Origin of the sequence: Herbidospora mongoliensis (genome assembly GCF_001570545.1) — a bacterium.
GTDB classification, from domain to species: Bacteria; Actinomycetota; Actinomycetes; order Streptosporangiales; family Streptosporangiaceae; genus Herbidospora; species Herbidospora mongoliensis.
Map to the genome: position 1 here is coordinate 376,505 of NZ_BBXD01000014.1, position 57,403 is coordinate 433,907.

The window sequence follows — 57,403 nt, forward strand, 5'->3', positions numbered from 1 at the left end:
CACACCCCGGTCACTCAGGCCGCCGACCACACCCAGCGCCGCGGCGTCGTTGAAGCAGATGATCGCGGTCGGCGGGTGGGGGTCGGCCAGCAGTTGGTCCAGCGCCGCCTCCGCCCCGGTGGTCACGTCCGGGACCGGCACCCGCACGTCCATCACCGCCAGGTCGGGGTCCATTCCGGCCTCCTGGAAAGCCTGACGCACCCCCGCGTGCCGCTCGGCGGTCTGCTGGACCTCCACCACTCCGCTCAGCATCGCCACCCGGCGGTGACCCAGGCCGATCAGATGGGCGGCGGCCTGGCGGCCGCCCCAGTGGTTGTCGACCGACACCGAGCAGAGTCTGCTGTCGGCCCGGTGATCGAGCAGGACCACCGGGATCCCGCGCCCCGCCAGCGCCAGTAACGGCTCCAGGTCATCGGCCACCGGGGTGATCAGCACCCCGCGCACCCCCTGCTTCTCCAGCTCACGCAGGTAGTGCTGCTCACGAGACGGCTGCACGTCGGTGCTGCAGGTCATCAGCATGCACCCTTCCTGCAGCAGCCGGTCTTCCACACCGCGGCACACCTCGGTGAAGAACGGGTTGGCGATGTCCAGGACGACGGCTCCCACGAGTGGGCTCGGTATGCCCCGCAGCCGGCGGGCGGCGTTGTTGGGGACGTATCCGACCTCCCGCATCGCCTCATAGACCCGAAGGCGCGTCTTCTCGGCCACGAGCTCGGGGCTGTTGAGCACATTGCTCACCGTGGCCGCGGAAACCCCGGCAGCCTGCGCCACGTGCCGTATGCCGCTGCGCTTGGGCGTCGCGGCAGCCGACCCTTCCCGATCCACCTCCGCACCCTATCCAGCTGATCGGGCACCGTCGCCGTGCTGACTGGAACTTCGCACCTCCCGCACGCCGTCCTCAGTCGAGCACCTGCCCGTGCCGCGCCGGGACATCGGACAGGACGACCTCTTCGGTCTGGTCGCCGTTGACGGTGATCACCAGAGCGGCCGCCATCGTGGCGACCGCCGCGAAGGCGGCCCGTCGGCGGAGTCGCGGTCGGTGTCGCGGTCGGGGTGGACCGGGTTCCGGTTCCGGGTCCGGTTGGCGCGGCACGTCCATGTCCAGTCGCCGGCGGGCGGTGCTCCACGCCGCGGCCGCCTGCTCGTCGAGACCGCAACCGACGACGAACGCCGTGACCGCTTCCTGCCGGGGCAGGGTCTGGCGCTTGAGCATCCCGGCCGCGGTCGAGTAGGGCAGGTGGTGGCCGGCCCGCTGCGCATGGGACTGAATGTCGCGGTAGCTGCGTCCGGACCACGCTTTGAGCAGTCGCAGCGTGGCCACGAACTCGGCGTCGGTGTGCGCGGCGGCCGGGTCGGGAAGCCCCGCCGGGCTGTCCGAGGTAGTCATAACCTGGGAGTACAGCGGAGTCGCACAGACCCGCACAAGCCGGAACAGCACATTCCTTGTGTACGGCTCGGCCGATCGGCCAGCGTCGACGGCATGATCTCCACCTGGTTCCACACCGCTCTGGCCGGCGTCCTGCTGTCCGCTGCTCCGGTCCATCCAGGGATCGATTCGTTTCTCGACGCGACGGTGCCGCCGGGGCCGGGCGGCACGGTGGCGGTGGCCCGCCATGGCAAGCTCGTGCACTGCGCCGGATTCGGCCTGGCCGACCGTGAGACCAGGACCCCGGCTCGCTGTGACACGGCCTACGACATCATGTCGATCACCAAGCAGTTCACCGCTGCCGGGATCATGAAGCTGCAGATGATGGGCAAGCTGCGTACCACTGACCGGATCGCCGTCCACCTCGGTCCGGTGCCGGCCGACAAGCAGCTGATCACCCTGCGCCATCTGCTGACCCACACCTCCGGGCTGAGCGACCTCGGCGACGACTACGACCCCGTCTCCCGCGACACCATGACGCGACGCGCGCTGGCCTCACCGCTGCGGTCGGCGCCGGGAGCCCGGTTCCACTACTCCAACGTGGGCTACAGCCTGCTGGCCGCCGTCATCGAACGCGCGTCCGGCGTCTCGTACGAACGCTTCCTGGCCGAGCACCTGTTCGCCCCCGCCGGCATGACCGGCACGGGATACGTGCTGCCCCGCTGGGCGGCAGGCCAGATCGCGATCGAATACGACGAGCGGGGCACGAGACGGGGGCGGCCCACCGAACATCCCTGGGCGGCCGATGGCCCCTACTGGTACCTGCGAGGTAACGGCGGCATGCTCTCCACCGCCCGCGACATGTACCGCTGGCACCGTGCTCTGGAAGGAGACCGGGTCTTGTCCCGCCGGGCCAAGGCGGAGTTGTTCACCCCGCGGGTGCTCATCGACCAGAAGGCGAAGATGTACTACGCCTACGGCTGGGCCGTGCTCCCGCGCACCGAGGACGGCCGGGTCGTCGAACACGACGGCGGCAACGACTGGTCCTACGGTATGTTCGCCCGCTTCCCCGCCAAGGACGTCATGGTGTTCTGGATCAGCAACCAGGCATATCGGACGGGGAAATGGAACCTCGAGGACATCAACAACAAGCTCACGCTGGGTCTCATTCGCGCGTTGTGACACCGCCACCGAGCATCGGGCGTGATGGGCGGCTGGAGAAGCTCTGAGGCCGGCCCGTGAGGAGGTCGCCGGCCTCCTCACGGGCGAGTCGCGGTGGTTCAGACAGGTGTCATTGGCAGCGGTCGGCGACGCAGAGGGCCGGGGTCGGGGGATTGCCCGGTGCCGGGGTTGCCGTTCACTCCGGATCGCGACAGTTCCGGTGGCTCGGGTTGATACGGCGGCCGTCCCGGCTTGGCCGGCCGCTACTCCGGCGGGAGGGCTTCGGTGAGGCTCAGGAGCTGGTTCGGGTGCTCCTGTTGAGTCAGCCGGACCGTCGTCTGGTAGCGGTTGGTGTCGAGAAGCTGCCATTTGATGCCCTCGTAGATCCAGTCCTCCAGGATCTGGATGTACACCTCGACGTCCGGCCTTCCGGCGATCTCGTGGTCGCACAGTCCGCCGCCGGAGCGGAACTGGGACTGGAGGTCGGTGAATTCTCCGGCCACCCGTTGGAAGCCCTTCGCCGCACGCTCGACGTTCGTCTGCAGGTCGCCGCCGTACTCCTCTTGCAGCGACAGGACGAGATTGTCCCGGATCCCGCGCAGGAGATCGGCCTTGAGGCCGATGATGTCGTTGGCATAGGCGATGGCGATCGTGGTCGCCCTGCTGATCCGCCTCAGGAACGGGTGCCGGATCAGTTCGCGCGGCAGTTCGATGCCGTACGCGAATTCCGACAGGGTGAAGACGGCCTGCGCCGCCGTGGCGAGCGGTCGCAGCTCGCTGGCCTTGCCGAAGGGATTCACGCGGCCGCTGCGGACGAGCTCGGCTTCTTCGACGGCGGTCCGGAGATAGACGCCGAGTTCCTCGCGGAGCCGGTGCCGCCAGTCCGGCGAACTGTCCTGCTGGATCTGCGCCCAGATCTCCCTCATGCTGCGGGCCGCGGCGAGGTCCAGACGCCGGCAGTCATCCTCCGATTCGGCGAACCAGGTGAGGACGATGTCGGTCACGTCGGCCACGTCTTCGCGCTGAAGGAAACGTCCCAGCTGCTCGGCCCAGTCGTCGTAGATGAAGAACCATGTCTGGAGTTTGCCGTAGATCTCGCGGCGAGCTCTTGAGACGGCACCCGGAGCCACGTAGGCGCACATCGTCCCGATGTGCTGTGCGGCGTAGTATCGCTCGGCCGTCTCTGTCGTCAGCAGTCCGGTCTCGCGGACGAACGCGGCCAGCACCCCGTCGAGGTCCGGTCCCCAAGGCGCCTTCCGGTCGCCGGGAATCAGCGGTAACTCCGGGAGGTCGAACAGCCTCGTCGGGTCAATGACCGGCATCAGGTCCCGGCTTTCGTAGATTCGGTCCGCGCTTCGGCTCGCATGCGCAGGTTCCGTGGATACAGGGCCGCACTTCTCGCCGGCGTCACCGGCGGTCCGGCGACGTGACGCAGGGTCCACCGGGAGGCGATGGTGGCCAGGGCCAGCGTGGCCTCGGTCACGGCGAAGGTGTCGCCGATGCATTTGCGGCTCCCGGCGCCGAAAGGAACCAGGGAGTGGCGTCCCGGCTGGACCCGGTCGGGGTCGAACCGGTCGGGCGCGTCGAAGAGGTCCGCACGGCGGTGGAGCAGGTACGGGCTGTAGATGACCGTCGTGTTCTGAGGGATCCGGTGGCCGCCGAGCAGGGTGTCGGCGGTGGTGACCCGGGTGAAGATCCAGCCCGGCGGATACAGCCGCAGGGTCTCGGTGACGATACGGCCGGTCAGCTTCAGGTGCGGCAGATCGGTGTGAGTGGCGGGCCTGCCGGCCAGGACGGCGTCGACCTCGCCGTGCAGGGAGCGCTCGACCGCCGGATGCCCGGCTACCAGGTGCAACGCCCACGCGAGGGCCGAGGCGGTGGTCTCGGTGCCGGCCAGGATGAACATCATCGTGTTGTCGGTGATCTCCGTGTCGGACAGGCCCCGGCCCGCCGTATCGGAGCCGTCGTCGCGCGCGGCCAGGAGGGCCGACAGGAGGTCGCCATGGTCGGTGCCGTCGACGCGGCGGTCGGCGAGCACGGCGTGGATGGCCCGGTGCACCCGTGCGATGGCCTGCCGGTAGCGGAGGTTACCCCGGGTCGGCAGCCGGTTGAGCGATCGTGGTGTCAGCGTCCGTCGGTACAGGCTGTCGAAGATCGTGACGATGTCCTCGTGCAGCCGGTGATGACCGGCCTGAGCCGGCAGGGAACTGGAGAACATGGTAGCCAGGAGGACCTTGACGGTGATCCCCATCATCTCGGCGTAGACGTCGAGGACCCTTCCCGGCCGCCATAGCCCGGTGGCGGCGGTGATGTGCTCGACCATGATGCCGGCGTAGCCCGGCATGCGCGCCTGGTGGAACGCGGGCTGCGCCAGACGCCGCTGACGCCGGTGCAGGCTGTGCGGACAGGTGCCCAGGCTGTTGCCGACGAACTCCCGGGCCTTCTCGATGAACAGCCCGCCCTTGTCGAAGGTCCGGTCCTCCATCAGGAGGCGATGGTTCAGTTCCGGATCGCACACCACGACCGCCCTGGTCGGGCCGACGCGCACCTCGACCAGGTCCCCGTGGCCGGGCAGCGATGACAGGAACGCCAGCGGATCGCGGATCAGCGGAAGCAGATGGCCGAGGAGCGGAAGGCACCCGGGAGCCACGGGTACGGCGGCGGGTTCCGATGTGCTGCGCAATACCCGAGATCCCTTCACGTCCCCCGGGCCGCTTCGGAGCGCCCGTCTCCAGCATCCGCCAAGGCAATCGCCCTGATCAAGACATTGGCCCTTTCCGGCCGTCTCGAACAGCCCCCGCGAGCGCCTTCGGGCAGCCAGGGGAGAGGAACAATGAGAGAGGCATTGGCGGGTGGCCTCGTCTGGACGGGGACTACGTGCGGACAGGGGCGGTCACGGCGCGGATGACGGTGGCGCGGCGAGCAGCCAGGTGTGGGGTCAGCGCGGGCGGTGTGCCGTCCGTCGCGCGCAGGTCGACCTGGTCGCTCCATGTGTGAGCGATCCGGGCCACCAGCGCTACGATCTCGACGGGGTCCCAGGTGGCGTCGAGGTCGCCCGCCTGCTTGGCGTAGGGGGCCGGGTTGTCGTCACCGGGTTGGTATGGACACCAATATTGAGATCACCGCAGACCTGGTTCGTGACCTGCTGCAGGAGCAACATCCAGACCTTGCAGGGCTGGCCGTCCGCGAGGTGGCGGGCGGCTGGGGCAACCAGATGTGGCGCCTCGGGGACGAATTGGCCGTACGCATGCAGCGCATGGACCCCACCCCGGAGCTCCAGCTCAAGGAGCGGCGGTGGCTACCCGTCCTGGCCCCGCGCCTGCCGCTCCCGGTGCCGACCCCCGTGCGGTTCGGCGAACCGTCCGAGCGCTTCCCCAAGCACTGGACCGTGATGACGTGGGTTCCCGGCGAGCCGCTGGACCACGGCTCGATCAGCCGTGCCACCCACGCGGCCGACACGCTGGCGAACTTCCTCCAGGCGCTCCATGTGGAGGCGCCCGCCGAGGCGCCGATCGCCACGGACCGCGGTGCCCATCCCAGGAACTGCACGGACGGCTTCGAGAACCTCCTCCAGGCCGTCACCCCCGACGACATCGCCGCCGACGTCCGGGACGTCTGGGACGACGCGGTCGCGGCCCCCGCGTGGGAGGGCCCGCCCGTGTGGGTGCACGGCGACCTCCACCCCGCGAACGTCGTCGTCTCGGACGGCACACTCTCGGGCATCATCGACTTCGGTGACCTGTTCGCCGGCGATCCCGCGTGTGACCTCGCCGCCGCATGGGTGCTGCTACCCGCAGGCGCGGCCTCACGGTTCTTCGACGTATACGCGCAGGCAGACGGGGCGGCGATCCGGCGCGCCCGCGGGCTGGCCGCCATGAAAAGCCTCTTCCTGATGCTCATGGGACAGAACGGAGATCGGGGCCTTCCCGGCGGGAAGCCGAACTGGGGACCTGCGGGCCGGGCCGCACTTGATCGCGTCCTGAAGGGCGTTTGATGCAGTCAGCCCCGGTTTCAGCTTCCCGACCCACGAGCCAGCCAATCGGTGGCATGCCGGTCAGCCGCCCTTCAGGTCGGCGCGTCGACCCTCACGTGAGTGGATACAGGAACCGCCCCAGTCAGGTGGTCAGGTCTTCCAGGGCGTTGAGCAGGCGGTCCACGTCAGATCTGTCGTTGTAGTGCACCAGCCCGGCCCGTACGCCGGACCCGGCGTCGCGGATGCCGAGGGCCTGGGTGAGCTCCCAGGCGTAGCAGTGCCCGTCCCACACGTTGACCTCGCGGGCGGCCAGGTGCTCGGCCACCTGGCGGGGGGTGTGCCCGGCGACGGTGAAGAACGCGGTGGCGGTACGCCGCCGGGGTGAGCCGACCAGGCCGACGCCGGACAGCGCGGACAGCCCCTTGAGCAGGTGGGCGAGCTCGGCCTGCTCATGGGCTTCGACCGCCGCCATCGAGGCGAGCAGCCGTTCCCGCCGGGTCCCGGTCGCGTCCGGGTACAGCCCGGCCAGATGGTCGACCGCGGCGGCCACCCCCGCCAGGTCGGCGAAGGGCAGAGTGCCCGTTTCGAACCGGTCCGGCACCTCCGCCGGCGAGGAGGCGAGCTTGTCGGGCGAGAGCCGTTCGAGCAGCTCGGGACGGGCGACGACAGCGCCGATGTGCGGCCCGGACCACTTGTAGGAGCTGGTCGCGTAGAAGTCCGCGCCGAGGGCGACCATGTCGATCGGGGCGTGTGGGGTGGCGTGCACGCCGTCGACGTAGGTCAGCGCGCCGACGGCGTGGGCCCGCGCGGTGATCCGCCGGACGTCGGGCATGGTGCCCAGGATGTTGCTGGCCGCGGTGACCGCGACCAGTCTCGTGCGGTCGGTCACCAGTTCGTCGTACTGTTCGGCCGGCAGTTCCCCGCTCGGCACGTCGACGGCCGCCCACCGGATCCGGGCTCCGGCCCGGGCGGCGGCCTGCACCCAGGGCCGTACGTTCGCGTCATGGTCAAGCTGGGACACCACGATCTCGTCGTCCGGCCCCCAGTCCTTCGCCAGCGCGTACGCGAACCGGTAGGTCAAAGTGGTCATGTTCGGACCGAACACCACGCCGCCCGCGTCACCGCCGACCAGATCCGCCACGGCCTGACGCGCCCGCGCGACGATCTCGTCCGACCGCCCGCTGGCCGGGAAGGCGCCGTGCGTGTTGCCGATGCCCTCGGCGTAGGCGGCGGCGATGGCGTCGATCACCGGCCGGGGCACCTGAGTGCCCGCAGCGGCGTCCAGCCAGGCATATCCGTCAGAGAGGGCAGGATAAAGCGCGCGAATCCGCGCAATGTCGAGGCTCATGCCACCACAGTCTCCCGGGTCACCCCGCCGTACGGTAAGGGGCCTTCGGTTCGGATGCCGTCAGCGGTCATGACGGGGCTCCGGTGAGCTGAGACCATCTGCCACTGCCATTGACTAGGGGGCGGAAGTGCGCCCCGCCCCCACGGATCCTAGTGGGCGCCGCCCGCCAGGTTGAGGCGATTTTCGGGAGGCTCATGATTAATAGACGGCTTTGTCGGCCATTTCAAATTGCATTTGAAAATGTCAATATTTCGATTTGTCGGATGATTTGTTAACGTCCCAGCGTGATGTTAATGATCTTTTCCGCGTCGCAAGGAACTCGATGATGTCCGTGCCGTCCCTCCTGCGGAGGAGGGCGCTGTCCCTGATGACCGCCGTCGTGACGGCGGCCGGGCTGGCCACCATCCCGTCCGCCGCCTCGGCCGACGTGCCGACGCTCGTCGTCGTGCAGGATCTCCTTTGCTGAGGAACAACATCCACGTCACCTCCGCGCACGACGAGGATTCCCTCGCGGATTGGCTCGACGAGTTTCTCCTGTCAGGCACCGAGCGCGGCCTGACGGCCCGGAGCTATCTGAAGTTCGACATGTCCTATCTGCCCGAGGGCGTCATCCGGTCGGCCACGCTGCGGCTCACCGGGATCGGCGCGCCGGCCTGCGGGCCCGCGGTCGGGGAGGGCGTCCAGGTGCGCCGTGTCACCGGCCCCTGGTCCGACGACTTCCTGCACTGGGAAACAAGCCCGATTCGACCGACGACGGCGCCCAGATCGCCACCAAGGGGGTCTAGGGACATGCCGGCCGGTGAATCCGCGCACCGCCCGTCGGCTTGTGACTGCCTCGTAGACCTTCACGATCACACCTCCCTCCCCACTGGGGGACGGCCGGAATACGCCGGAAAGACACCGCGGGGCCTGAAGGCCGGTCGTTAGGTTGATCGTCGTCGTGTTGGTGGCGGTTTTGGGGGCTTCGGGTGACCTCGGTCGATGGACGCGATGGCCGCGGCGATCCGCACCGAGGTGAACACCGGGTTCTTCCAGACCGTGGCGGGACGGCTGGACGCGGCCGCGCGGGCGCGGCTGGCTCGGTTGATGGTGGTGGACCCGGTGACTCGGCGCAGCGAGTTCGATCGGCTGAAGGACGTGGCCAAGGCCGCGTCGCTGAGCAAGTTCAAACAGCGGCTGGCGTTGCTGGCCGACATCGAGGCGATCGGGCCGACCGGGGTCTGGCTGGAGGGCGTGCCGCCGGGGAAGGTCGGGCACTTCGCAGGGGAGGCGCACGTCACCGACGTCGCCGACATGCGCAAGGTGGGCACCGACAAGCGGTTGACGTTGCTGGCCAGCTTCGTGCACACGGCCGCGACCGGGGTCCGCGACGATGTGGTGACGATGTTCTGCAAGCGGATCGCGGCCATCCACAAGAAGGGCCGCGAGCATCTGGAGGCGCACCGGGCCGAGTCCGAGCGGCTGCCGGAGCAGTCCGGTGGTGTGGACGCGCTGGCCAGCGCGCACGAGGCGGTCTCGGCGCACCACGGTAACAACTACCTGCCGCTGTTGGACCAGCACTACCGCTCGCACCGTCCGGCGCTGTTCACCATGGCCGAAGCGATCGAGTTGGAGGCGGTGGAGTTCCTGCGCGAGTTGCGCGGCGCCAAGGCCGCGTTCGTACCGGAGGAGATCACCGTGGAGCGGCCTGGTCCCGCCGGGGAGCCGGTCGAGGTGCGACTGCGATCGACGTGGACGCGTTCGCCTCTGGGCAGTGGCGCAAGATCCTTCGGGACAAGAACCGTCCCGGGATGCTGGTGCGCCGCCACCTGGAGGTGTGCTTGTTCTCCTACCTGGCGGCCGAGCTGCGCTCGGGGCGACATCGCGGTGGCCGGGTCGGACTCCTACGCCAACCTGCACGACCAGCTGATGTCGTGGGAGGAGTGCCGCCCGCTGGTGCCGGCGTTCTGCGCCCAGGGCGGGCATCCCGGTCACCGCGTCGGCGCTGACCGCGCACTACCGCGACAAGCTCGCGGCGGTCGACGCCGGGTACCCGGCCAACACCGACCTGCTACTGGAGGGCGGACGGCCGGTGCTGCGCCGCCGCAAGGGCGCCGAACGGCGGCCCTCGGCGCTGGCGCTGGAGGCCGCGATCCACGACCGGCTACCGCAGCGGGCGCTGCTGGACATCCTCACCCGCACCGCCTACCTGCTGAAATGGCACCGCCATTTTGGGCCCGCGTCCGGCTCGGACCCCAAGATCCGCGACGCGATGGCCCGGTACGTGCTGACCGCGTTTGCGCACGGCACCCTGCTGGGCCCGACCCAGGTCGCCGCGCACATGCGCGGCCTGGTCAGCGTGCACGAGCTGTCATTGGCGGCAACAAGCACACCAACGCCACCAAGGTCGACAAGGCGTCAGTGGACGTCATCAACGCCTTCAGCAAGCTGGACGTGGCCAGCGTGTGGGGCGACGGCAAGACGGTCGCCGCCGACGGCTCCCAGATCGACACGTGGGAGAACAACCTGCTGGCCGAGACTTCCATCCGCTACGGCGGGTACGGCGCGATCGCCTACCGGCACGTCTCCAACACCTACGTCGCGCTGTTCTCCCGGTTCATCCCGTGCGGGGTATGGGAGGCGATCTACATCATCGATGGGCTGCTGAAGAACACCTCCGAGATCCAGCCCGACACCATCCACGCCGACACCCCAAGGCCAGGCGCTGCCGGTCTTCGGCCTCGGCGCGCTGCTGGGCTTCGACCTTTTGCCGCGCATCCGCAACTGGCACGACTTGGTGTTCTACCGCCCGGACGCCAGCACCCCGCTACGCCCACATCGACTCGCTGTTCGGCGACGAGGCGATCGACTGGCGCCTGATCGAGACGCGCTGGACCGACCTGCTGCGCGCCGCGATCTCGATCCGGGAGAACGAGCTGTCGTCGGTGACGCTGCTGCGCCGCCTCGGCAACCACTCCCGCAAGAACCGCCTCTACCGCGCCTTCCGCGAACTCGGCCGCGCGATCCGCACCATCACCCTGCTGCGCTACCTGGTGGTGAAGTTCAACGAGCTGCTCGCCAACTGCGTCATCTACTCCACCGCCTGCGACATCACCGACGCCGCCAACGCCATCGCCGCCGAAGGCCACCCCGTCGACACCGACGACCTGGCCACCGTCTCCCCCTACATCACCCACACCATCCGCCGGTTCGGCAACTGGACGCTCAACCTCACCCCGCCCGCTGCCGCCCCCACCACCCGGCTCGATCTCGAACCCCGCGTCCTATTCGCCCCCTGATGCTGGCCGTTCCCATGCGGGTGGGCACCCGAAGACCCGCGATTCGAGCGGTCGGCTCGCGTCGTCGAGAACGGCGTGCCGGGTAACTCCCGATCTCCGTCATTCGGCGAGCACTACTTGACGTCCAACGTCAAGTAGTTGATGCTGATCACCAATGCTTGACGTCCGACGTCAAGTAGGGGAGGAAGCATGAACACCTGGACGGAGGCACGCGACGCGCTCGCGAACGATCTGGAGAGGGTTGTCGGCAGCCGGCTGCTCGATCCGCTCGACATCCTCTTCGGCACGGCGGACCTGATGCGAGACCGGCTGACGGCGGAGGCCCGCGCCTGGGCCGAGACGCTGCTGGGCCAGGACGACCAGGCCGCGACGCACACCGCGATCCGCCTGGTGAGCGCCCTGTATCCCGGCGACGCCCCGTTCGACCCACCGGCCGGGTGGTGGGGCACTCCCTTCGGCCAGGCAGTGATCCGGCGGGCGGGGCATCCCAGCGCCGTCGCCGTCTCCGTGTCCGTGGCCGCGGGCATGCTCGGCATCACCCGCCAGGGCGTTCACGACCTGGCCAACCGCGGCAAGCTCGAACGGCATCCTCCCGGCATCACCGTCGCCTCCATCCGCGTCCGGCTCGCCACCCGCGCACCGGACCCCGTAAAGGGAGATCACACATGATCAGCGACCACGCCGCTCCCGGCGGCCTCCTCCCGCTCGGCGACGGACCCGCCGTCGGCCGTCTCGGCTTCGGAGCCATGCAGCTGCCGGGGGCCGGGGCATGGGGACCGCCCGAGGACCCCGCGGCGGCCCGCGCCGTCCTGCGCCGGGCGGTCGAACTCGGTGTCACCCACATCGACACCAGCGACTTCTACGGCCCGCACGTGGCCAACGACCTCATCCGCGAGGCACTCCACCCCTATCCCGACAACCTGGTGATCGCCACCAAGGTCGGGGTGGTCCGCGACGAATGGCGCGGCTGGAACCCCGCCGCCACACCGGCCGAACTGCGCGACCAGGTCGAGGAGAACCTCTCCCGGCTCGGCAGGGCCCGCCTCGACCTGGTCTACCTGCGGGTCGGCGGCGACGGCCTGCTCTTCCCCGACGAGACCCCCTTCGCCGAATCCTTCGCCACGCTCGTCGAGCTGCGAGAACGCGGTCTCATCCGGCATCTCGGGCTCAGCGGGGCCACCACCGCCCAACTGGCCCAGGCCCGCGAGCTGGCCGCCGTGGCCGCGGTGCAGAACCGCTTCCACCTCCTCGACCGGGGCAGCTCCGACGTTCTCGCCGCCTGCGAGGAGCACGGGATCGCCTTCGTCCCGTACTTCCCCCTCTCCGCGGGGATGCTCAGGCCCGGCCTGGACACCTCACAGGCTCCCCCCGGCATGGCTCCCACCCGGGAGCAGGAGCTGACGCTGGACGACGTCGCCGGGCGTCACGGCGCGAGCCGCGCCCAGGTGATACTCGCCTGGCTGCTGGCCCGCTCCCCGGTCACCTTCGCCATCCCCGGGACCTCCTCCGTCGCTCACCTGGAGGAGAACGTCGCCGCGGCCGGCCTGCGACTGACCGAGGACGACATCACCCGGTTGGACAAGCTCGCCTGACTCTCCTCCGTCCGGCGGTTCACCATCGGTGGACGCCGACCTACGGGAAACCCGCCGACGAGGACGCCGACCGGCAGCGGGGGTTATCACGGATCAGAACAGGTTTGGCGGCTGGTGGCACGTTCGTTAACGGCACCCCAGTCGGGAGGAAGGAGCAGTCGTGGGCGAACTGCTGTCGGGCGCGGGCCAGGGCGAGCACCCGCGGGTCGTCGAGGGGGATCTTCGGCAACGTCATGACGCTCTCCTCAGGGAGTCAGGGGCTGGTCAACGGGAGTGCTCTCGGCGGAGGCCGCGAGGGTTTTGTGGACGACACCAACAGAGACCTTCACCCCGGCGGCGATGGTGCGGATGGATTCCCTGCGGCGGCGGCGGGCGAGGATCGCGGCGCGCTTGTCGTCGTCGACGACGGGTCGGCGGCCTCCGACCTTGCCTTGCTTTCGGGCGGTCTCCAGGCCGTTCCTGGTCTTGCGGACGATGTCGCGGCGGCGGTCCTCAGCCAGGGCGAGGGCCAAGTCGAGGATGAAGGAGCGCTCGGTGTGCTCACCGGCCGCGATGCCCTCCAGGACCTTCACGCCGATGCCCTGCTGGGTCTTTCCGGCGTATTCCGGCCGTCCCCCTTTCAGGGCGATGACCGTTTCGCGGGCTGGCACGCCCGCGACCGGAGGGGTACCCCTCTGGGAGCCGCCCGCCGGACCGGGGATCGTTCGAGACCTCGATCCTTCCCCGGAGGCCCCGATGTCCCGATCGCGTCTGGCCGCCCTGTGCGGCGCCCTGACGGCCGTGCTCACGGCGAGCCTGCTGGTGGCCGCACCGGCCAGAGCCGAGAGCGCCTATCCCTTCCCGCTGCCCGACTTCACCCACCCCGGGCGGCCGCACTCGCCCCTGTTCCACGACCGCGGTGACACGCTGATCCCGCTGCTGGTCCTGTACGCGCGGTTCGACGACCTGCTGAACCTCAGCGAGGCGGGTGCGCGGGACAAGATCTTCCCGATCAACAAGTTCGGCACGGTCACCGACTACTACCTGGCCAACTACATCGGCGTCCTGGTCCCTGTGGTCGAGACCTACGGCGAACGCGACAACGGCGTGGTGATGGTGAACATGGGCCAGTCGGCGCCCGCGATCGCGCTGGACCCCAGCGTGCGGCGCAGGAAAATGCTCGAACTGGCCGACCCGTACGTCGACTTCGCCCGCTACGACACCGACCGGGACGGTGACGTGGACGACTCCGAGCTGGCCGTGATCACGATCTTCACCTCCCGGCCCGGCACCGACGGCTGCGGGCAGACACGCGGCGTCGCCTCCGGCGGCACCCTGGACGGCAAGTCGGTCGCCTTCCGAACGGCCGACGGCGGCAGCCAGACCAACGGCCTGACGTTCGCCCACGAGCTCGCCCACCAGACGTACGACATCGAGGACCACTACGGCTGGGGCGTCGGCGACTGGGACCTGGCCGGACCCACCTGCGGCGGCGGCGAGCGCTGGCAGCGGCCCGGCCCCTGGCTCCGGATGCACCTGGGCGGCCAGACGCCCACCGTGGTCACCAAGGACCGCTACGTCGACCTGTCGGCCTCCGTCATCGACACCTCCTACCTGTTGTACGACCCGGCCAAGGGCGTCGACGACTACTTCCTGGTCCAGGCGCGCGAGCCCCGGGCCGGCACCTACGACCAGGACGTCCCCGACAGCGGCGTGGTCATCTGGCGGGTCGACGAGCGACAGTACAAGGCCGGATCGGAGACCGCGCGCGGGGTGGAACTGCTGCGCCCCGACGGCGTGCGCACCCCCGGCTGCGTCGATGAGGACGTCGACGGCAGACAGGACGAGGACCCGCGCGACAACGCCGACAACGACGGCGACGGCCGCGTCGACGAGGACGACGTGGAGAATCCCCCGGTGTGCGACGGCGGCGGCGACACCGACGCCTGGGACCCGGCCGACACCCGTACCCCGCAGCGCACGATGGACCGTCCATGGGCGGACGGCACCCCCGCCGGCGTCGCCGTCCGCGCCATCGGCCGACCGTTCTACGCGGGCAGCGCCACCGAGTGGCACTCACAGGTCTACCTCGACGTCCGCGGACCCGGCGTTCTGGTCGACCCGGCCGGCGCGGACGGCAACGCGCCGCACCCGACGATCTCGCAGGGGGCGTCGCTCCCCATCTCGTACACCGTCATGAACACCGGTGAAGCCACTGACACCTTCGAGTTCACCGTCCTGGGCGACACCGGCTGGACCGCCACCAAGCAGACGATGACCCTCGCCCCCGGCCAGCGGGCCACCGCCACGATCAACGTGACCGCGCCCACCGGCGTCGACTACACGCGCAACACGCTCACGGCCACCGGCCGCAGCACGAGCGACACCGATGTGCGCACCGACTACCGATTCCTGGTCGAGGTGCCCAAGCGGCGCCTGGCCCTGACCTACACGGGCGACACCGCGGCCGACTACTCCGACCCGGCCACCGCGTCCGTCACAGTCGGCGACGACATCACCGGCGCGCCGGTCGCGGGCGTCCCCGTCACGTTCACCTTCGGCACCCAGGAGGTCACAGTCACCAGCGGCGCCGACGGCGGGGCACGCGTGCCGCTCACGGTGCCCTCACCCGGCTCCCACGTCATCCGGGTCGCCACACCGGGCGACGCCACCTACGCGGCGGCCTCACGCCTGGTGCCCTTCACCTCCCGCCCGGAGAAGGTGACCCTGAACGTCACCAGCCAGAGCGCTCAGCCGACCGGGAACGCCGCCCTCGTCGTCACCGCGACCCAGGAGGCGGACAGCACCCCGGCCGACCTGACCGGGGTCACCGTCACCGCCACCCTGACGCCCACCCTGACCTCCACGGCAGCCGGCGCACCGGTCACCGTGACCGGCCCGCTCGGCACGCCGATCCCGATCCCGGCGGGAGCCGAGGTGTGGTCGGTCACGCTAGCCCTGAACGACGGCCGCTTCACCGCGCCCCCGTCCACGACGGAACTGGCCGTGTTCGACCCGCGCGGCAGGCTCAGCGGCCTGGCCATCGGCCGGGACGCCCAGGGGACGACGGTGACGGTCCAGCCCACAGGGTCCTACCTACTGGGCCGCCCGATCGGCTGGCTGACCGCCCAGATCGGCAGAAAGACCGTAACCGCCACCTCGATCGACTGGACGGTGGTCCGCGGGAACCGGGCCATCATCAAGGCCAGGGGCCAGATCGACGGCGCCCCCGCGACGGTACGGATCACGGTGACCGACAACGGCCTGCTGCCGCGCGACGTGTTCGAGCTGAACGTGACCGGCGGCCTGACCTACCAGGAGCGGCTGACCGCGACGATCGGCGGTCTCACGGTGGCGCGTTGAGACAGCTCCCAGCGTGCGCGCGAAGCCGTGAGCCGGACCACACTCGATCGCGGCGCGCACCTCTCCATCACCGTCTCATCAAGCCCGCACCTGACGGCGGCTACGGTGCAGCGTGGCCAGCAACATCGGGGCGTCGCCCCGGTCGCCGACCTCTGCCACCCCACGCTCACCGAACGCGACGAGTGTGGCGTCGCCGCTGCCGATCCATGTGCGGGCGTGTGGCAGCGCGTCTGGCCCGAGGTGGTGGAGTGCCTGGGGGATGCCCGGCAGCCACCCGGCCGCGTTGCGCAGGCCCGGGTCTTCGGCGAAGTCGAAGACGATGCGATCGCGGCCGGCCGATCTGGGTGAGCGGGAGGCCCTGAGCTCGTCGATGATTCGCCGGACCCATGGCTGGGACTGAGCGAACGTCGTCCACGGCTCCGTGTCGCACGAGATGTCCTGTGCAAGCTGCGCATCGTCGCGATGGGCGATGACGTCGTCAGCGAGCCCGTCCCAGATCGCGGGGAGTTGCATCGCCCCGCTGTCGCCGATCGCCTCGAGCGCCGTGGGCCAGTGCGGCCCGTCGGCCGCGTACCCGCGCAGCACGGCCGCCGCATCGAGTCGGCCGACCATCGGAAGCAGGGCGAGGACCTGCAAGGCGAGCTCAACCGGTTCGGCGTCCTCGCCGTCGTAGGTGACCAGGTGCTGTTGGATCGGTGCCAGGGGCAGGTCGAGCCGAGCGACGAGACCGGCGAGATAGCCGTCGCGCTGGTCGACTTGTGGGTCCCAGCGCGTGTCCGTGATCACGCACTCGTACACCGCGTCGGCGGCACCGGGCGCGGTCGCCGTGCGACGCACCGCGGCACCGCGCCCCTGTTGGAGCCGGCCCAGGAAAGAGGCGGGACTGTCATATTCGATCATCGACATCAGGTGAAAGGGCCATCACTATCTCTGCTCCGGAGTCAGGACGCGTCGGGTCCGGTCCCCGGTCCATGCCGCTTCGAGGATCGCGGTCAGGCTGGCGGTGTCGGTCGGGCCTGGATGGTTCTGGATCAAGCGGGTGACGCCACCGGCCATCTCCGCGAAGCGCGGGAGGTCGGCGCGTGCCACGCCGATGTCCGCCAAGGTGGCAGGGATGCCGATGTCGGCGAGGAGCCAGTCGAGCCAGGTGAGGAACGTATCCGCGGCCTCGGCATCCGAGGCGTCGGTCACGTCGAGCCCGCACACCCTGGCGAGGATGGCCAGCCGGTCGCTGATGGCATCCCTGGCCGCGTCCAGCGCGTAGGGCAGCAGCAGGCCGACGCCCAGGCCGTGCGGTGTGTGGGTGGCTGCGCCGATGGGGTACTGGAGGGCGTGCGGAGCCCCGTTGCCCGCGTGGGAGAACGCGAGCCCGGCCAGCATGGACCCGTAGGACATGTCCGCGCGCGCCTCCTTGTCGCCTCCGTGCCTGACGGCACGGGGCAGGCTGCGGGCGATCCGCTCCGCGGCCAGGAGCGCGTAGTGATCGGTGATCGAGTTGCGGCCGAAGAAGACCTGCTCCACCGGGTCGCGCGGTCCGTGGGGCCGGGGTCGCGCGGTGTAGCTCTCCACGGCGTGACAGAACGCGTCGATGCCGGAGTACGCGGTGACGGTCGCAGGGCAGCTGTAGGTGAGCTCGGGGTCGACGATGGCGAAGTCGGGCACGATGTGGACGCTGGAGACCCCGACCTTCAGTGCGCGGTCCGGGTCGGTCAACACCGAGACGGGCGTGAGCTCGGAGCCGGTGCCTGACGTCGTCGGGACCGCGACGAGAGGGATCGTGGGCCCCGGCACCCTCGACTCGCCGTAGAAGTCGCGCGGCGTCCCACCGTGGCGCCGGATGACGCCGACGATTTTGGCGAGGTCGATCACCGTGCCGCCCCCGATGGCGAGGATGACGTCGGCGTCCACCTCCGCGGCGGCCGAGACGGCCAGGGCGACATCGGAGAGTGGCACGTCCGGCGTCGCGTCGGCGAACACCCCGACGACGTCGACCTTCTCCCGCACGGCGGCCACGATCTCGGCCACGCCCGGCTGCCCCAGAAGAACCCGGTCGGTCACGATGAGGACGCGCGAGCCACACTCGGCCACCACTCGTGGGATGTTCTGCGCGACCCCTTCGCCCACAATCAGCTGGCGTGGTCCGCGGACGGTCTCAAGCATGTCAGTGCCTCTCTGGAACGTCGGCGGTGATGTGCTGGGCGGACGTCCAGGTCACCTGGAGCAGCGGGCCGGTCACGGCAGGTCGATCGCCGCGTAGGTGACGTCGAGGTACTCGAGGATGCCCTCGTGCGACCCCTCCTTGCCGATGCCCGACTGCTTCACGCCTCCGAACGGAGCCGACGGGTCGGAGATCAGACCACGGTTGATGCCGATCATCCCCGTCTCCAGCCTCTCGGTGAACCGGAGCGCGCGCTGGAGGTCACGGGTGAAGACGTATCCGACCAGGCCGTGTTCAGTGTCGTTGGCCTTCGCGATCACCTCGTCGTCGGAGGTGAACGAGATGATCGGCGCGACCGGGCCGAAGATCTCCTCCTCCAGCATCAGCGCGTCTTCCGGCACGTCGACGAGGACCGTGGGCGGGTAGAAGTGGCCCGGCCCATCCGGACGCTCGCCGCCCACCAGGACACGGGCGCCGCGATTGACCGCGTCGGCGACGAGCTCGTCGATCTTGGCGACCGAGGCCTCGTCGATCAACGCCCCGACGTTCACACCGTCGTCGAGACCATGGCCCACCGTGAGCGCGCCCATCCGCTTGGCGAAGCGCGCCGTGAACTCCTCGCGCACCGGCTCCTCGACGTAGATGCGGTTGGCCGCGATGCAGGACTCCCCGATGTTGCGCATCTTGGCCACCATGGCACCGTCGACCGCGACGTCCAGGTCGGCGTCGGCGCACACGATCAAGGCCGCGTTGCCGCCCAGTTCCATGGAGGTGCGCAGCACGTTGTCCGCCGCCTGTCGCAGCAGCACGCGCCCGACCTCGGTCGATCCGGTGAACGAGAGCTTGCGGGTCCGGCGGTCGGCCAGCAGTGCCGAGACCACCGCGCCGGAGCGCTTGGTCGTCACGACGTTGACGACGCCCGGGGGAACGCCGACCTCCTCCATGATGCGGGCCAGCAGCAGCATGGTGAGTGGCGTCTGGGCGGCCGGCTTGGTGATCGTCGTGCAGCCCGCCGCCAGCGCGGGAGCGATCTTGCGGGCACCCATGGCCAGCGGGAAGTTCCACGGCGTCACGAAGACGCACGGTCCGACCGGCTTCGGCACGGTGAGGATGCGATAGCCACCACCGGGAGCGGTGTTGTAGCGCCCCTCGACGCGCACCGCCTCCTCGGCGAACCAGCGGAAGAACTCGGCGCCGTAGGCCACCTCTCCCCGAGCCTCGGCGAGCGGCTTGCCCATCTCGAGCGTGATCAGCCGGGCGACCTCCTCGGATCGCTCGGTCAGTGCCCGGTACGTCGCGGTCAGCAACTCTGACCGTTTCCGCGGCGGGGTGGCCGCCCACTCCGCCATCGCCTCGCTCGCCGCGTCCAGGGCGGCGAGCCCGTCGGCGACGTCGGCGTCCGCCACCTCGGCGATCGTCTTGCCGGTGGCCGGGTCCTCGACGGCGAAGGTGGCGCCGCCGGCGGCGTCGCGCCAGGCGTCGCCGATCCGGAGCCGCCGATGCTCGGGGGCCAGGGCGTTCATCGGGTCACTCATTGCGTCCCTCCTGCGATGTTCTTGGTGATGTCCACCGTGACCTCAGCGACCGGCCTCGGAGAGCGCCAGCCCGGTGCCCGCGTCGAACAGGTGCGCGCGGTCCAGGTCGACCGTGACCTGCAGCCGCTCGCCCGGCGTACCGGTGACGGTGGGCCTGGCCTTGACCTTGAGGATCTCCGTCCCCACCCGGACGTCGACCACCGTTCGGTCACCGAGCGGTTCAAGGCCGTACAGCTCACCCGGCAACGACGTGTCCCCACGCCGCTCGACGGACAGGTCCTCCGCCCGCAGGCCCAGCAGCAGCGGACGACCGTCTTCGGCCGTGGTCCAGCGGGGCCGCGGCAGCGTCCAGCCGGCCTCCCCGACCAGACGATCTCCCTCGGCGTGGCAGGCGAGCAGGCTGATCGCCGGGCTCCCGACGAAGCCCGCGACCCACTGGTTGGCCGGGCGCTCGTACACCTCGGTCGGCGTGCCGACCTGCTGCACCTTGCCCTCTTTGAGGACCGCGACGTAGTCGGCCATGGACAGGGCCTCGACCTGGTCGTTGGTCACGTAGACGAAGGTTCCGCCGAGGCTCCGGTGGATGCGGGTGAGCTCGGTACGCATCTCGACGCGGAGCTTGAGGTCGAGGTTGGTCAGCGGCTCGTCCATGAGGAACGCGCGCGGGCTACGGACCAGCGCCCGCGCCAGGGCGACACGCTGCATCTCACCGCCCGACATCTGCGCGGGACGACGCTGCAGCAGACGTTCGATGTGCAGCAGGCTCGCCATCCGCTCGACGGCGTCGGCGATCTCGCTCGAAGTACGGCGACGTGCCCGCAGTGGCGAGGCGATGTTCTCGTACGCCGTGAGTCGCGGGTAGAGGGCGTAGCTCTGGAAGACCATGGCCAGGTCGCGGTCGGCCGGGGCGTCGCCGGTCGCGTCCCGCCCGTCCAGATGCACCGACCCGGCGTCGAGCTTCTCAAGGCCGGCGATCGCCCGCAGGGTCGTCGTCTTGCCCGCCCCGGAGGGCCCGAGCACGACGAAGAACGAGCCGTCCGGTACGTCCAGCGTCACCCCGTCGAGGGCCTGGACCTTGCCGAAGGACTTGCGCAGCCCGTTTACCGCCACGGTTCCCATCAGGCCACCAGCTCTTCCGTGCTCACGTCGTAGACCGGCGGAGGCCCGCCGGTGTGCCGCAGCCCGACCGGTGCGTCAGCGGCGAAACGGATCGTCGGCGCCATCCGAACCCGGACGTCGCGTGGGCCGCCGTGGTCGACCACGTAGATGATCTCGTCGCCCAGCCACTCGGCCGAGATCACACGGGCCGGGACCGAACCTTCCGCCCCCGGTTCCGTGACCTCCAGCGCCTCCGGCCGGACGCCTGCGACCAGGGAACGGTCACGCGGCACACCTGGCGGTGGCGTGAGGGCCAGCCCGCTCTTGCTGCGCAGCTTCCCGTCGGCCACCTCCACCTCGATCAGGTTCATCGGCGGGGAGCCGATGAACGCGGCGCAGAAAAGACTCGCCGGACGGTCGTAGACCTCCAGCGGCGTGCCGATCTGCTCGACGCGGCCCTTGTTGAGGATGGCGATCCGGTGACCGAGCGACATCGCCTCGACCTGGTCGTGGGTGACGTAGACCATCGTGGTCCCCAGCTCGCCCTGCAGGTGCTTGATCTCCGTGCGCATGTCCGCCCGGAGCTCGGCGTCCAGGTTGGTGAGGGGTTCGTCCATGAGGAACGCGCGCGGTCGTCGCACCAGGGCGCGGGCGAGCGCGACACGCTGCTGCTCCCCGCCGGACAGCCGGTGCGGTCGCCGGTCCAGAAGCTCGCCGAGCCGCATCAGCCGGGCGGCCTCTTCGACCCGCTCCTGCACCTCCGGCTTGGGCAGTCCTTCGGCCCGCAGGGGGAAGGCCAGGTTGTCGCGGGTGTTCAGGTGCGGGTAGAGAGCGTAGAACTGGAACACCATGGCGATGTCGCGATCGGCGGGCGGCAGGTCGTTGACCAGCGTGTCGCCGATGTGGATGTCGCCCGTCGTCTGCCGCTCCAGGCCGGCGATGGCCCGCAGGGTGGTCGTCTTGCCGCACCCCGAGGGGCCGAGCATCACGAACAGCTCGCCGTCCTGGATGGACAGGTCCACGTGCTCGACCGCGACCGTCCCGTCCGGGTAGCGCTTGTGCAACGCGGTGACCTCGATGCCCGCCATCAGCGTCGCACCGCCCCGAGCGTCACGCCGGCGACGAGGTGCTTGCGCACCAGGTAGGCGAAGACGAGCACCGGTAGGGCGAACACCACGGAGGCGGCGGCCACGAGACCCCAGTCGACGGTGGTTCCACCGATGAGGCCGGCGATGGCGGGTGGGGCCGTCCGCACGCTGTCACTGGAGGTGAGGAAGATGGCGAACACGAACTCGTTCCACGAGAAGATGAGGGCGAAGACCGCCGTCGCGGCGATGCCGGGCAGCAGCAGGGGAAGAGTGAATTTCCAGAACGCCTGCAGGCGGGTGTAGCCGTCGAGCATGGCGGCGTCCTCGTACTCCGCGGGCACCTCGTCGACGAACCCCTTCATCATCCAGATCGTGAACGGGACGTTGAACGCGGTGTAGATGAGGATCAGGCCGAGCTTGTTGTCGATGAGCCCGAGCTGGCGGTACATGAGGAAGATCGGGATCACGACCACCACGGGCGGCATGAACCGCGTGGACAGGATGAAGAACAGCTGGTCCTTCTTGGCCTTCACGGCGAAGCGCGAGTAGGCCCAGGCCGCCGGAACCCCCAGCACGGTGGCCAGCACCGTGGAGACCCCGGCGACCACGACGGAGTTGAGGAAGGCGGTCGACAGGGACGAGCGACCGGTGGAGTCGACGAACACGTCCTTGAAATGGTCCAGCGTGACCGTGAAGTTGAAGAACTTGGCCGGAATGGCGTAGACGTCCCGGTTCTCCTTGAACGCCGTCTCGATCATCCACAGCACCGGGAAGAGCATCACCACGGCCAGCACGGTCAGCAGCGCGATCTCCAGCACGGAGCGGCCCCGGCCGCTGGTGCGGCGCGCGGGCGACGTGCGACCCCTGGCAGGACCTGTGGACACGGTCTTGTCGACGGAGACGGCCATCAGTCCTCCTTGAGCTTGTTGAGGTAGCGCATGTAGAGCTGCGCGAGGACGATGACGATGAGGACCATGAGGATCCCGTACGCCGAGGCGGTTCCGGTGTTGAAGCCCAGGAACGCCACCTTGTAGACGTGGAACGACAACGTCTCGGTGGAGACGCCCGGACCTCCGCTGGTGAGGATGTAGACGAGGTCGAACAGCCGGAATGCCTCGATGGCCCGGAACAGCACGGCGATGAGGAGCAGCGGCCACACCAGCGGAAGGGTGATGGTGCGGAACCGGAACCACTCGGACGCCCGGTCGATCGAGGCGGCCTCGTACAGATATTTGGGGACCGCGGTGAGGCCCGCGAGTGCGATGAGCATGATGAACGGCGTCCACTGCCAGGTGTCGACCACGATCAGGGAGATCAGCGCCGTGTTCTGCCGGGTGAGCCACTCCACCGGTCCCACGCCGAGCGAGCCGAGCAGGCTGTTGATCACGCCGAACTGCGCGTCGAGCATGAACTTCCAGAACAGCCCGACCACGACCGGCGACAGCATCATCGGAACCAGGAACAGCGTGGTCAGCAGTCCTCGCCCGTTCGTGCGCCGTGAGATCAGGTAGGCGATGGAGAAGCCGAGCACGATCTGCAGGGCGACCGCGCCGACCACGTAGATCAACGTCGTCAGGGCCCTCATATGGACCTGCGCCGACGTCAGGATGGCGGTGTAGTTCTCGAACCAGACGAAATTGGCCGACCCCCCGCGGGTGGCCGAGTAGTCGGTGAACGACAGGTACAAGGCCCACAGCAGCGGAAACACCGACATCGCGAGCAGCAGCAGCAGCGCCGGGGAGATGAAGGCCACCGTGAGCCATCGGTCGCTCAACCGGCGGGACCGCCCCCGTGCGGGCGGCGTCGCAGCCGCCTGCACGGGGTGGTCCGTCGTCAGGGTGACGGGGTCACTCACAGCCCGCCGCCGCCCTTACCGCTGCCCGCGTCGAGCACGGCCTGCTGCTCCTTGGCGATGTCGTCGAGAGCCTGCTTCGGCGGCTTCGCGCCGTTGAGAGCCGCGTTCACGTTGGTGTTCTCGATGTCGACGAGGCGCGCGTACTCAGGGACGTTCCACATGTCCCGCATCCGCGAGACCGAGTCGGTGTACACCTTGTTGAACGGCCCGGCGTTGAGGAACTCGGGCGACTGCAGGGCGTCCGTACGCGACGGCACGCCGCCGGCGGCGGCCCACTTCTTCTGGACGTCAGCCTGCTCGAACCACTTCATGAAGTTGAGCGCCTCGGCCTGCTTCTCCGGGGAGGAGTAGGCCGACACGTGCATGCCCATGCCGCCGAGAGGCACCAGGTCCGTCTTCTGGCTCGGCAGGGTGGCGAAGCCCAGCTTGCCGAGGATCTCCTCACGCGTGGTGCCGAGCGTCGACTGCTTCGGGTCGAGCAGGCCGCCGCTCGCGGCGATCCAGTTGAACGCGATGCAGGCCTTGCCCTGGGCGACCGCCGCGTTCACCTCGTCGATGAACCAGTTGCCGGAGCCCGGGGCGGTCAGCGGCTTCATCTTGTTGACCAGGACGTCCATCGCCTCCTGGCCCGCGGCGTCGTTCATGATGCCGTTGATCTTGCGCGCCTTGGGGTCCCAGAGGTTGCCGCCGTAGATGCCGTTCACCGTGTTGTAGGTGACGGCCGCGGCGTCGGAGCCGTTGGCCTGGTGGAAGGCCAGCCCGCTGACGCCGGGGTTGTCCGTCTGGCACTTCTGGGCGACCGAGATCATCTCGTCCCAGGTCTTCGGCGGGTTGTCGCCGATCAGGTCCTTGCGGTAGATCATCGTCCAGGTGTCGCCGAGCAGCGGCAGTCCGTACAGGCTGGCGTTCTCGTCGCGCTTGCCCGTCTCCGCCTGGGGGTACTGGCCGTAGGCCGCCAGGAGGTACGGGTTGTAGGCGTTGACGTCGATGTTCTTCTTGACGAAGTCGGTGAGGTCGAGGATGTTGCCGTTCGTCACGGCCTCACCGATGTGCTGCGAGTCCAGGATCGGGATGTCGAAGTCGGTCTTGTGCGCCGCGAACTGGGTGAACATGGCGTCGTGCCAGTTCGCGTTCGGCACGGTGTTGACCTTGATGGTCACGTTCGACCGACCTTTGGTGTACTCCGCGTTCGCGAAGGCTTCCAGCGCGTGGGCGGGGGGCCAGTCGAACCAGATGAAGCTGAGCGTCAGCGGGTCCTTGGTGAGCTCCGGGATGTCCGCCGGGGCCTTGGGGGCGCTCGTCGCGCCTTCGTCCGCGCCGCCGCCGCAAGCCACGGCCGTGGCCAGCAACATGGCTGCCACGGACAGTCGTCCTATTCGCTTCGGGTACCGCATCTTCGTGCCTGCTTTCTGGGTGTGGACCACTGGAGCCTTGCTGCGTACTTCGCCGAGCAGGGGGGTTGTTCAGGCGTGTTGCCGGCTGTCGCAGGGGCTGACCCGCAGACCGGCGTCACGGGTACGCCGCGACGTATGGGGGGCTTCAATCAAGCGAGAAGTCCTTCGGTGCCCGCACGGCCGGTGGCGGACCATGCAGGACGTGGAACATGCTCAGGGGGAGCTCCAACTGATCGAATCGGAGCGGTGGCGCGCGGTTACGCGTGAGTTAAAGATGGGTGACATCCGCCACCTTTCCTATACGATCCGGGTTGGGGCGTCAACATCCCGCAAAATTTGGACCGATGTCAACAGGTTCCCGTAAGCCCAAGAAAGGACCCCACGTCACGATGGACGACGAAGCGACGATCGCGCGGCGACGATCGCGCGGCCGGCTCGCCGACGAGGTGTACGAGACGCTGCTCGGACAGCTCATGTCGCTACGGATCGAGCCTGGCGCCCGCGTCACGATCGACGTCCTGGCGCGAGAGCTGGGGGTCTCGCAGACGCCGATCCGAGACGCCCTGAACCGCATGGAGGCCGAGGGCCTGGTCGTGCGCGTGCCCCATGCCGGCTATCGCATTCCCCCCCAGATCACCCGTCAGCGATTCGAGGACATGCTCGAGCTCCGCCTCCTCCTCGAACCGGCGGCGGCGCGCAGATCCGCCGAGCGCGCATCCTCGAAACAGGTGGCCGGCCTGCGAAGAATGCTGGAGGAGATGGCGGAGCTCGAGGGGGGCAGCGGGATCGTGGCCTACGGCGCCTTCGGGCTGCGCGACGCCGCCTTTCACGATCTCGTCGCCCTGAGCGCGGAGAACGAGGTCATCCGCGAGGCGCTCGCCCGCCTGCACACGCACGTGCACCTGTTCCGGCTCGTCCACGACACCCAGGTCACCCACCTGGCCATGGCCGAGCACGAAGACGTTCTGACCGCGATCGCCGCGCGCGACCCCGACGCCGCCGCCTACGCCATGCGCCGGCACATCCTGCGGTCCGGCGAGCGGTTCCGGCGGTTGTTCGACGAGGCGAAGGACGCGGACGGAATGGCCGTAAAGGCTTGACGGGCGGGCTGGGTCGAGGAATGCTAACCCAACCGGATCGGATTGGATCCGATCCACCTTACGTGCCCCAGATGCGAGGAGAAGTAGGTGCCCAGAGCGCTGCTTCTGGCCGGCGATGCCGCCGAGGAGCTCGACACGATGTATCCCTACTACCGCGTGCAGGAGGCCGGTTGGGACGTCGACGTCTCGTCACGGACGTTGCGTGACATTCAGCTCGTCATCCACGAGTTTGACCCCAACTCGGACGCCTACGTGGAGAAGAACGGCCGTAAGCTGCCGGTCGACGTACCCTGGTCCGAGGTCGACGTCGAACTCTATGACGCCCTCATCATCCCCGGAGGCCGTGCCCCCGAGTGGATCCGCGTCGACCCCGACGTCCGGCGCATCACCGAGCACTTCTTCGCGCGTGACCTCCCCATCGCGCTGGTGTGCCACGGTGCGCAGGTGCCGGCGGTGTACGGGCTGCTGAAGGGCCGGAGGGTGGCGTGCTTCCCTCCCATCACCGGTGACATGGAGAACGCGGGCGCGACGGTCATCGACGCTCCCGACGTGGTGGACGGGAACCTTGTCTCCTGCCGCGGCTGGCCGGACATGCCGCAGTTCGGCCGGGCGATGATCGACCTCTTCTCGAAGTCCCTCAACGCCTGACCTGTCTCGATGACGGCACTTCGGACAGTCACAGTCGATGGCTCCCCCGTACATGTCATGGAGAGCGGCACCGGACCCGCGGTGCTGATGCTGCACGGCTCTGGACCCGGTACGACCGGATCCGGAGCCTGGGCGGCGACGGCGCAGGAGCTGGGCACGTCCTGGCGCCTGGTCGCTCCTGACCAGGCGGGGTTCGGCCGCACACCCATCCCGGCGGGTTCCGGGGGTGGGCTCCGGATGTGGACGGAGCAGGCCGCGGGCCTGATGGATGCTCTCGGCGTCGAGCACTACGCCGTGGTGGGCCACTCCATGGGCGGTGCCGTGGCGCTGGCGTTGGCGGCCGCGCGTCCCCAGCAGGTCACCCATGTCGTGGCGGTCTCGACGATGGGCGCCCCCGGGGCGCCGCTGTCCGCCGACCTCGACGCGATCTGGGCCGCCCCCGCCGGCCCGCTCGGGGCACGGGACATGATGAGTCGCCTCGTCCTCGACCAAGCGCTCGTGACCGAGTCGGCCGTCGCCGCCCGTGCGGCTGCGATGCAAGCGGGGGAGACCGCATTCGCGTCGTTGTTCCCTCCGCCCAGGGCACGGTGGAACGACGACCTCACCCTCTCGGCGCAGACGCTGGCAGGGATCCGCGCGCCCGTGCTGCTCGTCCACGGCGCCGAGGACCGAGTCACCCCGCTCGGGCCGGCAGCCCTGCCCCTGCTCGAACACCTGGCCGATGTCCGTCTGCACGTGCTCGGCCGATGCGGACACGTGCCGGCGCTCGAGCACCCGCACGACTTCAGGCGACTCCTGTCGTGCTTCCTCGGCCGGGAACGAGGTCACTAGTCGCTGCGACGGGTCCGCAGGCAGGCCCCGGATGTCACCAGACGACCGTGCGGTCCCCGGCGGTCTCGTTCTCCAAGCGGGTGCGTTCCCGCACGTCGACCGTCACGCAGACCTTGTCGCCGATGAAGGCCTCCCGCCAGACGTAGCCGTACACGCAGGACTGCGGCCCCCAGGGGCCGTTGGTCCAGCGCGCCAACGCCGAGTAGTTGGCGTACTGGGCCTCGTCGTGGACGGCCTGGGTCACGCAGACGTAGTCGCTGTCGTCGGCGACGCGCCACACATAGCCGGGCTTACAGGTGTTCGGGCCGTAGAAGTGCTTGGCGGGGTTGGTCCGGTCGGGGGCGGCCTGGTTGTCGAGCACGATCTGCCGCGCGGTGACCGAAGGCACGCAGACGGTGTCGTTCGGAGTGACCAGGCGGTGGACCGTGTTGAGGATGCATCTACCGTTCGAGGCCACCCGGTTCGGCGCGTCCTGGTTGTCCGACTGAGTCTCGTAGTAGGTGGCCATGGGGACACACACCTTGTCGCCCGATACCGCGTTGCGGAAGGTGTGGCCGGCGATGCATTTGGTCGTGATGTCGGTGGTGATGGTCACCATGGCGTGGTCGGACGCCACCGAGTCGATTTTGATGGTGACACCGTTGGCGTTCACCTCCGTGGCAGGGCTGGTCGGACGCCCAGTCGCGTCGTGGTTCATCAGCACCATGGTCGCGCCCTGGTAGCCCCTCCAATTCTTGTCGCCCTTGTCGACTTCGTGGATGAGGGCGACGACGCCTTCCGGGATGCCCGAGCTGACTTCGATCCGCTTGCGGAACTCGACGGTGTAGTAACGCCGCAGGTCCTGCGGGTCGAAAGGAATCCGGACCAGCAGGGTGCCGGGTAGGTGAGGCTGCTCCAGCGGGGCCAGCCTGACGGTCATGCTGGTCCGGCCGTCCTGCCCCGCGGTCAGCACCCGCGGGTAGGGGATCCAGCCTGCTCTGTCCATGTTCGGGCCGTTGAACCCGACCAGGCCCCTGCCGAATCGCGCCGTCTGGGCGGCATAGTGGGTCTGGGCGGTCATGATGTCCCACGGGTCGGCGTAACGCAGCTTCCTCTCGTTCGCCGTGTCGTCCTCGGCCTTGGCGAAGGAGTCGTCGTAGCCGTAGCTGTGCAGCATCTCGTGGACGGCCAGCCCGGACGCGTGGAAGAACTCCGAGTCGATCACGACCCGCCCACGACCATCACCGCCGGATTCGAGGTCGGGGTCGTTGAGCATGACCGCGATGCGATGGTCGGCGGGCGGGGTGTACCCCTGAGCTTTCGCGGTCTCCAGGCACTGATCGACTTTCCTGGGGCGGTTGGCCGCGTTGACCTGCGCATACGTGTACGGCATCGTGAACCAGCCCTTGACGACCGACATGGTCATGGTCGCCCGGCCGCGTGACTGCAGGTCGAAGAAATCGTGCACGCCCCCCTGTCCCGCGCCCTTAGGCAGGTAGAGGTCCTCGAAGAAGCTCGGCGGCTGTTGCTCCGCCGGCCGGTCGGCGAGCTTGCACAGCAGGATGGACCACTTCAGGTACCCCTGGATCGGGGTGGCGCTCGCGGGCTGCCCGGGTAACAGCAGGACAGTGAACAGCGCGGCCAGGGCCGCCGTAAGGATTCTTCTCACGAGAGGCAATCAAGCCATCGCGAGCTTGCGCCTGACTTGTGACCCAGTCAGACGCCGACACGGCTGTACGCACGGCGTCGGTCGACCGACCAGTGAGTCGCAACTGAGACCCAAGGCGGACCAGAAACGATCTTTTGAGGCTGGGTCGCGCCGTGCGTCGGATGTCGGCTTTGCAGGCGACCACGCGCCGCGACCGCCAGAGAAACGATCCGAGGAGGAGCTTCTTGTGCGGCACTCATTGAGGACGGTCTTGTCCCTCATCCTGCTGCTCGCGACACTGGCGGTGATCAACGCAGCGCCCGCGGCCGCCGACCCTGGCTGCCGTGAGGGAGACACCCGCCCGATCTGCAACGACGATCCCGATCCGCCGGGAGCTCACGACCCCGAAGGGACGCTGACGGCGGTCGTCCGGCAGATCAACGGGATCCAGGTCATCGGCCAGGCCCACGATCCGAGCGATCCGACCAGCCCGGTCACGGTGGACATCACTGTCGATGGCACCCGGGTCGGCAGTGTGACGGCCAACCAGGGTCAGTCGCAGACGTTCGACGGCGTGGTGCCGCCGCGGGCCGGCGGCCAGGTGTGCGCCAAGGTGCGCAACATGGGCGCCGGAGTGGACAAGAGCATCGGGTGCGTCACCAAGACGATCAAGGTCGACCCGTTCGGGGCCTGGGAGTCGACGGTCAAGGAGGGCGAAGAGAACCGGGTGAAGGGCTGGGTCATCGACCCGGACACCATCGCCCCCGTGCAGATCGACGTGTACGACGAGAGCAAGTTCGTCGGGTCGATCATCGCCGACAAGCCGCGTCCCGATGTCGGTGACGCCAACCCGGGTTACGGTAACCACCACGGCTTCGACGCGCTCCTGCCGAGGCACCCGGTCGACGGCGAGCACCAGGTCTGCCTGGTCATGATCAATGCGGGACCGGGCGCGCACTCCGACTTCGGCTGCAGGCCCTATACGGTCCGGCACCTGCCGTGGGGCGCGGTCGACCAGGTCAAGCGCACCGGTACGGACCTGAGGGTCGTCGGCTGGGCGGTCGACGACGACGCCAAGACCTCACCGGTGACGGTCGACGTCTACCTCGACGGGAAGCTCGTGCACAATGCCGTCGCCAACCAGTACCGCGAGGAGGTCGGCCGTGACCTGCCCGGCTACGGGGCCGACCACGGTTACGACTTCACCCTGCCCAACCTCATCAAGATTGAGACGGGCAAGCACACCGTTTGTGTCAGGGCCCGGAACCTGGCCGCAGGTGTGGGAGCCGACAGGGAACTCGGCTGCAAGGACGTGACGATCGAGGCTCCGGTCGAACCGCCGAACTTCAATATCGGCTATGAAGACATCACCGACACGACGCTCAACTTCCGCTGGGAGCCGGATCCGAACGCCGACCTGTACACACTTACCAAAGACATCGGCACTGGGTGGGTTCCCGCAGGTTCCCAGGCCGCGTCCAGCAGTCCGTCTTACAAATTCACCGGACTGGCGCCGGGTACCGCCGTCTGCCTGCGGGTCGTGTCCAGCAACGACAGGCCGAGCGAAGCTCGAAGCACCCAGTGCGCCCGAACCTACGATCCCATGCTGCCCAGGGCGTCGAACGTGTCCGTCATCCAGGCGACGGAGACGTCACTGACCCTGCAGTGGACGGACAACACCGACGGGGAACAGAGCTATCAGATCAGTTATGAGGTGGACGGCCGCGTGACGGACCACGAGATCGCGGCGAATCCGGGTACCGGCGTCATGACCCACACCATCACCGGACTCAAGACCAACACGCAATACCTCATCAAGGTACGCCCGTTCCACGCGTTGCATCTCATCACTCCCTGGCAGACGGCCCAGGGCTGGACCGGCGGCAAGCCCGTCATCACGTCATTCACCGGCAACTGGCGCCAGATCCACATCTGCGACTCCAAGGCCATCTCGCTCAGCTGGAAGGTGACCGCCGCGACGAAGATCCAGATCAAGCAGGGCGACAAAGTGATCCAGACCCTCGAGCGGAACACCCTGGACCTGTGGGAGGACACGATCGGTGTCGGCACCAGCGACGGCAACGTCGTCTACACCCTCATCGCGCACAATCCTTCGGGCCGGACGGCGTCCGCGACCTGGACGATCGCCCAGGTCGCCGGCTACGCGGTGGTCAACGATGTCGTGGTGACCAACCTCGGTTACCACAAGCTCGTCGCCAGGCTCTACGACCTCAACGGCTACTTCGTACGCGACATCGGCACCATCGCGGTCAATCAGCGCTGGACGTATCAGCCGCCTCGCTGCCAGGCCTACGACGTCCGGCTCTTCCGGGAGATTCCGGCTCCGCCGGTGACGCCGCGTCCGGGTCAGTCGCCGCCGCCCCCGCAGCCACCGACTTACCAGTTCGCCTGGAACACCGGGGCCGTCATCGGTCACGACCGCGGGAGCGTCAAGGAGTGGCTGGCCAACTGATCCCATAGACACTTGTGAGTGGTTCGCGCCGGTGCGGCCGGACCTGGGTTCGGTCCGCACCGGCGGGTTCCTCTACCGCGCGGCTTACCGTGCGGTGCAGGTCACTGCGGCTGGGGTGGCATTGGCGCCGTTCCAGGCGCCGTTGAAACCGAAAGAGGTGGTGCCGCCGGGGGTCAGCGCGCCGTTCCAGGACAGGTTGGTCACGGTGACGGCCGAGCCGCTGGCGGTGTGGGAGCCGTTCCACAGCTGGGTGATGGTCTGGCTGTTGGGGAAGGTCCAGGCGATGGTCCAGCCGGTGAGCGCGGTGGTGCCGGTGTTCTTCACCTCGACGGCCGCGCCGAAGCCGGTGGGCCACTGGTTGACGAGGGTGTAGGTCGCCGCGCAGGCCTTACCGCCGCTGGGGGATGGGCTGGGACTCGGCGACGGGCTCGGTGACGGGGAAGGGCTCGGGCTTGGCGACGGCGACGGCGAGGGTGACGGCGAGGGCGACGGCGACGGGCTGGGGCTCGGAGACGGAGACGGGCTTGGGCCGCCCGTGCCGGACTTTTCCGCCGTCCACGCGCCGACCCACGCCAGGACGGCGTTCCAGTTGATGGCGACCTCGTTCACCGACCAGGCGTCGATGTCGTCCAGGTAGCACTTCTGCGGACGGCAGCCGCTGAGGCGTTGCTGGGCGATCGGGTCCTGCAGGCCGCTGTTGGGGCCGCCGGCCAGGGAGCCGGCGGGGGCGATCGGCAGGGAGGAGTCGATCTGGTTGGCCCAGAACCGGTGGTGGACGTTGCGGGAGGGCTTGTCGCCGTAGCCGGTGACGTAGGAGTAGCCCATCGGGTTGCGGCCGAACTCGTAAGCCATCGTCTCGAACACCCCGGTGCGGAACCGCTCGGCGCCGGTGAAGTCGTGGGCCAGGGCCAGCAGCACCGCGTTGTTGAGGATCAGGTTGTTGGATCCCCAGATGTAGCCGCCGCCGGGGGGTTGGAAGGGCACCGGGTAGCCCTGGCCGCGCATCACGTTCAGCAGGCCGTCGGCCGCCGAGACGAACGAGGCGCGCAACTGCGTGCCGATGGACGAGGTCAGGCCGTTGGGCACCAGTGCCAGGGTGATGTCGCCGAGGCTGCCGACCTCCGACCACTGGGCGCCCTCGTTGGTGAAGCTGCGCCCGTAGTACAGCGAAGAGGAGGTCAGGTCGCTTCGGTAGGTCTGCTTGCCGGTGGTGGCGTACAGCTCGGCGGCGGCCCAGTAGAACTCGTCGCTCACCTTGTTGTCGACGTAGGAGCCGCCGCCGACGTCGTCGGAGGTGGGGGCGAGCCGGGACGGGTTGGCCTTGGCCGCGGTGTAGGCCTTCTCCGCGGCGGTCAGGCAGCGGGCGGAGAAGGAGGAGTCGATGGAGGCCCACACCCGGGCGCACTGGGCTGCGGCGGCGGCCAGGTTCAGGGTCGCCGTGGTGGTGGGCGCCGACAGCACCCGGGGCTGGGGATCCTGGTCGGGCCGTAGCGGCAGGCCGGTCCAGTTCGCGTCGTGCATCTTGTGGTGGGCCATGCCGGCCAGCGTCCGGCCGTCGGGGACCTGCATCTTGAGCAGGAAGTCGATCTCCCAGCGGGCCTCGTCGAGGATGTCGGGCACACCGTTGCCGCGCTCGGGGATGGACATGGTGCCGTCGCCGAAGGCCGTGGTGTCCGCGCCGGGGATGTTCCTGGCCCGTTCGTAGGCGTTGACCAGCTGCCAGGCCGACATGCCGCCGTTGATGACGTACTTGCCGTGGTCGCCGGCGTCGTACCAGCCGCCGCGCACGTCCAGCCGGTAGCCGCAGTCGCTGCGGCACGGCACATTGGCGTCGCCCTGGTTGGGGGAGACGTTCAGGTGACCGGCGGCGCGGGCGTACTGGCTGCCGCCGGCGTACTGGGAGGTGATCGCGATGCCGCTGCGCTGGTGGTAGAAGAACGCCAGCGCGTCGTAGGGCAGCTTCTTCCAGGCGGCGGTGCCGATGTCGAAGGGGTGGCTGGACTCGTTGTTCACGGTGAGCACGTAGTTGGTGCCGGTCCCGGTGTACGAGGAAAAGTCGATCTTGTGGACGGAGTCTCCGGAGGGGGAGTCGGCGCCGAAGACGGTAGTGGTGCCGCTCGCCACCACCTGGTCGGAGCTGTTCAGCAGGCTCCAGGCCAGGGGCGAGCCCGAACCGCTGATCACGGTCGCCTGTTTGGCGGCGCCGGGCACGTAGGCGACCTGGTTGACCTTGATGTTCTGGCCGAGCGCCGGGCGGGCGACGGCGTGGGCGGTCTCTGTGGTGGCGATCGCGGTGATCGATGCCGCGGTCAGGGCGACGGCCAGTGCCGCCGCCGATAGCCGCATCCGGCCTGAGGTGTTCACGTGGAGTCCTCTCAACCCATGGGCTTCGCATCTTGTGACCCCGAGGCCGGAAGAGGACAGCCGTCCGTACGAGAGAAAGCATTTCGTGCAGCTCACAGAGCTTTCAGCAGCGAATGATTCTGTATATTTCACGACAGTTTCCCGGCGATCCCTAGAATCTCAGCGTGACCGCTCTTCCCCGCGACCCGCATGCGGCGCCTCCCCGCCAGGAGGTCACGCTCGCGCACATCGCCAAGCTGGCCGGCGTGTCCGCCCCGACCGTCTCCAAGGTGATCAACGGCCATCCCGGGGTGGCCGGCGACACCCGCCGCCGGATCGAGGACCTGGTCAGGGAGCACGGCTGGCGTCGCCGGCCGGACACCACCGAATCCAGCGCGGTCGTCGAGGTCGTCTTCGAGTCCCTCGACAGCATGTGGGCGCTGGAACTGATCCAGGGCATGGACGAGGTGACCCAGGCGTACGGAATGATCCTGGGGCTGACCGACATGCGCGGACGGCGTTCCCCGCATGCGGGCTGGATCGACCAGGTGCTCGCCCGCCGCCCGCTCGGGGTCATCGCGGTCTCGGCCGACATCGGCGAGCGGCAGCGTGACCGCCTGGCCAGCCGCTCCATCCCGCTGATAGCCCTGGATCCGCGCGGCGAGCCCGACCATGACGTCCCCTCGGTGGGGGCGACGAACTGGAACGGCGGCCTGTCCGCGACGCGCCACCTGCTGGAGCTGGGGCACCGCCGGATCGCCATGGTCAACGGCCCCGACACGCTGATGTGCTGCCGGGCTCGCCTGGACGGCTATCGTGCGGCCCTGGACGCGGCCGGTGTCCCCGCCGACCCCACCCTGGTGCGCACCGCCCCGCTGTATGTGGAGGGCGGCCGGGGCCAGGGCACGGCGCTCCTGGAACTGCCCGAGCCGCCGACGGCCGTCTTCGCCGCCAACGACCTGCAGGCGCTCGGGGTCTACCAGGCGGCCCACCGCGCCGGGCTGCGCGTCCCGGAGGACCTGAGCGTCGTCGGGTTCGACGATCTGCCGCTGGCGCGGTGGGCCGACCCGCCGATGACCACCGTGCGTCAGCCGTTGCGGAAGATGGGCACCGCCGCCGCCCAGATGGTGATGGCCTTGGCCGCCGGCGCGGCACCGGACGACCACCGGGTGGAACTGGCCACCCGGCTGGAAGTGCGCTCCAGCACCGCCTCCCCGGCCCGAGCCGGCCACCGCTGAGAAAAGCTCGTCACCGCTCCTGCGGGCCGGGCGCCGTGAACCGGTCGGCGGCGGCTCCTTCCAGGTGACCCGGCGGCAGCCGCCGTCCGCAGATCACGAGCAGCAGATCCTGGGCACGGCCCGTCACCGGCGATCCGGTGCCGTGGGTCCAGTCGAGGTCGGTGGCCCGCAACTGGACGCCGGTGAGGTCCGTACCGAAAAATGCGATGTTCTTGGACGTCATCCCGGCGAAGACCATCGCGATCCGCTCCGGCGGCACGACCCTGCCCAGCCCGAGGCCGACCGTGATGTCCAGGCCGTGGATGACGTCGTGCGACAAGGCCCCGACCGCTCCGCCGCCGGGCGGCTTCCACGGGTGCGCGATGTTGGCGCGTAGCACGGCCAGAAGATCCGCGCTGCTCATCCGGCTCGCGTCGTGGCGGGCGAGCCGGTCGGCCATCCGGTTGAAGTTTCCACCGGCCTTGACCAGTTCCACGAGCATCCGCCCGGCCGACTGCCGGAACGGCATCGTCGTGTGGGCCACGACCTCGCGGACCCGCCACCCGTCGCAGAGCGTCGCAGCGTCCCACTGGTCGGGCCGGAGCGCGGCGAGCAGGTCGGCCTGGTCACCGCGCTCCGCGCGCACCGCCGCCCGTGCGGCCTCGTCGCCCACTGCTGAATTCCTCATGTCGCCTCCACGTTTCGTGTCTCCCAGGACATACGGGCCGGAGGCCGAGGACTCATCGGTCGGTCGTAAGGTCGATGCGTGGTGGACATCTCGTCTGGGCCGGACGAACGTCTGGAGCGACACCGGACCGAGCTCACCGGCTACTGCTACCGGATGCTGGGTTCCGGCTTCGAGGCTGAAGACGCCGTACAGGAGACACTGGTCCGGGCCTGGCGGGCCTATGAGCGTTACGACGAACGGCGGGCGACGCTGCGCGTGTGGCTCTATCGCATCGCCACCAACGTCTGCCTCGACATGCTCCGCAGCGCCCAGCGCCGTGCCCTCGCCATCGACCTCGGCCCGGCCTCGCAGGCCGGCGCCGCGCTGGGTCCGCCGGTCGCGGACGAGCGGTGGATCCACCCGATCCCCGACGCCCGCGCCATACCGGCGGAAGCGGGCCCGGAGGAGGTGGCGCTACGGCGCGAGACGATCCGGCTCGCGTTCGTCGCCGCGCTCCAGCATCTTCCGGCCCGGCAACGCGCGGCGCTGATCCTCTGTGACGTCCTGTGCTGGACGGCCAAGGAGACCGCCGACCTGCTCGACACCACCGTGGCCTCGGTCAACAGCGCACTGCAGCGGGCCCGGGCGACGCTCAGAGCCACTGCCCCCACCCCTAAGCGGTTCGACGACGCCACCCGGCGTGACCTGCTCGATCGATACTGCGCGGCGTTCGAACGCCACGATATCGACACGCTGGTGTCGCTCCTGCATGAGGACGTCAGGATGTCGATGCCGCCATTCGCCTGGTGGCTGCGTGGCCGCGACCAGATCCGCCTGGCCCTGACCGACCCCGCGGGGTCGTGCGCGGGGGCACGGTTGTGGCCGGTCGAGGCGAACGGGTCGCCGGCCTTCTGGCAGACCCGCCCGGCCCCGGACGGCAGCCACCACCCGTTCGCCCTGATCGTGCTCGACGTGGCCGACGGCGCGATCACCGACATCGTCACCTTTCTCGACGCCGAGCGCCTGACCCGCCTGTTCCCGCCGATGAGGTACGACGTCCACGGACGTATGTGAGAGGACCGATACCGAGCCGACCGGCGGATCACTCCATCACGATGGGGGTCCGCTCGGTGAGGTCCAGGGTCGCGACGAGGGCGGCGAGGTGACGGGAGGTCGATGCGGCGGGCCAGACCGCCCAGGTTCTGCGGACGATCGGGTTGCCGATCAGCGGGTGCCAGATCAGCCCCGGTGGCAGGGCCGGCAGCCAGCCGCGAGAGGCGAAGGCGAAAGATCGGCCGGTGCCGGCGGCGGCGAGTTTCACCTCCGGAGTGACCGGGCGATCCTGGTCTCCGGACAGATCTCTCACGGGCACGCCATGGGTGCGCAGGATGGCCGTGACCTGGTCGTGCCAGGCCGGTGAGTCCGAACGCGCGAACCCCATCCAGGACATGCCGCGCAGGCGGTCCAGCCGAACGCCGGTGGCGTCGGCGAGCTCCGCTGAGCGGGCCGAGGTGAGAATCACGCCCATGGCCTCCTCCACGACGAGCACGCTGTCGAGGAGGGGGTCGTAAGGGCGGTCGCGGACCAGGGCCAGGTCCAGATCGCCACTCCGGATCGCGGTGAGCTGGGCGCTGCCGGAGGAGTGCCGTAGCCCGATCTTCAGTTCCGGGTAGACCGTGTTCAGCTCGGCCAGGATCGAGGGCAGCAGATCCAGCGGGAACTCCAGGGGGACGCCGATTCTCAGCGAGCACGGTTCGGCCGGCCGGCCGGTCATCGTGGCGATCATGGCGTCGTGGCGTTCCAGCAGCGCTCGGACCTCACCGAGCATGGTCAGGCCGGCGGCGGTGGGACGTGCACCGGTGTGGTCGCGTTCCAGCAGCTGTATCCCGAGCTGGCGTTCCAGGGACCGCACGGTCTGAGACAACGCGGACTGGCTCACGTGCAGGCGGCGGGCCGCGGCCGACACGCCGCCCTCCTCCGCGACGGCCACGAACGCCCGCATCTCTCTGATCTCCATCTCCCCATCGTCGCGGATGGCCCCACGACGTCGACGAGTGGGCGCGCTCGACAGAGCAGCTGGTGGCGCGCCTTATGAGGGGTATCGGCGATGGCGGCAGCCGCCCGGCAATATCGTCCGGCTCCCTGGGGTTCCAGCCAGACATCGAGCAGTCACCAGGGATGGAGCCGACATGGAATTCGAGAATCAGGTGGCCCTGATCACCGGCGGTACGGCGGGGATCGGGCTGGAGACCGCGCGCAGGCTCGCACGCGGAGGCGCGGAGGTGATCATCAGCGGTCGTGACGTGACGCGGGGCGAACGGGCCGCCGACGAGCTGGCCGAGGCGGGGCGGGTGCGCTTCGTCCCCGTTGACATGTCCGACACGGACTCCGTCGCCGCGCTGGCCGAGCAGGCCGGGAAGGTCGACATCCTGGTCAACAACGCCGCGGCGTTCCCGACGGCGACGACGTTCGAACAGGACATCGCGGGCTTCGACCGGGTCTACGCCACCAACGTGCGCGGGCCCTACTTCCTGGTGGCCCGGCTCGCACCCCACATGGTCCGGCAGCGCCGCGGCGCCATCGTCAACATCAGCACCATGGCCGCCACGAAGGGCATCCCCGGTGCGTCGGTGTACAGCGCGACGAAGGCCGCACTGGCCTCTCTCACCCGTACCTGGGCCGCCGAGTTCGCCCCGTATGTACGGGTCAACACGGTCGCTCCCGGACCCACCAGGACCGAGGGCGTGCTCGTGGAGTGGGGCGAGAGCATCGAGGACCTCGCCAAGGTCCTTCCCCTGGCCCGTACGGCACGCGCCGAGGAGATCGCCGAGGCCGTCGTGTTCCTCGCCTCACCGAAAGCGAGCTACATGACCGGTGCGACGATCAGCGTCGACGCGGGCGCCACAGCGATCTGAGTCAGCCGTTCGGGGCGGGCGTCAAGGCCATGCGCAGACGCAGGCGCGAACCGCCGGGCTGCTGGTCGATGCTGATTTCGTCGCAGACCTGCCCCATCAACCACAGTCCGAATCCGCGCGGGGCCTGGGTGGAGGGTGGCTGCGGGTAGGCGTGGTGGGGGGCCAGCCGACCGGCGGTGTCGGCGATCTCGACGGTGAGGTCGAGTTCGTCGGCCCAGATGCTCAGGGTGCCGTGACCGCCGCCGTGTTCCAGCACGTTGGCGGCTGCTTCGCTGACCGCCAGTTCCAGGTCCTGGGCGCGTTGCGTGCTCAGTCCCGCTCCGGACGCGTAGCTGCCGACGCGGTCGCGAAGAGCGGACAGGTCGTCGGTGATCGGCCAGTGCCGGGGCACATTCGTCATGTCGTGACCTCCTCTCCGGTGCCGTCTTGGGCGGAGAGGGCGACCGACGTGGCGAGAACGGATTCCGGGTTGGACGCCTCGCTGTTGGACACACACCTACCCCCTAAGCGACGGTCCACCTGTGGGGAGCCGTGTCATGGGGCAGGTGATTCCCGCAGGGCGTGAGCGAGGGTGGGGCGGATGGTGAACAGCCGGTCCAGACAGGTGAGTTCGAACACCCGGGCCAGGCGGGGCGGCACCCCGACCAGGACCAGCAGTCCCGCGCGCTCGTTCATCCAGGTGTGGACGGTCAGCAGGACCCTGATGCCGCTGGAATCGCAGAATCCCAGCGCGGTCATGTCCAGGACAAGGTGGTGCCGGTGGTCGGGCAGCTGAGCGAACACGTGCTGGCGGAGCTGGGTGGCGTTGGTGTGATCCAGGTCGCCCCGCACGGCCAGCACCGTTGGTGTGAGCAGGCCCCCCGTGCTGGGGACAGGCAGTTTCCGTAGCTCGACGACGGCGGTCACAACCGGCCTTTCCCGGATGGGGAGATCTCGGCGGCGGGCACGCTCAGGGCCAGGACCGCGGCATCATCGGTCAGTCCGTCGCCGAATCCCCGGAGAACCTCGGCCAGCGCGGTGATGGCCCCTTCGGCGGTGGTGGGGCCCAGACCGGTGGCGAAGGCGTGCAGGGCCTCCTCGCCGTAGCGGCCGTCGCCGGTGCCGGAGGCCGGGGCATGAGCCTCGGTCAGCCCGTCGGTGTAGAGCAGCAGTGTGTCACCCGGTCCCAGCCGTACCGAGGTGGTCGTGAAGACGGCATCGGCCAGCATGCCGACCAGCATCCCGCCCCGGGTCTGACGGAAGGCGACCTCGCCGTCGGCTCCCAGCAGCAGCGCCGGTGGGTGGCCGCCGCTGGCCAGGGCGACGGTGAAACCATCGCCGTCCGGGGTCAGTACGCCGACGATGACCGTGCAGTAACGCGGATCCTCACTCCGGTACTCCCGGAACAGGGCGGTGTTGAGGGTGGTCAGCATGCTGAGTGGATCACCGTCGTAGGCGGCGGCCGCGCGCAGGGTGTAGCGGATCAGCGAGGTCACGCTCGCCGCGCCGGCGCCCTTGCCGCACACATCACCCAGGAAGAACGCCCATCGGTCTCGGCTGATCTGGAACAGGTCGTAGAAGTCGCCGCTGACCTCGTCGCGGGAGGCGATGTGATACAGCGTGGCGGTCCGCAGGCCCGGCACCTGCGGCAGGGACGGAGGCAACAGGCTGGCCTGCAGGGTGGTGACCAGTTCCTGCAGCCGCCGGCGTTCCTGCTCGGCTTCACGGCGGGCCCGCAGCAACTCCTGCTCGTATGCTCGCCGATCGGTGGCGTCGAAGATCGTGGTCCGGACGAGTTGCGGCTGGCCGTCGCCGCTGGTCTTGATGACCGAGGTGACCAGCACCGGCAGCCGTCTGCCGTCGGCGGCCCGCAGTTCCAGCGCCACCCCGCCGATCTGGCCCTGCATCTTCAGCAGGGGCGCGAAATGGGTCTCGTGGTACAGCCGGCCGCCCATGGTGAGCAGGTCGGAGAAACTACGGCGCCCCACCAGCTCTTCGCGGCGGTAGCCGAGCCAGCCCAGCAACGTGGCGTTGACCTTGGCGATCTGGCCGTCCAGCAAGGTGGACAGGTAGCCGCACGGCGCGTTCTCGTACAGGTCTTCTGGGCTGTCTTCCAGCAGGGCAGAAAACGCCGCCCGGCCCACCGCGCCGTCGCCGGGAACTGCGTCATCGTGGGGTTCAGGTGCGTCCGAGTCATGCCCGGTGCTGGTCATCATGGGCGATCAGCGGTATCCGCCACCTCGGAGGCGAAGATCGCGATCGCCTCGGCGGTGGCCTGCGGTGCCGACAACTGCGGGCAGTGCCCGGTCGCCGGCAGCGTGACCAGGACGCTGCCCGGAATCTGGGCGTGGACGAACCTGCCCACCTCGGGCGGTGCGATCACATCCTGGGTGCAGTCCAGCACCAGCGTCGGCACGTTCACCCGAGCCAGCTCCTGGCGGTGGTCGGACAGGAACGTCGCCTTCGCGAAGGAACGGGCGATCTCCGGATCGGTCCGGCAGAAGCTGTTGGTCAGCTCCTGACCGAGTTCGGGCCGGTCGGCATTGCCCATGATCACCGGCGCCATCGCCGCCGACCAGCCCAGATAGTTGCTCTCCAGTGACTCCAGCAACTCGTCGATGTCGGCCCGGGTGAACCCGCCCCGGTAGTCGTCGTGGTCGATGTAGCAGGGGGAGGGCACCAGCAGCACCAGCTGGGCGAACCGCTCCGGTTCCCGTACGGCGGCCAGCACGCCGATCATCGCGCTGACCGAGTGTCCGACGAACACCACCGGGGGAAGGTCCAAGTCCCGGCACATGGCCAGTACGTCATCGGCGTAGCCGTCAAGAGTCGCGTAACGTTCGGCCCGCCAGGCCGACAGGTCGGACCGGCCCGCGCCGATGTGATCGAAGGTCACCACGCGGAAATCGCGGGCCAGGATCGGCTCCACCAGCCGCCACATGTTCTGGTCACAACCGAACCCGTGCGCCAGCATCAACGTCGGGCCGCTCGTGTGCCGGCCGCTCACCGTCACGTGGTGGCGTGCCTGTACGTCAAGGTCGCCCACAGCTCCACCTCGCCAGTCTGATCGCCTCACCGGACCTGATGCTATGGGGCACCGGATCCTCTGCGCAGGAAGCCGAATGACGGAGGTGGGCTATCGGCCGCACCGCTGGAAGGTGGCGGATGTGAAATAGCATCCGGGCAGACACGTGGATGGCGGCGATTCAATGGAGAGCGGCGACATCAGAACCTCCGTGGCGCCCGGCCGAAACACGCGGGCGCTGCAGGCTCTCGCGGTGGACGTCTTCCATCCGGTACGCGGTCCGCGCCGCGGCCTGAGTGGGCCTTCTACCACCAGCGTTATCTCGTGTCCCGGCGGCCCGGGACCTGGATCGGACACTCCGGTTCACACCGTTCCGGCACCCGATGCGAGACATGCGGTCCCCGGGTCCAGACCGACCTGGAAGGGGGTCGTCCGTTCCCCGGACCACCACTCGGGAGTGGGGTGGCCGAGGTCGGTGAACACGTCGAGCTCTGAAAATTTCAGATCTAGTGATGGGAAATCTCATGGCAATTTTCGTGGCGTCCGAGGGTTACTTAACAGGACCGTCGCGGCGCATCCGGGCGTCGCGACGGTCGCTGATCGCCCTGGTGGTGACCGTGCTCCTCACAGTGGCGGGCCTCGTCGTCTCCGCGCCGTCGGCCAATGCCGCCACCAGCCATTTCCGAGGCATGAACTGGGCCGTACTCGGTGACAACTTCAGCACCGGCACGCTCGTCGTGCAGGGCCTGAGTCAGTCCGACAGCAACGCGACCGTCCGGGCCAAGGCCAACGCCCTCTACGACGACATGGCCTCCACCATGGGGGTCAACACCGTCCGGCTGCCCGTCAACACCCACACCGTGGCCAACACCACCTGGTGGAACGCCTACCGCGGCGCCATCGACGCCGCCACCGAACGCGGATTCAAGGTCATCCTGGCCTACTGGGAGGACGGCGCCGCCTCCGGCGGCAGGATCACGAACCTCGCCGCGTGGAACACGATGTGGTCCAACGTGACCAACACGTACGGCTCGAACAGCAATGTCTACTTCGAGCCGATGAACGAGCCGCACGGCTACAGCTCGGCGGAGTGGCGCAACGTCGCGGCGAACTGGCTCAGCTATCACACTTCGGCGGTGCCCGGCCGGGTGCTCATCGGCGGCACCGGCTTCAGCCAGGACCTGCGGGACATCTGCAACGACAGCCGCTTCAACTCGACGCTGCTGTCCTTCCACTACTACACGTTCTTCTACGGCGCCATGACCTACGACGCTTTCCGAAGCCACATCCAGACGCGTCTGGGCAACTGCGCCTCCCGCGCGGTCGCGACGGAATTCGGCGCGCCGATGGCCACCGGCCTCGACTACAGCGACGCGAACAGCGGCGACAACTTCGTGCGCTACATCCGCGCCATGGCCCAGGTCATGCGGGACAACCAGATGGGCGGCACCTACTGGCCCGCCCTCGGCGGCAAGATCACCGCCGGCCTCGGCTACGACCACTACTCGATGCACGCCCTGAGCGGCAGTGGCACCGGTCTCAACCTGACCGTCCGCAACACCTCCGGCGCTGACCGGGTCCGGTACGCCTGGGGCGACACCATCGGTGGCTCCAGCCCTTCGCCGGCGCCGGAAACCTTCTACCGGATCAATGTGCGCCACAGCGGCAAGGCCATGGACGTTCAGCAGCCGAACACCAATAACGGTGCGCGCGTCAGCCAGTACTCCTACGGCGGCAACGCGTGGCAGCAGTGGCAGTTCCAGGACGCCGGCAGCAGCTACTGGCGCGTCATCAGCCGCCACAGCGGAAAGTGCCTCGATGTGGTGAGCGCTTCCACCGCCGACGGTGCCGAACTCGTCCAGTACACCTGTGGCACCGGTACCAACCAGCAGTTCCAGATGGTCGCCATCGGCAGCTACTTCCAGCTCCGGGCACGACACAGCGGCAAATGCGTGGACGTACCGTCCGCGTCGACCGCGGACGGCGTGATCCTCAAGCAGTATCCGTGCAACTCCGGCACCAACCAGCAGTGGTCGCGCACGACCGTCTAGCCCCGAACCGCGAGAGTTCACCAGGTCACCGGCAGGGAGGTCAGCCCGCCGGTGAGGGTGTTCGGGTCGAAGGTCATCTCTTCCAGAGGGCGTCCCAGCCGCATGGCCGGGAAGCGGGTGACGAGCCGGCCGAAGACCACGCTCAGCTCGATGCGGGCCAGGGGCGCGCCGATGCAGTAGCGCGCGCCATGGCCGAAGCTCAGGTGGGGCGCCACAGGGCTGCCGGGGTCGAAGCGCTCAGGTTCGATGTACGCGGCGGGGTCGTGGTTGGCCGCGCCCGTGTCCAGCAGGACCAGGTCACCGGTGCGTACCTGGACGCCTTCCAGGTCGAGGTCGGTGCGGGCGTAGCGCACGAGGCCACCGCCGCCCAGGCCGAAGCCACGAAGGATCTCCTCCACCGTGGCGTCGACGCGGGCGGGGTCGGCGGCCAGGGCCTGCCATTGGCCGGGGGTGGACATCATCCACAGGGTGCCCATGCCGATCGCGGTGACCGTGGTCTCGTGACCGGCGAACAGCAGGGACATGCCGAGCATGGCGGCCTCGTCGTCGCAGACGCCCTCGGTGGCGGCCAGGCGGGAGATCACATCGGCGTCGGGGTCGCCTTCGGCGCGTTTGCGGGCGACGAGATCGCGGCCGTACAGAAAGAGGTCGGCCAAGCCCTTCTCCGAGCGGGCGCGGTCGGTGACGTCGGCGGCGGCCTGGCTCCAGGCGCGGAAAAGGTCGCGGTCGGCGTAGGGCACGCCGAGCAGTTCGCAGATGACGGCGATCGGGAGCGGCAGGGCCAGAGCGGTGTGCAGGTCGGCGGGTGAACCCGCGGCCTCCATGTCGTCGAGCAGCGAGGTGGTGAGCGCCTCGATCCGTGAGCGCAGCGCTCGCATGCGCTTGGGGGAGAAGTGGGGCTGCAGCAGGGCGCGCATGCGGCGGTGGTCGCTCTGCTCGGTGTCGAAGTCGCCGAGCGGGCCGCCGAAGAGCGCTGACTCTCCGCTGCGGGAGGCGCGTTCCGGCTCAGGATGGGCCCGGCCGAACCGGTCGTCGGCAAGCAGACGGCGTACTTCCTCGTAACCGGTGACGAGCCAGGCGGGATCGCCAACCGCTGTGGTCACCGCGTGCACCGGGCCCTGCGCCTGGAGTTCACGCAGCTCAGGGGAGCGGCGCAGCGGGCCTTCCGACTGTTCGAACGGCAGGGTGGACATGAGACCGCCTCATAAGTAGACATCTATTTGTACACTCCGATGTCTAGTAATCTAACTTGTACACTTTGGGGGATACAAGAGGAGAGTCCGAATGGTCGACCAGGCGGTCCCGGTCCGGCGGTTGCGGCGCGCCGAGCGGCGCGAGCAGATCCTCGACGCGGCCACGCGCGCCTTCGCCCGCCACGGGTTCGCCGACACCGGCCTCGACGACGTCGCGACCGAGGCGGAACTGACGCGGGCCATGCTCTACCGGCACTTCGAATCCAAGGCCGACCTCTACCGGGCCGTCCTCGACCGTGCCTGTGCCCGCCTCAACGAGGCCACCGGCTCGGGGGACTACGACGAGCGCGCCGTCCCCGCCATGGTCGAGGCCGCGAGTGCCGATCCCGACGGGTTCCGGTTGCTGTTCCGCCATGCCGCGCGCGAGCGGGAGTTCCGCGACCTGACGGACTCCATGGCCGCCGCCTCACGCCAGATCGCCCACCGCAACCTTGCCCGCGTCATCCCCCCGGGACCGTGGCTGGAATGGGCCGCCGACCTGATCCCCGCCCTCACCATCGAAGCGGTCATCGCCTGGCTCGACGCCGGTCGGCCCGATCCCGACCAGGCCGCCGACCGAATCGCCGGGGTGGTGTACGGCGTCATGACCGCCGCCGGGGCACCCTCGCGGCTTCCCGTGTCTTCAAAGGTCATAGCCAGAGCAGAAGTGAAGCGAGGGTGACCACGGCGGTGTAGGACGTTGTGTCTTGTCGTAGCGGGTGGCCATGCCGCGGAACTGCTTGAGCCGGGTGAAGGAGCGTTCGACGACGTTACGGCGGCGGTAGGCGTCCCGCTCGAAGGCAGGTGGACGCCCGCCGAACCTCCTCGCCGCCTGCGTCGGGCGATCTGGCCGGAGCGTTCGAGGATGGTGTGGCCGGTCCCGCGTTGCCGTAGGTGTGGGCGGATCGCGCGGGAGCTGTAGCCCTTGTCGGCCATCAGGTGATCGGGTCGGGTGCGCGCGCATCCCGGCCCGATCCTGATGAGATCGGGGCCGAACTCAACGAGAGGTTCAGGCAGGGCAGGTGACCGTGTATGAGAGCGGCGTGGTCTCGTAGGTCTGGCCGCCGTGGGTCAGCGCCAGCTTGAACTGGCCGGCCTCGGTCTGCGTCGCGGGCCACGGCAGATTGACGAACAGCCGCTCGCCCGGTTTCCCGGTGAACGTGGCGGTGGCCGGGGTGCCGATCGGCTGCCACTGACCGCCGGACGCCTTCCTGATCAGCTGGTAGCCAGCCGTGCCGGTGAACTCGTTCGCGGTGAAGTAGGCGCGGTTCTTGACCCACGCGTTGCTGCCGCAGAAGGGGTTCGCGTCCGGCACCGTGTGGACCAGGAAGATGTCATGGTCGGCGTCGGCGCAGGCCGTGCCGTAGTTCACTGTCGGAGATATGTTGCCATCGTTGTGGATCTTGAGTGCCAGCGAGCCGGATACCGCGTGGTGAGCCTGAAGCCCCAGGTTGATGACGTCCTGATACCACGGATCGGTACCCGTGGAAGTCGCGGAGTCGGTGATGCCGACAGGACTACCGTTGATCATCCATTCATACGTGATAGTGGCCGGTCCGCTCGCGGCTCGGACGGTCCCCTTCGCGCGTAGCGATTTCTGCGGCCCGCACATGTCGGCCCAGTTCCCGGCGAACTCGACCTCGTTCACCTGGCCGTAGCCTCCCGCCGGATTTCCATCCTGGCAGATCACCCCGAACCAGGTCGTGACCGGTTCGGCCGCGGGGCTGAGGACCTTGAGTGTGGCCGAGCCCTTGGCCTGCGTCCGATAGTCGTACGGGGTGACGGCGAGCGCGCCCGGCTGCCCGGTGAATTTCAGCGTCCCCGATGGGCCCTTGACGCCCTGGTCGCTCACCCATTCGTAGGCCACCGTGGCGGGGACCTTGCTGACGGTCACCTTCCCGGTGAATCGAACCGTCACAGGACACTCGCCGGAGTTCCAGAACGTACCGGGGTCGATGCTCGGGGTCGCGACGACGGGACCGGTGTCGCAGGTGACGCCGTACACGGCCCGGCTCGAAACGTTGACGTCAGGGCGCAGGACGCGGACGGCCTTCCATCCGGTCGTGCTCTCGGTGACGGTGGCCGTCGTGGAGAGGGTGCGGCTCCGTGAGCCGGTGAAGTTCGCGTACCGGATCGGCCCTTCGCCACCCGCGCTGTCGATCCACTGATAGGCGACCTGTGCCGGAACTCGGGAGACCTGGAGTTGCGCGGTGAATGTCACCTTGGCCGGGCACGTCCCCGCGTAGCTGGAAGGCGCGGCCTTGACGGAGACCGCGGTCCGGATCCGCTCTGACGCGGCGCCTCCCGGCAGCGGGTGAATGGGGGTGTAGACGGGATCGCGGCCCGAGCACGCCACCGTGAATCGCGCCTTTTGGGACAGGATCGGCCGAGCACCGATAATCTGCACCGCCTGCCAACCCTTGGCGTCGCCGTCGAATACCTGTCGGTCTCGTACGGTGACGCGTTTGGGCCCCCGCGTCCTAAGGGTTTTGACCGCGCTCTTGGTTCCATCGGCGCGGACCCAGCGGTAGCGGACAACGCCCCTCCCGCCGACGTTGACGATGGCGGAGAATCCCACGCTGGCGGGACAGTCGGTCGTCTGCCGGGCGGGTGAGGCCGTCACTTTCGTGACCGACGTCCGTACGGCCGACGCCTCCGCCGGTACCGCCACCAGGCCGGTCGACAATGCCAGCACGGCAACCAGCAATGACCACTTCGACCGCACCAGGTTTTCCTTTCCTCGGCAGTATCGCAGTCATCTTTGACCACTCAGCCCGCCAAAAATGGAGACCTCACCTCCTCGCCGTTTTCGTTACCAGCCTGATGCAATGCGATCTTGTTGCCATCCCGAGGATCGGATTTCGGGTAACCAAATAACGAAATTTCGTGCATTCCAGCAGCCAACGGAGAACATGGAGACCTCGATCGACATGAGCGCCCTCGACTTCTCCAACATCGTGGCGGACGGGATGAGCAACGCTGCCCGCAGTGGTTCAGGCGGACTCGGGCACCACCGCGGCGGGGCCGGCTCCGTCTCGTGGGGGACCTTCTTCACGCCCAGCACCGCGATCAGGCTGAACAGCGCGACCGGGGTGGAGGAGCCGTTGGCGGCGTAGATGGCGGGGAAGGCCGGGGTGGCCGCGCCGGCCACGGTCGCGCCGATGCCGTACGCGACCGAGATGCCGCTGTAGCGCACCTTCGGGTCGAACAACTCGGTGAACAGGCCGCCCTGCGCGCTGGCCATGATGCCCTGCACGATCGCCGCGACCAGGAAGCTGACCAGCGCCAGCCCGTGTTGCCGGTGTTGACCAGGGCGAACATCGGCACCGGCCAGATCACGGCGGTGACCGCGCCGATGATGTAGAGCGTCTTGGAGCCGAACCGGTCCGACAGCCGGGCCCACACGACGATCGCCAGGATCCACACCGACGTGGAGGCCAGCACCAGTGTCAGCCCTGCCACGGCCAGGAACGCGAGGTTGGACAGCAGCACCCCGAACTGCGCGAGGCTGCCTAGAAGGCGCGGTTTGCGCGGAGTGGCGTTCCCCGTGGAGATCAGCAGCGCGCCGCCCCACTCGCCGGCCACCCCGAAGCCCTGGATCATGCGCAGCGCCACCAGCAGCAACGGCGCCCCGATGCCGATCGCCGCGTACGTCGGCAGCGTGCCGGTCAGGATCAGGGTGAGCACCAGCATCGACTTACGGCCGATGCGCTCGCCGAAGTGCCCCACCACGGCCGCGCCGATCGGGCGTACCGGGAACCCGACCGCGAACGCCGACAGAGAGGCCAGCATGGCCGCCTCGGGCGAGGAGTCGGTGAAGAACAACCGGGGGAACACCAGCGCGGCGGCGGTGCCGAAGATGAAGTAGTCGTACCACTCGATCGAGGTGCCGATGAAGCTGGCGGCGAAGACGCCCTTCATCGAGGTCGTCTCTTGGTGCTGTGCTGGGGCCGGGACGCCAAGACCACCGTGTCATCCGGCCTGCGGACAACGGGAGCTGACGATGGCCGCCCGGCCCGTGCACGAACAGAAGACCTCGGAGGCGACGGTAGAGGAGGTCCAGCGGCAGATCTCCGCTGGAATGCGGGCCTTGCAGCTCTACCTGGACGATCGGGTCGCCCAGGGCCACACCACAGCGGAGCGGGTGGCCGCCCCCATGGAACAAGCCCATGGCCACGGCGCCGAAATCCTGGGGCTGACCACACTCGCCACCGCAACCCGCCCCGACGAAACCGAGCGGCAAACCCCGAACTCCTCACCCACAGCGGCAAGCCAGACCGATAGAGCGGTCGTGGCACACCGCGGCGGCCTCTGGCGCGCGACGAATCGCTGCCAACGCCAGTGGCCCACATGTCGTGCGAGCCCTTTTGGTCGTCCGCCGCAGCGGGGCCAGCCCCGGCCGGTGGCAGTGATACGGCGTTCCCGCTGGTCACGGCGCCGGCGGAAGGCTGCCGCACCTGACATCGAAAATCTGTACTCACTGGAGTAGACATTCGCGGGCGTCGGAGCTAATGTTTCTCACATCGCAAGGACGGATCGACCGGGTGGCGGAAGTACGAGCATCACGATGAACCGCCCGGAGCAACACGAAGTGGATTGACGGCAGAAGGTCGGACGTGACGGGCCACGCAGTAGTAAGGGGCCCGGCCGTGGACGCGCTGCCAGAGGTGAAGTCGCAGTAGTTGTCATGGCAGAAGGTCGGACGACAGGGGCCGGTGCAGTGCTGGGGGCCCTGGTCGTGGACGCGCTGCCGCAGGTGAAGTCGCAGTAGCAGTCATGGCAGAAGGTCGGACGTGAGGGGCCAGTGCGGTGCTGGGGGTCCTGATCGTGGACGCGCTGCCGCAGGTGAAGTCAGACAGAAGTCAGACAGTAGGTCGCGGAGATAGAGACGAAGGGAGTGTTGAACGCCATCAGGATCGCCCGTTGCAGGCTGTGTCTCGCCGCTCGGGTACCGCAGTTCCACAGATAGGCAGGTGGTCTCCGGTCACGCATTTGCGATCCCCGCATCTCCGCCGCACAGCAGGGCGGACGCGGAAAACAGAGAACCGGCCGATGGCCGGTAGATGGTGTTGAACTCTTCGGGGCCCCGGCGCACAGGCGTCGGGGCCCCCTGTGCGTGCAGGGAAAGGAATGTATGGCTCAAACTCGCTCGGCTGCCGGTGGAGACACGCTGACTCCCGGCAGGATCGCGCACACGGCCGGACCCAGGAGCGGGTTGGCGGCCGACGACCGGTTCGAGGATCGGTTCGAGGATCGGTTCGAGGATCGGTTCGACGATGAGGACTACCCCGCCTACAGCATGGGTGCGGCCGCCGAAATGCTTGATGTCACCCCGACGTTCCTGCGGGCGCTGGGCGCCGCCAAGCTGATCGAGCCGTTGCGCTCCAGCGGCGGCCATCGCCGCTACTCCCGTTACCAGTTGCGCCTGGCCTCGCGCGCCCGCGAATTGGTGGACCAGGGCATCGCGGTGGAGGCCGCCTGCCGCATCGTCATCCTGGAAGACCAGCTGGCCGAGGCGCTGCGCATCAACCAGGCCCGTGAACGCCCGGCCGCACACTAGCCACGGCGGGTGGGGGTTGACCTCTTCGGTGATCAGGTCGAACTCCTCCTGGATGCGCTCGTGCGGCCCGTCCTGGTGAGCGGGCGCGCCGGAGTGGCTGGGCAGTCGATGACGACCAGATATGACATGGCCGCAGCCTGCTTGTGCTTCATTCCATGGGGTCATGGCCCGGATGTGAGGCGGGTCAGGAGGCGGTGCTCGTAGACGTAGACCACGGCTTGGACCCGGTCGCGGAGGTCGAGTTTGGCCAGGACCCGGGAGATGTGGGTCTTCACCGTCTGCTCGCCGACGAACAGCACCGCCGCGATCTCCGCATTCGAGCGACCGCGTGCCAGTTCCAGCAGGATCTCCAGTTCGCGGGCGGTCAGGCGCTGCAGTTCCGGTGGCTCGGGAGTGGGGGCCAGCCCGGCGGCGAGGCGGCTGACCAGGCGCTGGGTGACCGAAGGATCGATCAGCGCATCGCCGCGGGCGGCGACCCGGATGGCCCCGAGCAGTTCCTCGGTGGGCATGCTCTTGAGCAGGAAACCGCTGGCTCCGGCTTGCAGCGCCCGGTAGAGGTAGGCGTCGTCGTCGTACGTGGTGAGCAGCAGGATCTTGGTGGCGGAGTTGCCGGCCAGGATCATCTCGGCCGCACCCAGCCCGTCGAGCACGGGCATCCGCACGTCGAGCACGGCGACGTCCGGGGCCAGCCGCAACACGTGGTCGACGGCTGCCCGGCCGTCGCCGACATCGGCCACGCACTGCAGGTCGGGCTGGGTCTCCAGGGCCGCCCGGAACCCGGAGCGGAAGAACTCGTGGTCGTCCGCGAGCAGCACGCTGATGGTCATCGATCTGTCTCCAGGGGGAAGCTCACGCGGGTTGTCCAGGTCAGGCCATCGGGGGCGGGCCCGGACTCGACGCTGCCCGAGTACAGGCCGGCTCGGTGCCGGATGCCGTCCAGTCCGCGCCCGGTGCCCGGGGACGGTGTCGCGACCGCCGGCACCGGGTTGCTGCCGGTGACGACCAGGTGCGTGTCGTCCTGGTCGATGACGAGATCGAGGGTGCCACCCGCGCCGTGGCGAAGGGCATTGGTGAGGATCTCCTGGACGACGCGGTAGGCCGCGACATCCACGGAGTCCGGCAGGCGGGCCGGTTCCAGTCCGCGCACCCGCGTCTGCAGCGGCAGGCCGGCTCGCCGGCTGCCGTTGAGCAGTTCCTCGAGGTTGCGCAGGCCGGGCTGGCGGACCTCGTCGCGGTGGTCGTCGTACAGCAGGTCAAGCATCCGGCGCAGGTCCGACATCGCGGCCAGGCTCGAGGATTCGATCTGTTCCAGAGCGGTTTTCAGCTTCTGCGGACCTGCGCCCGCGGCGAGCCCGAGCCGGGCGGCAGCCGCGTGCACCCCCATGGCGGCGACATGGTGGGAGATGGTGTCGTGCAGGTCGCGGGCGATGGCCCCGCGTTCCTTGGCCACGACCGCGGTCAGGGCCTCGCGGGCCGACTGCCGCTCGGCCTCGGCCCGCCGTTCGACCTCGTCGATGTACCCGCTGCGGGCGGTGGTGTAGCGGCCCATCAGCCACGGCAGGAACGTGTTGCTCACCGTGGTCAGGGTGGTCACCAGGCCGCTGCCGCCGGTGTCGTAGCCCACCACCAGCTGGGCGCCGGTCATGCCGATCACCAGAGCGGCCAGCGCGCCACCGGACTGCCATCCCCGCAGCCAAGCCCCGGCCCGATAGCCCGCCAGGACCAGCCCGGTGGCGTTGCCTGGGCCGCCGTCGCCGACCCCAGTGGCCGAGACCAGCAGCACCGCCACCGCGCAGCGGACCACCCCGTGGGCCAGGGCCACCCACCCGGCGGTCGCGGCCGGTAGGGCCAGGGAAAGATCCACCAGCGCGATCGCCGCCGCGGCCAGCCACAGCGCCGGCACCAGCGGCTGCCCGGAGGCATCCAGGAAGTAGAAGATGGCGCCGTCCACGACCGTGCAGATCAGGGCGATCAGGATCGACTGGTGACGCAGGGAGGCGTTCTCGTCCAGCCCGGTACTGCGCCTCACCGATCCATCCCTTCTAAGCTGTTCCGTCTGGTCCGTACGCACGCCGGGCAGGCCTGGCCGCGGCCAGGCCTGCCGGTGGTGGTGTCAGCGATGGTGTCAGGCCCGACCGGCCACGATGAAGGACAGGATGTCCACCACGCCTTCCGGGGCGGTTCCCGGGGTGTGTCCGACGTTTTTGTACTCCTTGAACGTGGCGCGGGGGAACTGGGCCGCGGCCTGCCGTCCGGCGAGGCTGGTGGTGTTGGCGTCCAGGTCACCGGAGAGCACCAGGACCGGCACGTTCGGCAGCTTGGCCCCACGCGGCAGGGGGGACTTGGCCGTCGGGTCGTTCGGCCAGTTCAGGCAGGCGGCGGTGTCGTAGTCGGCGCGGGTGACCCACGCCTTCGGGCTGAACGGTGCGAAGTCCTTGGCCGACAGGCGGGACTGGACCCGGTCGTAGTCGGCTCGGCGGGTGGACAGGCTGTCGGCGTAGTCGAAGTCGCGGGGGTAGTCGTGGCAGGTGGCGGCCCAGGACAGTGTGTCGGAGTACAGCTCCGAACCCTTGGTGAAGGCTTCGGCCGTCGTGGTGAGGTCGTCGCGGACGAGTTCGCGGAACGGTTCGAGGTTCCCGCGGCGAGCGGCTGCGGCCGCCGAGGCCAGGGCCAGTGCGGTGTCGATGTCGGCCTCGGAGGCGTACACCCCGGCGGCGGTCGACGTCATCCGCCATTCGTCCAGGACGACGTTGTGGGTGGTGCCCGCGTAGGTGACGTCGACCTGGGCCGGGTTGGCTCTCAGCCGCTTGGCCAACGCGGCGATGTCGTTCAGTACCGTGGTGCCCGAGCATTTTTCGGTGCGCTGGCAGACCAGGCGGACGGCCCGCCGGAAGGCGGCGACGTCACCGGTGCCGATCGGGTTGGTGTTCACCGCGTACGCGCCGGCCAGGGAGATGGTGCGGACGCGGGTGGGGTGGCGCTGGGCGTAGACCGGCATCAGGTAGGTGCCGTAGGAGACGCCGACCAGGTCGAGCCGGTCCACGCCGAGCCGGGCCCGCACGGCGTCGATGTCGTCGGCGAACGCGGCCGTGCCGTAGTCGCCGACCCGCTCGCCGAGTTGCTCGCCGCACTCACCGATCATGGCGCGTTGGCGTTCGAGGCCGACGAACGCCCGGTCCGGTCCCGCCAGCGCCGGGCAGGTGATGGCCCCCGAGCGGCCCACCCCGCGGGGGTCGATCAGCAGCAGGTCCCGCCGATCCGACAGCGATGCGAAGCCATCGGCGAACAGCGCACCGGCCAGGTCGATCGCCGAGTCACCCGGACCACCCGGGTTCGGCACGATCGTGCCGAGTCCCGGTTTCGAGGTGTCCGTGTGCGGGATCAGTGCGAAAGCGACCGGGGTGGTGCCCTTGGCGGGGTTGCGGCGATCCAGCGGCAGGGTCAGGACGCCGCATCGAGCCGTCGGCATGGCCTCCAGATCCTTGCACGGCTGCAGCCCGGCGACCGTGGCGGCCGAAGCCGTCATCGCGGGGGCGGCGGTGGCCCGCGTGACCGCCTCGGCGGGGGAGCCGACCGGGGTGAGTGCGGCGACGCTGGCCAGGGCCAGCAGTGCGGAGACGAAAGCGGTCTTCATCGGATGCTCCCTGAGGTCAGACTCGATCGGGCTGATCGTTCTGAGGTCAACGTTAGGAACCCGCACACCCTGCGGTCGTCCCCGACGAGTCCCCCTCCAGGTCCCCCATAAGAGGGAGACGAGGGGTACTTCAGGTGCGGTTCTGCTGCGTGGCGCGGTCTTCGACCTGCCGCTTGAGGCCGGCGTTGAAGGCGGTGTAGCCGTTGTCGCCGCCCTGTTTCATGAAGGGCTGCATCAGGGTCGTCAGGCCGCCGGAGAACTCTTCGTGGTTGGTGAGGTGGGTGGTGCCGTCCGGATTGGCCAGGAGGATGAACGAATGCCGGCCGAGGAACAGCCGCTCGGAGATGAGCGTGCCCGACCACTGCAACTGCTCACCCGGTTCCACGACCGTGACGGTGGGCCTGAAGGAGAAGCCGGGCATCTTCATCGAGAGCCTGTTGCCCACCTGGGCCGTTCCTTCGACACGGGAGAAGTTGCTCCACTCGCCGTAGCGGGGGAAGTCGACCAGGACGTCCCAGACCGCTTCCCTGCCGGCGTTGATGTCGACGCCGGTCTTGATGACGTAGCTCACGATCACACTCCACAACGGTTCAACAGAACTCAGGTCAGTGGGCTGGAATCAGGTCGGGCCACTTCGCTTTCAGGCCCTGGTCGATGAACCCGAGCATCCAGGTGAAGCTGTCATCGACGTCAGTGTTGATCTGGAAACTGCCGATCGCTTCGAGGGCTGAGAATCCGTGCAGCATGCTGCGCAGCATCCGCAGCGCGTGGATCTCCTCGTCGCGGTCCAGCCGGTACCCGTGCAACATGGCCGTCCAGGAGGCGAGGACGCGACCGATGGCCGGGACCAGGGGGTCGTCGGGCCCGGTGATGATGGCGGCGTTGCCGGCGGCATACCGACCGGGGTGCTCGGCCACGTACGTCCGCATCGCGTGCGCCCCGGCGACAAGGGCCTCTTTGCCGGAACGTCCTTGGGTGGCGTCGCGGATGGCGTCGGCGAGTTCGGCCATGGCCAGGACGGCGATCCGGTGGGCGAGGTCGGCCTGGCTCGCGACGTGCTTGTAGAGCGAGGGGGTCTTGACCCCCAGACGCTCGGCCAGCAGGCCCATGCTGAGGTTCTCGAACCCGATCTCGTCGACCAGGGCGGCCCCGGCCTCGGTGACCGACGCCGGGCTCAGCCCGGCCCTAGGCATTGGCCAGGGTCTTGGCCAGGAACGGCAGGGCCAGTGCGAGGACCTTGTCGGGTGTCTGGGCGTGCGGGTAGTGACCGGCGCCCTGGATGACGACCAGTTCCCCGAGACCGGCGGGCAGGTCGGCGATGATCTTCTCACCCTCGGCTCGCGGATCGGCCCAGTCGGGGTCGAGGCTGCCCTGGATGATCAGGACCGGGCAGGTGACGTTGGGTAGCTGGGCGCCGGCGTCGGTCGGCGCGTTCTTGCACATGGCCTGCAGGACCTTCATCCGGCCGGGCTCGCTCATCTTGGTGTCGATGCGGCCCAGCTCGCCGTCCCAGTCGGCGGGCTTGGTGGGGTAGGCCAGGTCGAGGTACTTCTTCCAGGCCGACAGGCTTCCCAGGAGCATGGTCATCCCGAGCTGGGTGGAGCCGGCCCGGTAACGCTTGACCCGCAGCAGACCACCCAGAGGGACCGACTGCTTGCGGGTGAAGGGGGCCAGCTCGATGATGCCGGTGATCACGTCGGGCGCGGTGGCGGCCGCGATGGTCGCCGCCCCGCCGCTGATCGATTGCCCGATGATCACTGCCGGCCCCCCGAGGTGGCGCACGACGGCGACCAGGTCACCGGCGATGTCGGTGCGGGTGTAGCCGTCCCAGCCGAGGCCGGAGTCACCACAGCCGCGGATGTCCACGTTGGCCACCCGGTATCCAGCCGTCACCAGGGCCGGAACGAGAAAACGGTAAGAGTGCCGGCTGTCGCCCATGCCGTGCGCGAGGACGACCAAGGGCCCTTCTCCGGTCACGTCGTAGGCGATGGTGTTGCCGTCGATGCGCAGGTACTCGGGCACGATGTCCTCCATGGACTTGCTAACTTGAATAGCTAAAAGCTAATGGAATTAGCCAACCGAGTCAAGGGGGTGCATGGGTCGACGCAAACGAGGGATTTCCAGAGAACCGCGCCGGACAAGACCGCCAGGCCGGGTGCAGACCTCATGTCAGAGCCGACGATCGACGGACTGGAGTCCGCCCCGCGCCCGGGGTCGCACCGGCGGCCAACAACCCAAGCTCGGCCCCGCCCGGTCCGCCTGGCCCGAGAGAGATGTATGACTCCGGCGACTACACCGTCCAGCAGCGCCCAGAACTGGGTCGACACGGACGAGGACGAAACCGCCGACTGGCTGACCGAGCCTCTACGCTCCTGAGCTCGCGCGTTCGGCGTCAGGAACGAAGGGTGCGCAGGCCGGTGCGGATTTCGCTGACCAGGATGTCGGGCTGTTCCAAGGCCGCGAAGTGCCCGCCCTTGTCGGCCTCGCCGTAGTGGATCAGATTGCTGTAGGTGTCTTCGATCCAGCTTCGTGGCAGGAGTGGGATGTCCCTCGGGAAGACGGTCACCGCGACCGGAAGCGTCAGCTTCGGGCCGGCGAGAGTGCCCGATTTGTTCTCCCAGTAGATGCGGGCGGACGACGCCGCGCTGTTGGTGAACCAGTAGAGGGATATCGCGTCGAGCATGTCGTCCGTGCTGAGGGCGTCCTCGGCGAGCCCGTGGTTGTCGGTCTTGGACTGGAACTTCTCGTAGATCCAGGCTGCCTGACCAGCGGGAGAGTCCGCCAGGGCGAATCCGACAGTCTCCGGCTTCGTGGCCTGAAGGTGGTTGGACCCACCGAGATCGCCGGTGTAGAGGGCGAGGGTCTCCACGGCGTGGCGCTGTTCGGGCGACAGGGTGTCGGGTATCTGCGCGG

General features: G+C 68.9%; 52 protein-coding genes and 3 pseudogenes (2 of these 55 cut by a window edge). 21 read left to right on the plus strand and 34 right to left on the minus strand.

From position 1 onward, the window contains the following. Together AW272_RS20675 and AW272_RS20680 are read right to left on the minus strand one after the other, a co-directional pair. Positions 1–825: the 5' portion of a LacI family DNA-binding transcriptional regulator gene (locus tag AW272_RS20675; RefSeq protein WP_083958506.1), read on the minus strand. It extends 219 nt beyond the left edge of the window; 825 of the gene's 1,044 nt are visible here — the first part of the coding sequence; the start codon lies at positions 823–825; the stop codon falls past the left edge of the window. Between the two features lie 73 nt (positions 826–898). Further along, positions 899–1,387 (minus strand): hypothetical protein, encoded by a 489-nt coding sequence (locus tag AW272_RS20680; protein WP_157518669.1) that lies wholly within the window; start codon positions 1,385–1,387, stop codon positions 899–901. 93 nt (positions 1,388–1,480) lie between these two features. Between AW272_RS20680 and AW272_RS20685 the strand changes: the two genes are divergently transcribed. Beyond that, on the plus strand, positions 1,481–2,548 hold the full coding sequence (locus tag AW272_RS20685; protein WP_066367592.1) for a serine hydrolase domain-containing protein: 1,068 nt from the start codon (positions 1,481–1,483) through the stop codon (positions 2,546–2,548). A 242-nt stretch (positions 2,549–2,790) separates the two neighbouring features. On the opposite strand, the gene AW272_RS20690 is transcribed toward AW272_RS20685, so the two are convergent. The 3 genes and pseudogenes from AW272_RS20690 to AW272_RS42175 all read right to left on the minus strand — a co-directional run. Beyond that, positions 2,791–3,849 carry a terpene synthase family protein gene (locus AW272_RS20690; RefSeq protein WP_066367595.1) on the minus strand — a complete coding sequence of 353 codons (1,059 nt, stop codon included), beginning with the start codon at positions 3,847–3,849 and terminating at the stop codon, positions 2,791–2,793. Then, positions 3,849–5,210, minus strand: coding sequence for a cytochrome P450 (locus AW272_RS20695; protein WP_066367596.1), 1,362 nt, complete (start codon positions 5,208–5,210; stop codon positions 3,849–3,851). The genes AW272_RS20690 and AW272_RS20695 overlap by 1 nt, the downstream gene beginning before the upstream one ends. Positions 5,211–5,400: 190 nt before the next feature. Continuing rightward, positions 5,401–5,583: pseudogene (locus AW272_RS42175) on the minus strand (hypothetical protein); the annotation flags it as partial. A gap of 44 nt (positions 5,584–5,627) precedes the next feature. Here AW272_RS42175 and AW272_RS20700 point away from each other — a divergent pair. Continuing rightward, a complete protein-coding gene (locus tag AW272_RS20700) occupies positions 5,628–6,521 on the plus strand; it encodes an aminoglycoside phosphotransferase family protein (protein WP_066367599.1) in 894 nt (297 codons plus the stop codon). A gap of 121 nt (positions 6,522–6,642) precedes the next feature. Here the strand turns inward: AW272_RS20700 and AW272_RS20705 are convergent, their stop codons facing one another. Then, on the minus strand, positions 6,643–7,848 hold the full coding sequence (locus AW272_RS20705) for a cysteine desulfurase-like protein (protein WP_066367601.1): 1,206 nt from the start codon (positions 7,846–7,848) through the stop codon (positions 6,643–6,645). A 325-nt stretch (positions 7,849–8,173) separates the two neighbouring features. Here AW272_RS20705 and AW272_RS42180 point away from each other — a divergent pair, with 325 nt between their 5' ends. From AW272_RS42180 to AW272_RS20730, 7 genes and pseudogenes are all read left to right on the plus strand, one after another. Beyond that, complete coding sequence (locus AW272_RS42180) at positions 8,174–8,314, plus strand: hypothetical protein (RefSeq protein ID WP_157518671.1); 141 nt, start codon at positions 8,174–8,176, stop codon at positions 8,312–8,314. Continuing rightward, positions 8,308–8,775 carry a DNRLRE domain-containing protein gene (locus AW272_RS46035; RefSeq protein ID WP_066367603.1) on the plus strand — a complete coding sequence of 156 codons (468 nt, stop codon included), beginning with the start codon at positions 8,308–8,310 and terminating at the stop codon, positions 8,773–8,775. The genes AW272_RS42180 and AW272_RS46035 overlap by 7 nt, the downstream gene beginning before the upstream one ends. A 1,144-nt stretch (positions 8,776–9,919) precedes the next feature. Further along, positions 9,920–10,150: pseudogene (locus AW272_RS46040) on the plus strand (hypothetical protein); the annotation flags it as partial. Beyond that, positions 10,045–10,527: pseudogene (locus tag AW272_RS46045) on the plus strand (Tn3 family transposase); the annotation flags it as partial. The pseudogenes AW272_RS46040 and AW272_RS46045, both read left to right, overlap by 106 nt. A gap of 179 nt (positions 10,528–10,706) precedes the next feature. Then, positions 10,707–11,126 carry a Tn3 family transposase gene (locus AW272_RS45640; RefSeq protein WP_275527307.1) on the plus strand — a complete coding sequence of 140 codons (420 nt, stop codon included), beginning with the start codon at positions 10,707–10,709 and terminating at the stop codon, positions 11,124–11,126. A 189-nt stretch (positions 11,127–11,315) separates the two neighbouring features. Next, positions 11,316–11,795, plus strand: coding sequence for a hypothetical protein (locus AW272_RS20725; RefSeq protein WP_066367609.1), 480 nt, complete (start codon positions 11,316–11,318; stop codon positions 11,793–11,795). Next, complete coding sequence (locus AW272_RS20730) at positions 11,792–12,718, plus strand: oxidoreductase (protein ID WP_066367612.1); 927 nt, start codon at positions 11,792–11,794, stop codon at positions 12,716–12,718. Before AW272_RS20725 ends, AW272_RS20730 begins: the two co-directional genes overlap by 4 nt. 40 nt (positions 12,719–12,758) lie before the next feature. Here AW272_RS20730 and AW272_RS42185 read toward each other — a convergent pair whose 3' ends face one another. Both AW272_RS42185 and AW272_RS20735 read right to left on the minus strand, forming a co-directional pair. Beyond that, positions 12,759–12,953: a hypothetical protein gene (locus AW272_RS42185; protein WP_157518672.1), complete on the minus strand. Its 195-nt coding sequence runs from the start codon at positions 12,951–12,953 to the stop codon at positions 12,759–12,761. Positions 12,954–12,963: 10 nt separating this feature from the next. Further along, a complete protein-coding gene (locus tag AW272_RS20735; protein ID WP_218010984.1) occupies positions 12,964–13,368 on the minus strand; it encodes a helix-turn-helix domain containing protein in 405 nt (134 codons plus the stop codon). Positions 13,369–13,453: 85 nt separating this feature from the next. On the opposite strand from AW272_RS20735, the gene AW272_RS20740 reads away from it, so the two are divergent. After that, positions 13,454–16,060 carry a hypothetical protein gene (locus AW272_RS20740; RefSeq protein ID WP_066367615.1) on the plus strand — a complete coding sequence of 869 codons (2,607 nt, stop codon included), beginning with the start codon at positions 13,454–13,456 and terminating at the stop codon, positions 16,058–16,060. 78 nt (positions 16,061–16,138) lie between these two features. Here AW272_RS20740 and AW272_RS20745 read toward each other — a convergent pair whose 3' ends face one another. The 8 genes from AW272_RS20745 to AW272_RS20780 form a co-directional block, all read right to left on the minus strand. Beyond that, positions 16,139–16,897 (minus strand): hypothetical protein, encoded by a 759-nt coding sequence (locus tag AW272_RS20745; RefSeq protein ID WP_157518673.1) that lies wholly within the window; start codon positions 16,895–16,897, stop codon positions 16,139–16,141. A gap of 87 nt (positions 16,898–16,984) precedes the next feature. Further along, positions 16,985–18,220 carry an iron-containing alcohol dehydrogenase gene (locus AW272_RS20750; RefSeq protein ID WP_066367621.1) on the minus strand — a complete coding sequence of 412 codons (1,236 nt, stop codon included), beginning with the start codon at positions 18,218–18,220 and terminating at the stop codon, positions 16,985–16,987. Positions 18,221–18,292: 72 nt separating this feature from the next. Beyond that, complete coding sequence (locus tag AW272_RS20755; protein ID WP_066367622.1) at positions 18,293–19,753, minus strand: NAD-dependent succinate-semialdehyde dehydrogenase; 1,461 nt, start codon at positions 19,751–19,753, stop codon at positions 18,293–18,295. Positions 19,754–19,795: 42 nt separating this feature from the next. Continuing rightward, the gene (locus tag AW272_RS20760) at positions 19,796–20,872 is read right to left on the minus strand and encodes an ABC transporter ATP-binding protein (RefSeq protein WP_066367624.1); all 1,077 of its coding nucleotides are present in this window, start codon (positions 20,870–20,872) and stop codon (positions 19,796–19,798) included. Then, a complete protein-coding gene (locus AW272_RS20765) occupies positions 20,872–21,939 on the minus strand; it encodes an ABC transporter ATP-binding protein (protein WP_066367627.1) in 1,068 nt (355 codons plus the stop codon). The genes AW272_RS20760 and AW272_RS20765 overlap by 1 nt, the downstream gene beginning before the upstream one ends. Next, positions 21,939–22,847 carry a carbohydrate ABC transporter permease gene (locus tag AW272_RS20770; RefSeq protein ID WP_066367630.1) on the minus strand — a complete coding sequence of 303 codons (909 nt, stop codon included), beginning with the start codon at positions 22,845–22,847 and terminating at the stop codon, positions 21,939–21,941. Before AW272_RS20770 ends, AW272_RS20765 begins: the two co-directional genes overlap by 1 nt. After that, entirely contained in the window at positions 22,847–23,794 is a 948-nt protein-coding gene (locus AW272_RS20775; RefSeq protein ID WP_083958507.1) for a carbohydrate ABC transporter permease, read from the minus strand. The genes AW272_RS20770 and AW272_RS20775 overlap by 1 nt, the downstream gene beginning before the upstream one ends. Continuing rightward, entirely contained in the window at positions 23,791–25,146 is a 1,356-nt protein-coding gene (locus tag AW272_RS20780) for an extracellular solute-binding protein (protein ID WP_245657652.1), read from the minus strand. The genes AW272_RS20775 and AW272_RS20780 overlap by 4 nt, the downstream gene beginning before the upstream one ends. Positions 25,147–25,577: 431 nt before the next feature. Here AW272_RS20780 and AW272_RS20785 point away from each other — a divergent pair, with 431 nt between their 5' ends. The 3 genes from AW272_RS20785 (at position 25,578) to AW272_RS20795 (ending at position 27,767) form a co-directional block, all read left to right on the plus strand. Continuing rightward, positions 25,578–26,288: a GntR family transcriptional regulator gene (locus AW272_RS20785; RefSeq protein ID WP_066367637.1), complete on the plus strand. Its 711-nt coding sequence runs from the start codon at positions 25,578–25,580 to the stop codon at positions 26,286–26,288. Positions 26,289–26,375: 87 nt separating this feature from the next. Next, entirely contained in the window at positions 26,376–26,936 is a 561-nt protein-coding gene (locus AW272_RS20790; RefSeq protein WP_066367639.1) for a DJ-1/PfpI family protein, read from the plus strand. 57 nt (positions 26,937–26,993) lie between these two features. Further along, positions 26,994–27,767, plus strand: coding sequence for an alpha/beta fold hydrolase (locus AW272_RS20795; RefSeq protein WP_218010986.1), 774 nt, complete (start codon positions 26,994–26,996; stop codon positions 27,765–27,767). A 34-nt stretch (positions 27,768–27,801) separates the two neighbouring features. Here AW272_RS20795 and AW272_RS20800 read toward each other — a convergent pair whose 3' ends face one another. Then, entirely contained in the window at positions 27,802–29,415 is a 1,614-nt protein-coding gene (locus AW272_RS20800; protein ID WP_066367649.1) for a hypothetical protein, read from the minus strand. A gap of 250 nt (positions 29,416–29,665) precedes the next feature. On the opposite strand from AW272_RS20800, the gene AW272_RS20805 reads away from it, so the two are divergent. After that, complete coding sequence (locus tag AW272_RS20805) at positions 29,666–31,867, plus strand: fibronectin type III domain-containing protein (RefSeq protein WP_066367651.1); 2,202 nt, start codon at positions 29,666–29,668, stop codon at positions 31,865–31,867. Positions 31,868–31,951: 84 nt separating this feature from the next. On the opposite strand, the gene AW272_RS20810 is transcribed toward AW272_RS20805, so the two are convergent. Continuing rightward, the gene (locus AW272_RS20810) at positions 31,952–34,231 is read right to left on the minus strand and encodes a glycoside hydrolase family 9 protein (RefSeq protein ID WP_218010987.1); all 2,280 of its coding nucleotides are present in this window, start codon (positions 34,229–34,231) and stop codon (positions 31,952–31,954) included. Positions 34,232–34,395: 164 nt separating this feature from the next. On the opposite strand from AW272_RS20810, the gene AW272_RS20815 reads away from it, so the two are divergent. Continuing rightward, positions 34,396–35,448, plus strand: a complete 1,053-nt coding sequence (locus AW272_RS20815) for a LacI family DNA-binding transcriptional regulator (RefSeq protein ID WP_066367655.1) — start codon at positions 34,396–34,398, stop codon at positions 35,446–35,448. Positions 35,449–35,458: 10 nt separating this feature from the next. Here AW272_RS20815 and AW272_RS20820 read toward each other — a convergent pair whose 3' ends face one another. After that, on the minus strand, positions 35,459–36,115 hold the full coding sequence (locus tag AW272_RS20820; RefSeq protein WP_066367656.1) for a maleylpyruvate isomerase family mycothiol-dependent enzyme: 657 nt from the start codon (positions 36,113–36,115) through the stop codon (positions 35,459–35,461). Between the two features lie 78 nt (positions 36,116–36,193). Between AW272_RS20820 and AW272_RS20825 the strand changes: the two genes are divergently transcribed. Continuing rightward, positions 36,194–37,168 (plus strand): sigma-70 family RNA polymerase sigma factor, encoded by a 975-nt coding sequence (locus AW272_RS20825; protein ID WP_245657642.1) that lies wholly within the window; start codon positions 36,194–36,196, stop codon positions 37,166–37,168. A gap of 28 nt (positions 37,169–37,196) precedes the next feature. On the opposite strand, the gene AW272_RS20830 is transcribed toward AW272_RS20825, so the two are convergent. Beyond that, entirely contained in the window at positions 37,197–38,111 is a 915-nt protein-coding gene (locus tag AW272_RS20830) for a LysR family transcriptional regulator (RefSeq protein ID WP_066367659.1), read from the minus strand. Positions 38,112–38,283: 172 nt separating this feature from the next. On the opposite strand from AW272_RS20830, the gene AW272_RS20835 reads away from it, so the two are divergent. Beyond that, positions 38,284–39,009 carry an SDR family NAD(P)-dependent oxidoreductase gene (locus tag AW272_RS20835; RefSeq protein WP_066367661.1) on the plus strand — a complete coding sequence of 242 codons (726 nt, stop codon included), beginning with the start codon at positions 38,284–38,286 and terminating at the stop codon, positions 39,007–39,009. 1 nt (position 39,010) lies between these two features. On the opposite strand, the gene AW272_RS20840 is transcribed toward AW272_RS20835, so the two are convergent. The 4 genes from AW272_RS20840 to AW272_RS20855 all read right to left on the minus strand — a co-directional run bounded on the left by AW272_RS20840 (position 39,011) and on the right by AW272_RS20855 (position 42,034). Further along, complete coding sequence (locus AW272_RS20840) at positions 39,011–39,409, minus strand: ATP-binding protein (protein ID WP_066367663.1); 399 nt, start codon at positions 39,407–39,409, stop codon at positions 39,011–39,013. A 134-nt stretch (positions 39,410–39,543) separates the two neighbouring features. Then, positions 39,544–39,915 carry an STAS domain-containing protein gene (locus AW272_RS20845; protein WP_169807584.1) on the minus strand — a complete coding sequence of 124 codons (372 nt, stop codon included), beginning with the start codon at positions 39,913–39,915 and terminating at the stop codon, positions 39,544–39,546. Further along, positions 39,912–41,204, minus strand: a complete 1,293-nt coding sequence (locus AW272_RS20850; protein WP_083958511.1) for a PP2C family protein-serine/threonine phosphatase — start codon at positions 41,202–41,204, stop codon at positions 39,912–39,914. The genes AW272_RS20845 and AW272_RS20850 overlap by 4 nt, the downstream gene beginning before the upstream one ends. Further along, complete coding sequence (locus tag AW272_RS20855) at positions 41,201–42,034, minus strand: alpha/beta fold hydrolase (RefSeq protein WP_066367666.1); 834 nt, start codon at positions 42,032–42,034, stop codon at positions 41,201–41,203. Before AW272_RS20855 ends, AW272_RS20850 begins: the two co-directional genes overlap by 4 nt. 503 nt (positions 42,035–42,537) lie before the next feature. Here AW272_RS20855 and AW272_RS20860 point away from each other — a divergent pair. Further along, complete coding sequence (locus AW272_RS20860) at positions 42,538–44,064, plus strand: RICIN domain-containing protein (RefSeq protein WP_083958512.1); 1,527 nt, start codon at positions 42,538–42,540, stop codon at positions 44,062–44,064. Positions 44,065–44,081: 17 nt separating this feature from the next. Here the strand turns inward: AW272_RS20860 and AW272_RS20865 are convergent, their stop codons facing one another. Continuing rightward, positions 44,082–45,257 (minus strand): cytochrome P450, encoded by a 1,176-nt coding sequence (locus tag AW272_RS20865; protein ID WP_066367668.1) that lies wholly within the window; start codon positions 45,255–45,257, stop codon positions 44,082–44,084. A 91-nt stretch (positions 45,258–45,348) separates the two neighbouring features. On the opposite strand from AW272_RS20865, the gene AW272_RS20870 reads away from it, so the two are divergent. Beyond that, complete coding sequence (locus AW272_RS20870; protein ID WP_066367673.1) at positions 45,349–45,978, plus strand: TetR/AcrR family transcriptional regulator; 630 nt, start codon at positions 45,349–45,351, stop codon at positions 45,976–45,978. Between the two features lie 327 nt (positions 45,979–46,305). On the opposite strand, the gene AW272_RS20875 is transcribed toward AW272_RS20870, so the two are convergent. Continuing rightward, entirely contained in the window at positions 46,306–48,021 is a 1,716-nt protein-coding gene (locus tag AW272_RS20875) for a hypothetical protein (protein ID WP_157518675.1), read from the minus strand. A gap of 187 nt (positions 48,022–48,208) precedes the next feature. On the opposite strand from AW272_RS20875, the gene AW272_RS43235 reads away from it, so the two are divergent. After that, positions 48,209–48,412, plus strand: coding sequence for a hypothetical protein (locus AW272_RS43235; protein ID WP_066367691.1), 204 nt, complete (start codon positions 48,209–48,211; stop codon positions 48,410–48,412). On the opposite strand, the gene AW272_RS20885 is transcribed toward AW272_RS43235, so the two are convergent. Beyond that, positions 48,366–49,217, minus strand: a complete 852-nt coding sequence (locus AW272_RS20885) for an MFS transporter (RefSeq protein WP_066367694.1) — start codon at positions 49,215–49,217, stop codon at positions 48,366–48,368. The two genes, AW272_RS43235 and AW272_RS20885, sit on opposite strands and share 47 nt — an antisense overlap. A gap of 1,378 nt (positions 49,218–50,595) precedes the next feature. Here AW272_RS20885 and AW272_RS44230 point away from each other — a divergent pair. Next, the gene (locus tag AW272_RS44230) at positions 50,596–50,856 is read left to right on the plus strand and encodes a MerR family transcriptional regulator (RefSeq protein WP_066367942.1); all 261 of its coding nucleotides are present in this window, start codon (positions 50,596–50,598) and stop codon (positions 50,854–50,856) included. A 161-nt stretch (positions 50,857–51,017) separates the two neighbouring features. Here the strand turns inward: AW272_RS44230 and AW272_RS20895 are convergent, their stop codons facing one another. The 7 genes from AW272_RS20895 to AW272_RS20925 all read right to left on the minus strand — a co-directional run. Next, positions 51,018–51,683, minus strand: coding sequence for a response regulator (locus tag AW272_RS20895; protein WP_066367696.1), 666 nt, complete (start codon positions 51,681–51,683; stop codon positions 51,018–51,020). After that, positions 51,680–52,885 carry a sensor histidine kinase gene (locus tag AW272_RS20900; RefSeq protein WP_066367698.1) on the minus strand — a complete coding sequence of 402 codons (1,206 nt, stop codon included), beginning with the start codon at positions 52,883–52,885 and terminating at the stop codon, positions 51,680–51,682. The genes AW272_RS20895 and AW272_RS20900 overlap by 4 nt, the downstream gene beginning before the upstream one ends. A 96-nt stretch (positions 52,886–52,981) precedes the next feature. Further along, positions 52,982–54,490, minus strand: a complete 1,509-nt coding sequence (locus AW272_RS20905) for an alpha/beta hydrolase (protein ID WP_066367700.1) — start codon at positions 54,488–54,490, stop codon at positions 52,982–52,984. 130 nt (positions 54,491–54,620) lie between these two features. Then, a complete protein-coding gene (locus AW272_RS20910) occupies positions 54,621–55,061 on the minus strand; it encodes an SRPBCC domain-containing protein (protein WP_169807585.1) in 441 nt (146 codons plus the stop codon). A gap of 34 nt (positions 55,062–55,095) precedes the next feature. Beyond that, a complete protein-coding gene (locus tag AW272_RS20915) occupies positions 55,096–55,683 on the minus strand; it encodes a TetR/AcrR family transcriptional regulator (RefSeq protein ID WP_066367705.1) in 588 nt (195 codons plus the stop codon). Next, the gene (locus AW272_RS20920) at positions 55,676–56,512 is read right to left on the minus strand and encodes an alpha/beta fold hydrolase (RefSeq protein WP_066367944.1); all 837 of its coding nucleotides are present in this window, start codon (positions 56,510–56,512) and stop codon (positions 55,676–55,678) included. The genes AW272_RS20915 and AW272_RS20920 overlap by 8 nt, the downstream gene beginning before the upstream one ends. Positions 56,513–56,882: 370 nt before the next feature. Continuing rightward, positions 56,883–57,403, minus strand: partial view of an epoxide hydrolase family protein gene (locus AW272_RS20925; protein ID WP_066367707.1) — the final stretch only. 637 nt of this gene lie beyond the right edge of the window; only the last 521 of its 1,158 coding nucleotides appear in the window; the start codon falls outside the window, past its right edge — the gene reads right to left on this strand; it ends in the stop codon at positions 56,883–56,885.

Coding starts and splice junctions, on each gene's coding strand:
- AW272_RS20760 (WP_066367624.1), bottom strand. CDS start 20,872: ATGGGAACCGTGGCGGTAAACGGGCTGCGCAAGTCCTTCGGCAAGGTC.
- AW272_RS20770 (WP_066367630.1), bottom strand. CDS start 22,847: ATGGCCGTCTCCGTCGACAAGACCGTGTCCACAGGTCCTGCCAGGGGT.
- AW272_RS20780 (WP_245657652.1), bottom strand. CDS start 25,146: ATGTTGCTGGCCACGGCCGTGGCTTGCGGCGGCGGCGCGGACGAAGGC.
- AW272_RS20840 (WP_066367663.1), bottom strand. CDS start 39,409: ATGACGAATGTGCCCCGGCACTGGCCGATCACCGACGACCTGTCCGCT.
- AW272_RS20765 (WP_066367627.1), bottom strand. CDS start 21,939: ATGGCGGGCATCGAGGTCACCGCGTTGCACAAGCGCTACCCGGACGGG.
- AW272_RS20755 (WP_066367622.1), bottom strand. CDS start 19,753: ATGAGTGACCCGATGAACGCCCTGGCCCCCGAGCATCGGCGGCTCCGG.
- AW272_RS20850 (WP_083958511.1), bottom strand. CDS start 41,204: ATGATGACCAGCACCGGGCATGACTCGGACGCACCTGAACCCCACGAT.
- AW272_RS20750 (WP_066367621.1), bottom strand. CDS start 18,220: ATGCTTGAGACCGTCCGCGGACCACGCCAGCTGATTGTGGGCGAAGGG.
- AW272_RS20885 (WP_066367694.1), bottom strand. CDS start 49,217: ATGAAGGGCGTCTTCGCCGCCAGCTTCATCGGCACCTCGATCGAGTGG.
- AW272_RS20730 (WP_066367612.1), top strand. CDS start 11,792: ATGATCAGCGACCACGCCGCTCCCGGCGGCCTCCTCCCGCTCGGCGAC.
- AW272_RS20860 (WP_083958512.1), top strand. CDS start 42,538: ATGGCAATTTTCGTGGCGTCCGAGGGTTACTTAACAGGACCGTCGCGG.
- AW272_RS20680 (WP_157518669.1), bottom strand. CDS start 1,387: ATGACTACCTCGGACAGCCCGGCGGGGCTTCCCGACCCGGCCGCCGCG.
- AW272_RS20835 (WP_066367661.1), top strand. CDS start 38,284: ATGGAATTCGAGAATCAGGTGGCCCTGATCACCGGCGGTACGGCGGGG.
- AW272_RS20895 (WP_066367696.1), bottom strand. CDS start 51,683: ATGACCATCAGCGTGCTGCTCGCGGACGACCACGAGTTCTTCCGCTCC.
- AW272_RS42185 (WP_157518672.1), bottom strand. CDS start 12,953: ATGACGTTGCCGAAGATCCCCCTCGACGACCCGCGGGTGCTCGCCCTG.
- AW272_RS20740 (WP_066367615.1), top strand. CDS start 13,454: ATGTCCCGATCGCGTCTGGCCGCCCTGTGCGGCGCCCTGACGGCCGTG.
- AW272_RS20685 (WP_066367592.1), top strand. CDS start 1,481: ATGATCTCCACCTGGTTCCACACCGCTCTGGCCGGCGTCCTGCTGTCC.
- AW272_RS20915 (WP_066367705.1), bottom strand. CDS start 55,683: ATGCCTAGGGCCGGGCTGAGCCCGGCGTCGGTCACCGAGGCCGGGGCC.
- AW272_RS20905 (WP_066367700.1), bottom strand. CDS start 54,490: ATGAAGACCGCTTTCGTCTCCGCACTGCTGGCCCTGGCCAGCGTCGCC.
- AW272_RS44230 (WP_066367942.1), top strand. CDS start 50,596: ATGGGTGCGGCCGCCGAAATGCTTGATGTCACCCCGACGTTCCTGCGG.
- AW272_RS20785 (WP_066367637.1), top strand. CDS start 25,578: ATGGACGACGAAGCGACGATCGCGCGGCGACGATCGCGCGGCCGGCTC.
- AW272_RS20690 (WP_066367595.1), bottom strand. CDS start 3,849: ATGCCGGTCATTGACCCGACGAGGCTGTTCGACCTCCCGGAGTTACCG.
- AW272_RS20795 (WP_218010986.1), top strand. CDS start 26,994: ATGGAGAGCGGCACCGGACCCGCGGTGCTGATGCTGCACGGCTCTGGA.
- AW272_RS20725 (WP_066367609.1), top strand. CDS start 11,316: ATGAACACCTGGACGGAGGCACGCGACGCGCTCGCGAACGATCTGGAG.
- AW272_RS20865 (WP_066367668.1), bottom strand. CDS start 45,257: ATGTCCACCCTGCCGTTCGAACAGTCGGAAGGCCCGCTGCGCCGCTCC.
- AW272_RS20870 (WP_066367673.1), top strand. CDS start 45,349: ATGGTCGACCAGGCGGTCCCGGTCCGGCGGTTGCGGCGCGCCGAGCGG.
- AW272_RS20830 (WP_066367659.1), bottom strand. CDS start 38,111: ATGGAGATCAGAGAGATGCGGGCGTTCGTGGCCGTCGCGGAGGAGGGC.
- AW272_RS20700 (WP_066367599.1), top strand. CDS start 5,628: ATGGACACCAATATTGAGATCACCGCAGACCTGGTTCGTGACCTGCTG.
- AW272_RS20705 (WP_066367601.1), bottom strand. CDS start 7,848: ATGAGCCTCGACATTGCGCGGATTCGCGCGCTTTATCCTGCCCTCTCT.
- AW272_RS42180 (WP_157518671.1), top strand. CDS start 8,174: ATGTCCGTGCCGTCCCTCCTGCGGAGGAGGGCGCTGTCCCTGATGACC.
- AW272_RS20820 (WP_066367656.1), bottom strand. CDS start 36,115: ATGAGGAATTCAGCAGTGGGCGACGAGGCCGCACGGGCGGCGGTGCGC.
- AW272_RS43235 (WP_066367691.1), top strand. CDS start 48,209: ATGGAGACCTCGATCGACATGAGCGCCCTCGACTTCTCCAACATCGTG.